51 protein-coding genes are annotated in these 57,106 nt (G+C 69.1%); 28 read left to right on the top strand and 23 right to left on the bottom strand.

The genetic code is table 11. The features are described 5' to 3' along the window. Window positions 1-129 precede the first annotated feature (129 nt). The 24 genes from AAIL17_RS03025 (at window position 130) to AAIL17_RS02910 (ending at window position 29,729) form a co-directional block, all read left to right on the top strand. On the top strand, window positions 130-843 hold the full coding sequence (locus AAIL17_RS03025) for an ABC transporter ATP-binding protein (RefSeq protein ID WP_291194288.1): 714 nt from the start codon (window positions 130-132) through the stop codon (window positions 841-843). Between the two features lie 187 nt (window positions 844-1,030). After that, window positions 1,031-2,338, top strand: a complete 1,308-nt coding sequence (locus AAIL17_RS03020; protein ID WP_424681335.1) for an ABC transporter permease — start codon at window positions 1,031-1,033, stop codon at window positions 2,336-2,338. Between the two features lie 10 nt (window positions 2,339-2,348). After that, entirely contained in the window at window positions 2,349-3,581 is a 1,233-nt protein-coding gene (locus tag AAIL17_RS03015) for an ABC transporter permease (RefSeq protein WP_424681334.1), read from the top strand. Between the two features lie 176 nt (window positions 3,582-3,757). After that, window positions 3,758-5,077 (top strand): ABC transporter permease, encoded by a 1,320-nt coding sequence (locus AAIL17_RS03010; RefSeq protein WP_424681333.1) that lies wholly within the window; start codon window positions 3,758-3,760, stop codon window positions 5,075-5,077. Window positions 5,078-5,087: 10 nt separating this feature from the next. Beyond that, a complete protein-coding gene (locus AAIL17_RS03005) occupies window positions 5,088-6,320 on the top strand; it encodes an ABC transporter permease (RefSeq protein ID WP_424681332.1) in 1,233 nt (410 codons plus the stop codon). Window positions 6,321-6,373: 53 nt separating this feature from the next. Next, the gene (locus tag AAIL17_RS03000) at window positions 6,374-7,690 is read left to right on the top strand and encodes an ABC transporter permease (protein WP_424681331.1); all 1,317 of its coding nucleotides are present in this window, start codon (window positions 6,374-6,376) and stop codon (window positions 7,688-7,690) included. A gap of 10 nt (window positions 7,691-7,700) precedes the next feature. Continuing rightward, window positions 7,701-8,951, top strand: a complete 1,251-nt coding sequence (locus AAIL17_RS02995) for an ABC transporter permease (RefSeq protein ID WP_424681330.1) — start codon at window positions 7,701-7,703, stop codon at window positions 8,949-8,951. Window positions 8,952-9,009: 58 nt separating this feature from the next. Continuing rightward, window positions 9,010-10,308, top strand: coding sequence for an ABC transporter permease (locus AAIL17_RS02990; protein WP_424681329.1), 1,299 nt, complete (start codon window positions 9,010-9,012; stop codon window positions 10,306-10,308). 3 nt (window positions 10,309-10,311) lie between these two features. Further along, complete coding sequence (locus tag AAIL17_RS02985) at window positions 10,312-11,532, top strand: ABC transporter permease (protein WP_424681328.1); 1,221 nt, start codon at window positions 10,312-10,314, stop codon at window positions 11,530-11,532. A gap of 7 nt (window positions 11,533-11,539) precedes the next feature. Then, window positions 11,540-12,847 carry an ABC transporter permease gene (locus AAIL17_RS02980; protein ID WP_424681327.1) on the top strand — a complete coding sequence of 436 codons (1,308 nt, stop codon included), beginning with the start codon at window positions 11,540-11,542 and terminating at the stop codon, window positions 12,845-12,847. Between the two features lie 8 nt (window positions 12,848-12,855). Then, entirely contained in the window at window positions 12,856-14,088 is a 1,233-nt protein-coding gene (locus tag AAIL17_RS02975) for an ABC transporter permease (RefSeq protein WP_424681418.1), read from the top strand. A 239-nt stretch (window positions 14,089-14,327) separates the two neighbouring features. After that, window positions 14,328-15,629 (top strand): ABC transporter permease, encoded by a 1,302-nt coding sequence (locus AAIL17_RS02970; protein ID WP_424681326.1) that lies wholly within the window; start codon window positions 14,328-14,330, stop codon window positions 15,627-15,629. A 1-nt stretch (window position 15,630) separates the two neighbouring features. Next, a complete protein-coding gene (locus tag AAIL17_RS02965) occupies window positions 15,631-16,854 on the top strand; it encodes an ABC transporter permease (protein ID WP_424681325.1) in 1,224 nt (407 codons plus the stop codon). A gap of 28 nt (window positions 16,855-16,882) precedes the next feature. Beyond that, window positions 16,883-18,043, top strand: coding sequence for an alpha/beta fold hydrolase (locus AAIL17_RS02960; RefSeq protein WP_424681324.1), 1,161 nt, complete (start codon window positions 16,883-16,885; stop codon window positions 18,041-18,043). A gap of 194 nt (window positions 18,044-18,237) precedes the next feature. Further along, a complete protein-coding gene (locus tag AAIL17_RS02955; RefSeq protein WP_424681323.1) occupies window positions 18,238-19,560 on the top strand; it encodes an ABC transporter permease in 1,323 nt (440 codons plus the stop codon). A gap of 47 nt (window positions 19,561-19,607) precedes the next feature. Next, on the top strand, window positions 19,608-20,822 hold the full coding sequence (locus AAIL17_RS02950; RefSeq protein WP_424681322.1) for an ABC transporter permease: 1,215 nt from the start codon (window positions 19,608-19,610) through the stop codon (window positions 20,820-20,822). A 52-nt stretch (window positions 20,823-20,874) separates the two neighbouring features. Next, window positions 20,875-22,179 carry an ABC transporter permease gene (locus tag AAIL17_RS02945; protein WP_424681321.1) on the top strand — a complete coding sequence of 435 codons (1,305 nt, stop codon included), beginning with the start codon at window positions 20,875-20,877 and terminating at the stop codon, window positions 22,177-22,179. 11 nt (window positions 22,180-22,190) lie between these two features. Continuing rightward, window positions 22,191-23,420 (top strand): ABC transporter permease, encoded by a 1,230-nt coding sequence (locus AAIL17_RS02940; protein WP_424681320.1) that lies wholly within the window; start codon window positions 22,191-22,193, stop codon window positions 23,418-23,420. Between the two features lie 161 nt (window positions 23,421-23,581). Next, entirely contained in the window at window positions 23,582-24,922 is a 1,341-nt protein-coding gene (locus AAIL17_RS02935) for a sigma-54-dependent transcriptional regulator (protein WP_424681319.1), read from the top strand. 109 nt (window positions 24,923-25,031) lie between these two features. Then, window positions 25,032-25,367, top strand: a complete 336-nt coding sequence (locus AAIL17_RS02930; protein WP_424681318.1) for a hypothetical protein — start codon at window positions 25,032-25,034, stop codon at window positions 25,365-25,367. A 28-nt stretch (window positions 25,368-25,395) separates the two neighbouring features. Further along, the gene (locus tag AAIL17_RS02925) at window positions 25,396-26,772 is read left to right on the top strand and encodes a sensor histidine kinase (protein ID WP_424681317.1); all 1,377 of its coding nucleotides are present in this window, start codon (window positions 25,396-25,398) and stop codon (window positions 26,770-26,772) included. A gap of 66 nt (window positions 26,773-26,838) precedes the next feature. Further along, window positions 26,839-27,780 (top strand): SPFH domain-containing protein, encoded by a 942-nt coding sequence (locus AAIL17_RS02920; protein WP_424681316.1) that lies wholly within the window; start codon window positions 26,839-26,841, stop codon window positions 27,778-27,780. Between the two features lie 237 nt (window positions 27,781-28,017). After that, window positions 28,018-28,467, top strand: coding sequence for an NfeD family protein (locus AAIL17_RS02915; protein WP_424681315.1), 450 nt, complete (start codon window positions 28,018-28,020; stop codon window positions 28,465-28,467). After that, on the top strand, window positions 28,464-29,729 hold the full coding sequence (locus AAIL17_RS02910) for a threonine/serine ThrE exporter family protein (protein ID WP_424681314.1): 1,266 nt from the start codon (window positions 28,464-28,466) through the stop codon (window positions 29,727-29,729). Before AAIL17_RS02915 ends, AAIL17_RS02910 begins: the two co-directional genes overlap by 4 nt. A gap of 150 nt (window positions 29,730-29,879) precedes the next feature. Here the strand turns inward: AAIL17_RS02910 and yjgA are convergent, their stop codons facing one another. Beyond that, window positions 29,880-30,443: a ribosome biogenesis factor YjgA gene (yjgA, locus tag AAIL17_RS02905; protein WP_424681313.1), complete on the bottom strand. Its 564-nt coding sequence runs from the start codon at window positions 30,441-30,443 to the stop codon at window positions 29,880-29,882. Then, window positions 30,440-30,676, bottom strand: coding sequence for a DUF1653 domain-containing protein (locus AAIL17_RS02900; RefSeq protein ID WP_424681312.1), 237 nt, complete (start codon window positions 30,674-30,676; stop codon window positions 30,440-30,442). Before AAIL17_RS02900 ends, yjgA begins: the two co-directional genes overlap by 4 nt. Before the next feature lie 92 nt (window positions 30,677-30,768). On the opposite strand from AAIL17_RS02900, the gene pmbA reads away from it, so the two are divergent. Together pmbA and AAIL17_RS02890 are read left to right on the top strand one after the other, a co-directional pair. Beyond that, complete coding sequence (pmbA, locus tag AAIL17_RS02895) at window positions 30,769-32,121, top strand: metalloprotease PmbA (RefSeq protein WP_424681311.1); 1,353 nt, start codon at window positions 30,769-30,771, stop codon at window positions 32,119-32,121. 89 nt (window positions 32,122-32,210) lie between these two features. Further along, window positions 32,211-32,672 carry a DUF4870 domain-containing protein gene (locus AAIL17_RS02890; RefSeq protein ID WP_424681310.1) on the top strand — a complete coding sequence of 154 codons (462 nt, stop codon included), beginning with the start codon at window positions 32,211-32,213 and terminating at the stop codon, window positions 32,670-32,672. Between the two features lie 71 nt (window positions 32,673-32,743). Here AAIL17_RS02890 and AAIL17_RS02885 read toward each other — a convergent pair whose 3' ends face one another. The 6 genes from AAIL17_RS02885 to AAIL17_RS02860 form a co-directional block, all read right to left on the bottom strand. Beyond that, entirely contained in the window at window positions 32,744-33,679 is a 936-nt protein-coding gene (locus AAIL17_RS02885) for a polyprenyl synthetase family protein (RefSeq protein ID WP_424681309.1), read from the bottom strand. Continuing rightward, entirely contained in the window at window positions 33,639-33,896 is a 258-nt protein-coding gene (locus AAIL17_RS02880; RefSeq protein WP_424681308.1) for an exodeoxyribonuclease VII small subunit, read from the bottom strand. The genes AAIL17_RS02885 and AAIL17_RS02880 overlap by 41 nt, the downstream gene beginning before the upstream one ends. Before the next feature lie 136 nt (window positions 33,897-34,032). Then, the gene (gene tilS, locus AAIL17_RS02875; RefSeq protein ID WP_424681307.1) at window positions 34,033-35,361 is read right to left on the bottom strand and encodes a tRNA lysidine(34) synthetase TilS; all 1,329 of its coding nucleotides are present in this window, start codon (window positions 35,359-35,361) and stop codon (window positions 34,033-34,035) included. After that, window positions 35,354-36,106, bottom strand: a complete 753-nt coding sequence (locus AAIL17_RS02870) for an NYN domain-containing protein (RefSeq protein WP_424681306.1) — start codon at window positions 36,104-36,106, stop codon at window positions 35,354-35,356. The genes tilS and AAIL17_RS02870 overlap by 8 nt, the downstream gene beginning before the upstream one ends. A gap of 110 nt (window positions 36,107-36,216) precedes the next feature. Then, a complete protein-coding gene (locus tag AAIL17_RS02865; protein WP_424681305.1) occupies window positions 36,217-36,603 on the bottom strand; it encodes a VOC family protein in 387 nt (128 codons plus the stop codon). A 4-nt stretch (window positions 36,604-36,607) separates the two neighbouring features. Then, window positions 36,608-37,564: an acetyl-CoA carboxylase carboxyltransferase subunit alpha gene (locus tag AAIL17_RS02860; protein ID WP_424681304.1), complete on the bottom strand. Its 957-nt coding sequence runs from the start codon at window positions 37,562-37,564 to the stop codon at window positions 36,608-36,610. A 180-nt stretch (window positions 37,565-37,744) separates the two neighbouring features. Between AAIL17_RS02860 and AAIL17_RS02855 the strand changes: the two genes are divergently transcribed. Then, a complete protein-coding gene (locus AAIL17_RS02855) occupies window positions 37,745-38,764 on the top strand; it encodes an amidohydrolase family protein (RefSeq protein WP_424681303.1) in 1,020 nt (339 codons plus the stop codon). 21 nt (window positions 38,765-38,785) lie between these two features. On the opposite strand, the gene dnaE is transcribed toward AAIL17_RS02855, so the two are convergent. The 14 genes from dnaE to pyrH all read right to left on the bottom strand — a co-directional run bounded on the left by dnaE (window position 38,786) and on the right by pyrH (window position 55,524). Beyond that, window positions 38,786-42,325, bottom strand: coding sequence for a DNA polymerase III subunit alpha (gene dnaE, locus AAIL17_RS02850; RefSeq protein WP_424681302.1), 3,540 nt, complete (start codon window positions 42,323-42,325; stop codon window positions 38,786-38,788). Between the two features lie 98 nt (window positions 42,326-42,423). After that, the gene (locus AAIL17_RS02845) at window positions 42,424-42,633 is read right to left on the bottom strand and encodes a hypothetical protein (RefSeq protein WP_424681301.1); all 210 of its coding nucleotides are present in this window, start codon (window positions 42,631-42,633) and stop codon (window positions 42,424-42,426) included. Between the two features lie 176 nt (window positions 42,634-42,809). Next, on the bottom strand, window positions 42,810-43,403 hold the full coding sequence (rnhB, locus tag AAIL17_RS02840) for a ribonuclease HII (protein WP_424681300.1): 594 nt from the start codon (window positions 43,401-43,403) through the stop codon (window positions 42,810-42,812). A 220-nt stretch (window positions 43,404-43,623) separates the two neighbouring features. Then, complete coding sequence (lpxB, locus tag AAIL17_RS02835) at window positions 43,624-44,820, bottom strand: lipid-A-disaccharide synthase (RefSeq protein ID WP_424681299.1); 1,197 nt, start codon at window positions 44,818-44,820, stop codon at window positions 43,624-43,626. Between the two features lie 93 nt (window positions 44,821-44,913). Beyond that, the gene (gene lpxA / locus AAIL17_RS02830) at window positions 44,914-45,687 is read right to left on the bottom strand and encodes an acyl-ACP--UDP-N-acetylglucosamine O-acyltransferase (RefSeq protein ID WP_424681298.1); all 774 of its coding nucleotides are present in this window, start codon (window positions 45,685-45,687) and stop codon (window positions 44,914-44,916) included. Then, window positions 45,684-46,157 carry a 3-hydroxyacyl-ACP dehydratase FabZ gene (gene fabZ, locus AAIL17_RS02825; RefSeq protein WP_424681297.1) on the bottom strand — a complete coding sequence of 158 codons (474 nt, stop codon included), beginning with the start codon at window positions 46,155-46,157 and terminating at the stop codon, window positions 45,684-45,686. Before fabZ ends, lpxA begins: the two co-directional genes overlap by 4 nt. Continuing rightward, the gene (gene lpxD, locus AAIL17_RS02820; protein ID WP_424681296.1) at window positions 46,150-47,178 is read right to left on the bottom strand and encodes a UDP-3-O-(3-hydroxymyristoyl)glucosamine N-acyltransferase; all 1,029 of its coding nucleotides are present in this window, start codon (window positions 47,176-47,178) and stop codon (window positions 46,150-46,152) included. The genes fabZ and lpxD overlap by 8 nt, the downstream gene beginning before the upstream one ends. Window positions 47,179-47,295: 117 nt before the next feature. After that, window positions 47,296-49,695, bottom strand: a complete 2,400-nt coding sequence (gene bamA / locus AAIL17_RS02815) for an outer membrane protein assembly factor BamA (RefSeq protein WP_424681295.1) — start codon at window positions 49,693-49,695, stop codon at window positions 47,296-47,298. Between the two features lie 156 nt (window positions 49,696-49,851). Then, window positions 49,852-51,198: an RIP metalloprotease RseP gene (rseP, locus tag AAIL17_RS02810; protein ID WP_424681294.1), complete on the bottom strand. Its 1,347-nt coding sequence runs from the start codon at window positions 51,196-51,198 to the stop codon at window positions 49,852-49,854. A 36-nt stretch (window positions 51,199-51,234) separates the two neighbouring features. Further along, on the bottom strand, window positions 51,235-52,425 hold the full coding sequence (locus AAIL17_RS02805) for a 1-deoxy-D-xylulose-5-phosphate reductoisomerase (protein WP_424681293.1): 1,191 nt from the start codon (window positions 52,423-52,425) through the stop codon (window positions 51,235-51,237). Continuing rightward, window positions 52,422-53,237, bottom strand: coding sequence for a phosphatidate cytidylyltransferase (locus tag AAIL17_RS02800; RefSeq protein ID WP_424681292.1), 816 nt, complete (start codon window positions 53,235-53,237; stop codon window positions 52,422-52,424). The genes AAIL17_RS02805 and AAIL17_RS02800 overlap by 4 nt, the downstream gene beginning before the upstream one ends. 25 nt (window positions 53,238-53,262) lie before the next feature. Continuing rightward, complete coding sequence (gene uppS, locus AAIL17_RS02795; protein ID WP_424681291.1) at window positions 53,263-53,985, bottom strand: polyprenyl diphosphate synthase; 723 nt, start codon at window positions 53,983-53,985, stop codon at window positions 53,263-53,265. A gap of 190 nt (window positions 53,986-54,175) precedes the next feature. Then, window positions 54,176-54,733, bottom strand: a complete 558-nt coding sequence (gene frr / locus AAIL17_RS02790; protein ID WP_424681290.1) for a ribosome recycling factor — start codon at window positions 54,731-54,733, stop codon at window positions 54,176-54,178. Between the two features lie 68 nt (window positions 54,734-54,801). Further along, window positions 54,802-55,524 (bottom strand): UMP kinase, encoded by a 723-nt coding sequence (gene pyrH, locus AAIL17_RS02785; protein WP_424681289.1) that lies wholly within the window; start codon window positions 55,522-55,524, stop codon window positions 54,802-54,804. A 119-nt stretch (window positions 55,525-55,643) separates the two neighbouring features. Between pyrH and AAIL17_RS02780 the strand changes: the two genes are divergently transcribed. Next, window positions 55,644-56,036: a VOC family protein gene (locus AAIL17_RS02780; protein ID WP_424681417.1), complete on the top strand. Its 393-nt coding sequence runs from the start codon at window positions 55,644-55,646 to the stop codon at window positions 56,034-56,036. A gap of 81 nt (window positions 56,037-56,117) precedes the next feature. Here the strand turns inward: AAIL17_RS02780 and tsf are convergent, their stop codons facing one another. After that, window positions 56,118-56,999: a translation elongation factor Ts gene (gene tsf / locus AAIL17_RS02775; protein WP_424681288.1), complete on the bottom strand. Its 882-nt coding sequence runs from the start codon at window positions 56,997-56,999 to the stop codon at window positions 56,118-56,120. Window positions 57,000-57,106: the final 107 nt, after the last annotated feature.

Raw genomic sequence — 57,106 nt, 5'->3', positions numbered from 1 at the left:
TGAGCGGAGGCGGCCCTGCTGCCGTGGAAGCCTCCGCAGCGGTGCCCCCCAGACATCGCAACCTGCCTCTTCCCGTTCCCCATCCTCCGTTCCCTGCCTGACTTACCACCACCACCGAAGGACGCAACCATGCTCAAGATGACCCACCTGTCCAAGGTCTACCGCACCGAAGTGGTGGAGACCTACGCCCTGCGCGATTTCAACATCGACGTCAAAGAGGGCGAGTTCGTCGCCGTCACCGGTCCGTCCGGCTCGGGCAAGACCACCTTCCTGACCATCGCCGGCCTGCTGGAGACCTTCACGGGTGGCCACTACCACCTCGACGGCATCGAGGTGAGCCAGCTCAACGACAACGCCCGCTCGAAGATCCGCAACGAGAAGATCGGCTTCATCTTCCAGGCGTTCAACCTGATCCCCGACCTCAACGTCTACGACAACGTCGAGGTGCCGCTGCGCTACCGCGGCATGAAGGCCGCCGAGCGCAAGCAGCGCATCATGGACGCGCTCGAGCGCGTGGGCCTGGCCTCGCGCGCCAAGCACTACCCGGCCGAGCTCTCCGGCGGCCAGCAGCAGCGCGTCGCCATCGCCCGCGCACTGGCCGGCAGTCCGCGCCTGCTGCTGGCGGACGAACCGACCGGCAACCTGGACACGCAGATGGCCCGCGGCGTGATGGAACTGCTGGAGGAGATCCACCGCGAAGGCGCGACCATCGTGATGGTGACCCACGATCCGGAGCTGGCCGCGCGCGCCCAGCGCAACGTGCACATCATCGACGGCCAGGTGGTGGACCTGTCCGAGGAGCCGCGCTTCCACGCGCACAACGCGCGCGTCGCGGACGCCTGACGCTCTTGCTTGGAACCCCTCGCCGGCATTCCGGCGAGGGCCGGGAGAGGGAAGGTTTTCTCCTCGCCGTGGAAGCCGGGCCAAGGCCTTCCCTCTCCCCATTCGACGGCAGCGATACGACCACTCCTGCGCCCTCCGCGCAGGGGCGGGAGCAGGTGCGGCAATTCCACCTCATCGGAACTTCGACATGTTCGCCTACTACTTCCAGCTTGGCCTGCGCAGTCTCCGCCGCAATCCGCTGCTCACCGCGCTGATGGTGATGGCGATCGGTTTCGGCGTGGCGGCCTCGATGATCACCTACTCGGTGTTCCGCGCCACCGCCAACAATCCGATTCCGCAGAAGTCCGACCAGCTCTACGCGGTGCAGATCGCCAACTGGAAGGCGGACGACCTGGACAAGGGCGAGCCGCCCTCGGCGATCACCTACACCGATGCCATGGCCTTCATGCAGGCGCACAAGGCGAAGCGGCAGACCGCGCTGTACCCGATCGCGCCCTCGGTGATCCCGGCCGACGCCAGCCGCCTGCCGATCGAGGAAAACAGCTACGCCTGGTACGGCGACGCCTTCGCCATGTTCGACGTGCCGTTCCTCTACGGCGGCCCCTGGACCCAGGCGCAGGACGACGCGCGCGCCGCGGTGGTAGTGATCGGCAAGAAGCTCAACGACAAGCTGTTCAACGGCACCGACAGCGTCGGCAAGACGATCAACCTCGACGGGCACGACTACCGCATCACCGGCGTGATCGACGAGTGGGACCCGCAGCCGCTGTTTTTCGATCCGGTCAACACCGGCGGTTTCGGCGATCCGATCGGGCTGTTCATTCCGTTCACGCGCGCGGTCGACCTGAAGATGGGTACGGCGGGCAACAACAACTGCAACGACACCCCGGGCTCGGGCTGGGATGCCTGGATCCGTTCCGAGTGCATCTGGATCGAGTACTGGGCCGAGCTGCCCACCACCGCCGATGCCGCCGCCTACAGGCAGTGGCTGACCGGCTATGCGGCCGAGCAGCAGCGCGCCGGCCGCTTCAAGTGGGCGCCGAACGTGCGCCTGCGCAACGTGACCGACTGGCTGGACTTCAACAAGGTGGTGCCGCCGGAGTCGAAGATCTCGCTGCTGGTGTCGCTGGGCTTCCTGCTGATCTGCCTGGTCAACACCATCGGCCTGCTGCTCGCCAAGTTCATGCGCCGCTCGCCGGAGATCGGCGTGCGCCGCGCGCTGGGCGCCTCGCGCCGGGAAATCTATGCGCAGTTCCTGATCGAGGCCGGCACCGTGGGCCTGACCGGCGGCGTGCTGGGCCTGCTGCTGACCGGCCTGGGCGTGCTCGGCGTGGGCTGGGTGTTCGACGAGCAGATCGCGCGGCTGGCCACGCTCGACGGCTCGTTGATCGTGCTGACTCTCATCGCCGCGGTGGCGGCGACCCTGCTGGCTGCGTTCTATCCCACCTGGCGGGCCGCGCAGGTCCAGCCGGCCTGGCAATTGAAGTCCAACTGAGGCGACGACGATGCTGCAGATCAAGCCCATTCTCGCCGCGCTCAAGCGGCACAAGGCCGGCACCGTGCTGATCGCGCTGCAGATCGCGCTGACCCTGGCGATCGTGTGCAACGCGCTGTTCATCATCCGCCAGCGTACCGAGCACCTCTCGCGGCCCACCGGCATGACCGAGACGAACCTGCTCACCGTCGCCAACCGCTGGGTCGGCGCCGACGACAAGGCCACGCCGTCGCTGGGCAAGACCGACCTGGAAACGCTGCGGCGCATGCCCGGCGTGGTCGACGCCACCATGAGCAACTCCTATCCGCTGCGCGGCGGCGGCTGGTCGACCAGCGTCAACATCACGCCCGAGGCGAAGAAGGAGATGGCGCATACGACGCTGTACTTCTCCGACGACCACGCGCTCAGGACGATGGGGCTCAAGCTCGTGGCCGGGCGCAACTTCCAGCCCAGCGAGATCGATTGGGTCGACGCCAAGGAATTCCAGACCACGCCGGTGGTGATCGTCAGCAAGCCGCTGGCCGACAAGTTGTTCCCCAAGGGCGATGCGCTGGGCAAGCCGATCTACCACTCCGGCCATACCGAGCCGAGCACGATCGTCGGCATCGTGGAACGGCTGCAGGTGCCCTGGACCGGCAACTGGGCGGGTACTTTCGCCGAAAATTCGATCCTCATTCCGCGCCTGCTGACCGGCAACTTCGGCAGCTACCTGGTGCGCACGCAGCCTGGGCAACTGGAGCGCCTGACCAAGGCGGTGCCGGCGTTGCTGTTCAAGACCAATCGCATGCGCGTGATCCCCGAGGAGCGTGGCGTGCGCACCTTTGCCCAGGTGCGCGACGAGGCCTACAAGAGCGATCGCGGCATGGCCATCCTGATGGGCGTGGTCTGCGCGGTGCTGTTGGCGATCACCGCCGCGGGCATCGTCGGCCTGACCAGCTTCTGGGTGGGCCAGCGGCGCAAGCAGATCGGCGTGCGCCGTGCTTTGGGCGCGACCAAGCACGACATCCTTTCCTACTTCCTCACCGAGAACCTGCTGATCGGCGCCGGCGGCGTGGTCGTGGGCGCCGGACTGGCGATCGGCATGAACCTCTGGCTGGTGAGCCATTTCGAGATGGAGCGGCTGTCGCTGCTGTACGTGGCGGTCGGCGTGATCGCGCTGCTGGCGCTGGGGCAGGGCGCCGTGCTGGCGCCGGCGATGAAGGCCTCGCGCGTGCCACCGGTGGAGGCGACGCGCTCGGTTTAGCACTTTTAGCTCCCTCTCCCCTTTTGGGGAGAGGGTTGGGGTGAGGGGCGGGGCTCGCCCGGCACTCCATCGAAGGCGGGATTGAATTTTTGGGCAGGCGTGGATGTTTGCGCTTCGTCCGGCCCTCACCCAGCCCTTTCCCCGAAGGGGAGAGGGAGCAGACATGGGAACCCTGGATGTTCGGTTACTACTTCCAACTCGGCATGCGCAGCCTGCGCCGCAACCCGGTACTCACCGGGCTCATGGTCGTCGCGATCGGCTTCGGCGTGGCCGCCTCGATGATCACCTGGTCGGTGTTCCGGGTGGTCTCGGGCAATCCCATTCCGGAAAAGTCCTCGCAGCTGTACACCGCGCTGATCGACAACCGCGGCCCGCAGTACAACAACAAGGGCGAGCCGCCGGAGGCGCTGAACTACACCGATGCCAACGCGCTGATCCGCGCGCACAAGGCGCCGCGCCAGACCCTGTTCTACCAGGTGTCGCTGGCGGTGCTGCCCGAGGGCAACCGCAGCCTGCCGCTGAAGGCGATCGGCTACGCCACCAACGCCGACTTCTTCGGCATGTTCGACGTGCCCTTCCAGTACGGCTCGGCCTGGTCGGCGCAGGAGGACACGCAGCGCGCCGGCGTGGTGGTGCTCAGCCACGAGTTCAACCAGCAGGTGTTCGGCGGCGCCGACAGCGTGGGCAGGGACATCGACCTCAGCGGACATACCTACCGCGTCGTCGGCGTCACCCGGCACTGGGATCCCAAACCGCGCTACTTCGACCTGTTCGACGGCTCCGCCTTCGACGAGCCGGCGCAGATCTACATCCCGTTCAACCGCGCCGACGACCTGAAGATCGACACGGCCGGGCGCAACAACTGCGGCGGCGCGCCGAACACGGGCGTGGGCGAAGGCCGCGAAGGCTGGCTGCGCGGCGAGTGCTCGTGGATCCCGGTATGGGTGCAACTGGACACGCCGGCGCAGGTCTCCGCCTACCGCAGTTACCTGGAAGGCTACGCCGCCGAGCAGCAGCGTGCGGGCCGTTTCAACTGGGCGCCGAACGTGCGCCTGCGCGACGTCACCGACTGGCTGGACTTCGAGGACGTGGTGCCGCCGGAAAGCCGTATCTCGCTGATCGTGGCGGCCGGTTTCTTCGTGATCTGCCTGGTCAACACCATCGGCCTGCTGCTGGCCAAGTTCATGCGCCGCAGTGCGGAGATCGGCGTGCGCCGCGCGCTGGGTGCGCCGCGCGGGGAGATCTACCGCCAGTTCCTGATCGAGGCAGGCACCGTCGGCGCCGCCGGCGGCGTGCTCGGCCTGCTGCTCACCGCGGTCGGCGTCGGCGGGGTCGGACTGCTGTTCTCGCCGCAGATCGCCCAGCTCGCGCACGTGGACCTGTCGCTGATGCTGCTGACCCTGGCGCTGGCGATCCTGGCCACGGTGGCCGCCGCGCTCTATCCCACCTGGCGCGCCGCGAAGGTGCAGCCGGCCTGGCAACTGAAATCCAACTGACGGGGCCACCATGCACATCGGACCCATCCTCGTTGCGCTGCGCCGGCACAAGGCCGGCACCGTCCTCATCGCACTGCAGATCGCGCTGACCTTGGCGATCGTGTGCAACGCGCTGTTCATCATCCAGCAGCGGCTGGTGCGGGTGGACCGCCCCAGCGGCGTGCAGGAGTCGGACCTGTTCGTGATCCAGAACGACTGGCCGGAGAAGCTCTCCCCGCAGGACGCCGACGCGCGCATGCGCGCCGACCTGCAGGCGCTGCGCCAGCTTCCGGGCGTGCAGGACGCCTATGCGTCGAACAGCTTCCCGCTGCGCGGCTCGGGCTGGGACAACTTCGTGCGGTTGACGCCCGAGCAGGTCAAGATGACCACCGACACGGCGATCTTCTTCGCCGACGGGCACACGCTGGCGACGCTCGGCGCGCGGCTCATCGCCGGGCGGAACTTCCGTCCGGAGGAGATCGGCAGCCAGGGTGGCACCGATCCGCTGCACGCGGGGCAGATCATCATCAGCAAGGGGCTGGCGCAGATCCTGTTTCCGGGCGGTTCGGCGCTGGGCAAGACGATCTACGTCTCCAACGACGGCAGGCCCTCGACCGTGATCGGCATCACCGACACCCTGCAGGCGCACATGACCGGCCTGTGGGCGCAGGCGTATGCCTACAACGCGGTGCTGGTGCCGGCGCGGCTGACCGGGGACAGCACGTTCTACCTGGTGCGCTCGCGGCCTGGCCAGCTCGCCGACGCCATGCGCGAGGCCAAGGCGGCGCTGTACGCGCAGAGCCCGATGCGGATCATCCCGCCGGACGACGGCGTCATGACCTTCGCGCAGGTGCGCCGGCGCGCCTACGACGGCGACTACGGCATGGCCATCCTGATGGGCATCATCAGCGCAGTGCTGCTGGTGATCACCGCCGCGGGCATCGTCGGCCTGACCAGCTTCTGGGTCGGTCAGCGGCGCAAGCAGATCGGCGTGCGCCGCGCGCTGGGCGCACGCCAGCGCGACATCCTTTCCTACTTCCTCACCGAGAACCTGCTGATCACCCTCGGCGGCGTGCTGCTGGGCGTGGTGCTGGCGGTGTCGATGAACCTGTGGTTGGTGCTGCGACTGGGTTCGCAGCCGATGTCGCCGCTGTACCTGGCGGCCGGCGTGCTGCTGCTCCTGCTGCTGGGGCAGGGCGCGGTGCTGGCGCCGGCGTTGAAGGCCTCGCGCGTGCCGCCGGTGGAGGCCACGCGCAGCGTGTGAATTTTTGGACCCTCTTCCGTCGGGGAAGAGGCGAGCGGATCACGGAGCCCGGGATGTTCAACTACTACCTGCAACTGGCCTTGCGCAGCCTCAGGCGAAGCCCGGGCCTGACCGTGCTGATGGTGCTGGCGATCGGCTTCGGCGTGGCCGCGTCGATGACCACCTACTCGGTGTTCCGCGCGGTATCGGGCGATCCGATCCCGTGGAAGTCCTCCAAGCTGTTCGTGCCGCAGATCGACATGTGGGGCCCGAAGGGGCGCAGCGACAACGGCGAGCCGCCCGATGCGATGGACTACACCGACGCGATGGCCCTGCAGCGTGCGCACCGCGCCAAGCTGCAGTCGGCCATGTACCAGGTGTCGCCGTCGGTGGTGCCGACCGGCGCCGGCAAGCACCCGATCAACGTCAGCGGCCACGCGGTCTACAGCGAGTTCTTCCCGATGGTCGATGCGCCGTTCCGCTACGGCGGCGCCTGGGATGCGGGTGCCGACCGCCAGCGCGCGGCGGTGGTGGTGATCAGCAGCAAGCTCAACGAGAAACTGTTCGGCGGCATCGACAGCGTCGGCCGGTCGGTCAGCATCGAGGGCAGGGACTACCGCGTGGTCGGCGTGCTGGACAACTGGAACCCGCAGCCGCGCTTCTACGACGTGGTCAACACCGGCGGCTTCAACAGCAGCGACGAGGACGTGTTCCTGCCGTTCGAACGCGCCATCGACGTGGGCATGCCCAACAACGGCAACACCAACTGCAGCGAGATACCGGCCGAATCGGGCTTCGTCGGCCTGCAACGCTCCAGCTGCGTGTGGATCGCCTACATGGTCGAACTGGACGACGCGGCCGCGGTGAGCGCCTATCGGCAGTACCTGGACGGCTATGCACGCGACCAGCAGCAGGCCGGGCGCTTCGGCTGGGCGCCGAACAACCGGCTGCGCAACCTGCCCGAATGGCTGGATTCGGAAAAGGTGGTGCCCAGCGACACCAAGGTCTCGCTGCTGGTCGCGCTGGGTTTGCTGATCGTGTGCCTGGTCAACACCGCCGGCCTGCTGCTGGCCAAGTTCCTGCGCCGCAGCAGCGAGATCGGCGTGCGCCGCGCGCTGGGTGCGCAGCGCGCGGCCATCTACGCCCAGTTCCTGACCGAGGCCGGGATCATCGGCCTGGCCGGCGGCGTGCTGGGGCTGCTGCTGACCGGCGTGGGCGTGGCCAGCGTGAGCTGGGTGCTGCCCAAGGACATCGCCGCGCTGGCCCGGCTGGACGTGCCGCTGCTCGCGCTGACCCTGCTGGTGGCGACGGTGGCGACGCTGCTGGCCGGCCTCTATCCCACGTTCCGGGCCTCGCGGGTGCAACCCGCCTGGCAGCTGAAGAGCAATTGAGGACACGCCGATGACCCTGCATCCCATGATCGCGGCATTGCGCAAGCACAAGGCGGGCGTGGTGCTGATCTCGCTGCAGATCGCGCTGACCCTGGCGATCGTCTGCAACGCCATCTTCATCATCGGCGAGCGCGTGCAGCGGGTGAACCGCCCCACCGGCCTGGACGAGAGCAACCTGATGCTGGTCACCCAGCAATGGGTCGGTGCACCCAGCGGCGACCAGCCCGGCGACACCGACAAACTGGACAGCCTGCTGCAGGCCGACCTGGCTGCGCTGCGCGCGATGCCCGACGTCGCCTCGGTCGTGCCGATCAACTCGCTGCCGCTGCTCAACTCGTCGTGGAACGGCTCGGCCGCGCTCAAGCCGGGCACCGACCTGCGCGGGGGCAACGCGCGCACCACCTATTACTTCGGCGACGAGCACATGCTCAAGACGCTCGGCCTGAAGCTGGTGGCCGGCCGCGCGTTCACCGCCGCGGACGTGCAGCACCGCGGCTTCCGCGACCAGGGCGAGCCGCCCATCGCGATCGTCACCCAGGCGCTGGCCAACAAGCTGTTCCCGCAGGGCGCGGTCGGCAAGGTGATGTACCTGGACGGCTCCAACACGCCGACCACCATCATCGGCGTGGTCGAGCGCCTGCAGGTGCCCGGCACCGGCAGCTGGACCAACAGCTTCGTCTGGAACGCAACGCTGGAGCCGATCCGGCTGAACGCGAATTTCTCACGCTATGCGATCCGCACCAAGCCCGGCCGGCTGCAGGCGGTGATGAAGGCGGTCACGCCCGTGCTGTACGGCGTCAATCCGATGCGCGTGCTCGACGACGACAGCGTCAAGTCGTTCGCCGACATCCGCGCGGAGGCCTACCGCGCCGACGTCGGCATGGCGGTGCTGATGGGCGTGGTGTGCCTGATCCTGATCGGCGTGACCGCCGCCGGCATCGTCGGGCTGACCAGCTTCTGGGTCGGCCAGCGCCATCGCCAGATCGGCGTGCGCCGCGCGCTGGGCGCGCGCAAGGCCGACATCCTGCACTACTTCCAGGCCGAGAACCTGCTGATCGCGGGCATCGGCGCGGTGATCGGCGTGCTGCTGGCGATCGGCCTGAACCTGTGGCTGATGCACCACTACGAGATGGACCGGCTGCCGGTGCTCTATGTCATCACCGGCGTGGCGGCCGTGCTGATGCTGGGCCAGGCGGCGGTGTTCGCGCCGGCGCGGCGCGCGTCGAACGTGCCGCCGGTAGTGGCGACACGGAGCGTTTGATCGGGACCCTCTCCCGCCGGGAGAGGAAACAGGAGCAACCTGGGGAGCTGCCGACGGCATGTTCGCGTACTACCTCCAGCTGGCATGGCGAAGCCTCGGCCGCAACCGCGTGCTCACCACGCTGATGGTGCTCGCGCTGGCGCTGGGCATCGGCGCGTGCATCACCACGCTGACCGTGCTGCGGCTGCTCTCGGGCGACCCGCTGCCGGGCCGCAGCGCGCAGCTTTACTACCCGCAGGTCGATCCCTACCCGAAGGACGGCTACGTCCCCGGCCAGAGCAGGCCGCAGGAAAACCTCACCTGGGTCGACGCGAACAACCTGTTCGACGCCCACCGCGCGCCGCGCCAGGCGCTGGTCGCGCTGGGTTCGGCGAAGATCCAGCCGCGCGACGCGGGCGGACGGCCGTTCTTCGGCGACGCGGTCATGGCCACCGCGGACTTCCTGCCGATGGTCGGCGCGCCGTTCCGCTACGGCAGCGCCTGGAGCGCCGATGACGACGCGGCTGGCGCGCGGGTGGTGGTGATCGCCGACTTCCTCAACCAGAAGCTGTTCGGCGGAGCCGACAGCGTGGGGCGCACGCTGCGCCTCAACGGCCACGATTTCCGCGTGGTCGGCGTGCTCGGCCACTTCTCCCCGCAGCCGCGCTTCTACGCGATCAACCTGGGGCGCAGCTACGGCGAGGGCGATGGGGTCTTCCTGCCCCTGCGCACCGCGCGCGCCACCGACATGGCGCCCACCAACATCAGTTGCTGGGAAGCGGCCGACATCGAACACCTGGAGACGTCGCCCTGCATGTGGCTGGGGCTGTGGGTGGAGCTCCCCAACGCCACCGCGGTGGCGGACTACCGGCGCTTCCTCGACGGCTACGTGCGCGAGCAGATCGCGCAGGGCCGCTTCCATCGCACCGACACGGCGCTGCCGGACCTCATGCAATGGCTGCGCATCGAGCAGGTGGTGCCGGACGACGCGCGGCTGCAGGCGGGGCTCGCCTTCGGCTTCCTGCTGATCTGCGTGACCAACACGATCGGCCTGCTGCTGGCCAAGTGCCTGCGCCGCTCGCGCGAGATCGGGGTGCGGCGCGCCCTGGGCGCGACGCGCGGGGCGATCTTCGGCCAGTTCATGGTGGAGGCGGCGATCGTCGGCCTGGCCGGCGGCCTGCTCGGGCTGGTGTTCGCCGAGTTCGGCCTGTGGGGCATCCGCCACCAGCCGGCCGAGTACGCCAGCCTGGCCCGGCTGGATCTGACGATGTTCGCTTTCACGTTCGTCGTCGCGCTGGCGTCGGCGCTGGTCGCCGGGTTGCTGCCGGCATGGCGCGCCTGCGTGGTGGCGCCCGCGCCGCAACTGAAGAGCGCCTGAGCCATGGAAATCGGACCCATCCTCGCCAGCCTTCGCAAGCACCGCATTCCGGCGCTGCTGATCGTGCTGGAAATTGCGCTCGCCTGCGCCGTGTTGTGCAACGCCGTGTTCATGATCAGCGCGCGCGCCGGCGAAATCCGCCTGCCCGACGCGATCGACGAGCAGGGCCTGAGCGTGGTCATCCTCACCGGCGCCGATCCGGACCGCGCATCGAGCGAGATCCCCCGCAACCTGGATGCGCTGCGCCGCATTCCGGGCGTACAGGCGGCGGCCGTGCTCAACACCATGCCGCTGTCGGGCAACGGCTGGAACGTCAACTTCACCACCCGGGCGGACATGAAGCCGACCGACAAGGGCAGCATCAACTCCAACATCTACCTGATGAGCGAGGGCGGCGACCGCGCGCTGGGCCTGCGCCTGAAGCAGGGGCGCATGTTCGGCAGCGATGACTACGCCAACGCCACGATGGGCGCGACCTTCGCGCCGGAGACGCACGTGGCGATCGTCAGCGAGCGCCTGGCCAGCCGGTTGTGGCCCGGCGAATCGGCGCTCGGCCGCAGGATGTACGTGGATCAGTACTGGTACCAGGTGGTGGGCGTGGTGGCGGACGTGCTTCGCCCGACCAAGGCCGGCGCGGGCCTGCCCGGGATCTACGACACGGTGTTCTTCCCGATGCAGCCGACCGACGCGCTCAGCTACTACGTGCTGCGCAGCGCGCCGGCCGACCGCGAGCGCGTCGCGCGGCAGGCCGAGGACACGCTGGCCCGGCTCGATCCCGGCGCCGTGGCCGAGGGCAAGGTCTTCGTCGACATGCGCAGCGATTTCTTCTCCGGCGCGGCGAGCATGGTCTGGATGCTGGTGCTGGTGTGCGTGGTGATGCTGGCGGTGACCGCCTTCGGCATCGTCGGCCTGACCAGCTTCTGGGTGGCGCAGCGGCGCCGGCAGATCGGCATCCGCCGCGCCGTGGGCGCGCGCCGCGGGCACATCCTCAGCTACTTCCGCACCGAGAACTTCCTGCTCAGCGCCGCCGGCGTGGCGCTGGGCATGGTGCTCGCCTTCGGCATCAACCTTTACCTGATGCAGCACTACGAAGTGGCGCGCATGCCCTGGTACTACCTGCCAGGCGGCGCGATCGCGCTGTGGCTGCTGGGGCAGGCGGCGGTGTTCGGGCCGGCCTGGCGCGCCGCCGCGGTGCCGCCGGTGGAAGCCACGCGCTCGGCCTGAGGAAGCCATGCTCGCCTACTACGTCCAGCTTGCCCTCCGCAGCCTCGGCCGCAACAAGGCGCTCACCGCGCTGATGGTGCTGGCCGTGGCGCTGGGCATCGGCGCGAGCATGACCACGCTGACCGTGTTCCACGTGCTCTCCGGCGACCCGCTGCCGGGCCGCAGCACACAGCTCTACTACCCGCAGGTCGATCCGCGCGACAGCGGCGGGCAGATGCCTGGCAAGGACCCGCCGCAGCAGGTAACCCTCATCGACGGCCGCAATCTGCTGCAGGCCCGGCGTGCGCAACGCCAGGCGCTGATGCTGGGGGGCTCGGTGCCGGTGCAGCCGGACGTGGCGGCGATCGACCCGTTCTACGTGGAAGCGCGCTACACCACGGCGGATTTCTTCCCGATGTTCGAAGTGCCGTTCCGCTACGGCCACGGCTGGAATGCCGCCGACGACGAGGCGAAGGCGCGCGAGGTGGTGATCGGGCCCGCGCTCAACCACCGCCTGTTCGGCGGCGGGAACAGTGTGGGCCGCGAACTGCGCCTGGCGGGCACCAGCTACCGCATCGTCGGCGTGCTGCGGGACTGGCGGCCGGTGCCGCACTTCTACGACCTCAACGTGGGCGCCTATGCGCCGGCCGAGGAGGTGTTCCTGCCGCTGGAGACTGCGCTGGAGCTGCGCCTGAGCCACAACGGATCGACCGACTGCTGGGGCAACGGCAACGGCGGCGTGGGTTCGACCCTGCCGTCGGACAGTTGCGTGTGGCTGCAGTTCTGGGTGCAACTGGACGACAGCGCGAAGGTGGCCGCCTACCGCGATTTCCTCGTGCACTACTCGCAGGAGCAGCGCGCGTTGGGACGCTTCGCGCGCGCGCCGAACGTACGCCTGCCGAGCCTCATGCAGTGGCTGGACTACAACCAGGTGGTGCCCGACGACGTGCGCCTGCAGACCGGACTGGCGTTCGGCTTCCTGCTGGTGTGCCTGGTCAACACGGTCGGCCTGATGCTGGCCAAGTTCATGCGCCGCGCCGGCGAACTGGGCGTGCGCCGCGCGCTGGGCGCGTCGCGGCGGGCGGTATTCGAGCAGTTGCTGATCGAGTCCGGGGTGATCGGCCTGGTCGGCGGCGTCGGCGGCCTGCTGCTGGCGCTGCTCGGGCTGTGGGTGGTGCGCCAGCGTGCGGAGAGCTACGCCGGCCTGGCGCAACTGGATCCGTCGATGCTGCTGGCGACCTTCCTGCTGGCCGTCGGCGCGACGCTGGTGGCCGGGCTGCTGCCGGCCTGGCGCGCCTGCCAGGTGGCGCCCGCGCTGCAATTGAAGAGCAACTGACGATGAGCATGGACATCGGCCCCATCGTCTCGACCCTGCGCCGGCACCGCACCACGGCCTGGTTGCTGGTGCTGGAGATCGCGCTGACCTGCGCCATCGTCTGCAACGCGGTGTTCCTGATCGGCCAGCGGCTCGAGCGGGTCAACATGCCCAGTGGCGTGGCCGAGCACGAACTGGTGCAGATCCAGCTCGGCGACCTGGCCGCCGGCGAGGACCGCTATGCGCGGGCGCAGGAGGACGTTGCCCTGCTGCACCAGGTGCCTGGTGTCGAGTCGGTGGCGATCACCAACCAGGTGCCGTTCGGCGGTTCCTCCTCCAACAGCGGCCTGCGCACCGATCCGGCGCAGCGCCAACCGATCGTCGTCGCGTCGACCTACTTCGGCGAGAACCTGCCGCAGACGCTGGGCACGCGCCTGGTGGCCGGCCGCGAGCTCGTGCCGGAGGACTACGTCAACGCGGACGCGGCGGTCGAGGCGTTGAACGAAGGCCGCAGCAAGGGCCTGCCGACGGTGACGGTGGTCACCCGCGAGCTTGGCGCGCGGCTGTGGCCCGGCCAGGATCCGCTCGGCCGCACCGTCTACCTGACCGACACGGTCGGCCTGCGCGTGGTCGGCGTGCTCGACACGCTGGTGCGGCCCAACGCCTACCGCGACGCCACCGCGCAGTACGCGATGATCGTGCCGCTGATCATGGGCACCGACAAGGACGAGAGCTACCTGCTGCGCACCCGTCCGCAGGACCGCCAGCGCGTGCTGGCGGCGGCCGCGGCCGCGTTGCGCAAGTTCGACCCGCAGCGCGTGGTGACGCACACGCGCACCTTCGACGAGATCCGCCGGGAGTTCTTCCGCAGCGACCGCGAGATGGCCGGCACGCTGCTGGGCGTGTGCATCGCGCTGCTCACGGTGACTGCACTGGGCATCGTCGGGCTGGCCAGCTTCTGGGTCTCGCAGCGTCGCCGCACGATCGGCGTGCGGCGTGCGCTGGGCGCCACCCGCGGCGACATCCTGCGCTACTTCCAGACCGAGAACTTCCTGCTCGCCACCGCCGGCATCGTGCTGGGCATGGCGCTGGCGTACGGGCTCAACCTGTTCCTGATGATGCATTACGAACTGCCGCGCCTGCCGTTCGGCTACCTGCCGGCGGGTGCGCTGGCGCTGTGGCTGCTCGGACAACTGGCGGTGCTCGGTCCGGCGCTGCGCGCCGCCGAGGTGCCGCCGGTGGTGGCGACACGAAGTGCGTGAGCCGGCTCGCGCTTCTGCTCCCTCTCCCCCATCCCCTCTTGAAAATGGGGGAGAGGGCTGGGGTGAGGGGTCGGGCTCGCGGGAAACTTGGCTTTTGATGAAGGCAAGGCAATGAAAGCGACGGAAGCAACCTTTCACGCATGGCGGCACATCGCGCTCCGCCCGGCCCCTCACCCCAACCCTCTCCCCGGAGGGGAGAGGGAGCAGAGGCGCAGGCTAAACCCGAAGGAACACGCCTGATGTTCACCTACTACCTCGACCTGGCCCTGCGCAGCCTCAAGCGCAACAAGGCGCTCACCGCGCTGATGGTGCTGGCCATCGCGCTGGGCATCGGCGCGTGCATGACCACGCTCACCGTGCTGCACGTGCTCTCCGGCGACCCGCTGCCGGGCAAGAGCGCGCAGCTCTACTACCCGCAGCTCGATCCGCAGGACATGGACGGCTACCGGCCGGAGGACGATCCGCCGGCGCAGGTCACCTGGATCGACGGCATGAACCTGCTGCACGCCAGGCGGGCGGACCGCCAGGCGCTGATGACCGGCGGCGCCGTGCCGATCCAGCCGGCGCAGTCGGCGATCGATCCGTTCTTCGAGAACGCGCGCTACACCACCGCCGACTTTTTCCCGATGTTCGACGTGCCGATGCTCTACGGGCGCCCCTGGAGCGAGGCGGACGACGAAGGCAGCGCGCGCGTGGCGGTGATCTCGCGCAAGCTCAATGACAAGCTGTTCCAGGGCAAGGACAGCACCGGCCAGACACTGCGCATGAACGACGTGGCGTTTCGCATCGTCGGCGTGCTCGACCAGTGGCGCATGACGCCGCACTTCTACGACCTCAACAACGGCAGCTATTCCGAGGACGAGGGCGTGTACGTGCCGCTGACCACGGCCAAGGACCTAAAGCTCGCCCGCAACGGCTCGACCGATTGCTGGGGCAAGGGTTCCGACCCCGACCACATGGACACCGCGCCATGCGTGTGGCTGCAGTTCTGGGTGCAACTGGACACGCCGGCCAAGGCTGCCGCCTACAAGACCTTCCTAGTCCACTACTCGCAGGAACAGAAGACGCTGGGCCGCTTCCAGCGCCCGCCCAACGTGCGCCTGAACGACGTGATGGGCTGGCTGGACTACAACAAGGTGGTGCCCGGCGACGTGCGGTTGCAGGCGTGGCTGGCGCTCGGCTTCCTGCTGGTGTGCCTGGTCAACACGGTGGGCCTGATGCTGGCCAAGTTCCTGCGCCGCAGCGCGGAGCTGGGCGTGCGCCGCGCGCTGGGCGCCTCGCGCCGCGAGGTGTTCATGCAACTGCTGGTCGAGTCGGGCGTGATCGGGCTGACCGGCGGCGTCGCCGGCCTGCTGCTGGCGCTGCTCGGCCTGTGGCTGGTGCGCAAGCAGCCCTCCGACTACGCCGCGCTCGCCCACCTGGACCTGTCGATGCTGGCCGCCACCTTCCTGCTGGCGGTGGGCGCCACGCTGCTGGCCGGCCTGCTGCCCGCCTGGCGCGCCTGCCAGGTCACTCCCGCCCTGCAACTGAAGAGCAATTGACATGGACATCCTGCCGATTCTTTCGACGTTGCGCCGCCACAAGATCACCGCGCTGCTGGTGGTGCTGGAGATCGCGCTGACCTGCGCCATCGTCTGCAACGCCGTGTTCCTGATCAGCCAGCGGCTGGAACGCATGAAAATGTTCAGCGGCGTGGCCGAGCACGAACTGGTGCAGGTGCAGGCCTACGGCATCGGCAAGAGCACCGATGCCAGGGCGCACGCCCAGGAAGACCTCGCGGCGCTGCGCCAGATCCCGGGCGTGAAGTCGGTGGCGCTGGTCAACGAGGTGCCGTTCACCAACAGCTCGTGGAACACCAGCATCAAGCTCGACCCGGACCAGAAGCTGCCCACCCTCAACGCCACCCAGTACTTCGGCGAGAACATCGTTTCGACCTTCGGGGCGAAGCTGGTCGAGGGCCGGGATTTCAACCCGGACGAGTACCTTGAGTTCCGCCAGGTCCAGCGCGACGAGAAGCTGCAGAAGAAGCTCGCCGGCATCGTCATCACCCGCGGCCTCGGCCAGAAGCTCTGGCCAGGCCAGAGCGCGCTCGGCAAGACGATCTACCTGGGCGACACGTCGGTGCGGGTGATCGGCGTGGTGGAGGGCCTGATCCGCCCGTCGCTGTTCAACGGCGACGACACGGCGCAATGGTCGATGGTGTTCCCGCTGCGCATGGACACCGACAACGCCAGCCGCTTCGTGCTGCGCACCGCGCCGCAGGACCGCGACCGCGTGCTGGCCGCGGCCGCCGTCACGCTGCGCAAGAACGATCCGCACCGGATCATCCTGGAGAAGAAGACGCTGGACGACATCCGCGCCGAGTTCTTCCAGGACGACCGCGCCATGGCCGGCCTGCTCGCCGGCGTGTGCATCGCGCTGCTGGTGGTGACTGCGCTGGGCATCGTCGGCCTGGGCAGCTTCTGGGTCGCGCAGCGGCGGCGGACCATCGGCGTGCGCCGCGCGCTCGGCGCGACTCGCCGCAACATCCTCAACTACTTCCAGACGGAGAACTTCCTGCTGGCGACGATCGGCATCGCGCTGGGCATGGTGCTGGCCTACGGCATCAACCTGTTCCTGATGCTGCACTACGAACTGCCGCGGCTGCCGGCCTATTACTTCCCGGTCGGCGCGATCGCGCTGTGGCTGATCGGGCAGGTGGCGGTGCTCGGCCCGGCCCTGCGCGCCGCTGCCGTGCCGCCCGTGGTGGCGACGCGCTCGGTATGAATCTTTATCCCTCTCCTGGAGATTTTCGATGCGATGGTTGACCGCGACATGCTGTGGCCTGTTTCTGACGCTCTCGGGCGTCGTCGTCGGCAGTGCCGCCGCCCGGGAGGCACCGGACGCCGGTGAATCGGCCAGGACGCTGTCGCGCCAGGAAGTGACCGGCGTCCTTGCGCAGAGCCGGCGGATCGTCTCGCCCAACGGCATCGAGGAGCTGCGCAAGGTCCGCATCGGCGGCATCGACCAGTGGCTGTCCGTCCGCGGGCGCGACCGGCGCAATCCGATCCTGCTGGTGCTGCACGGCGGTCCGGCCTCGCCGTTCCTGCCCATCGCCTACACCTACCAGTCGCCCTGGGAGGACTACTTCACCGTCGTGCAGTGGGACCAGCGCGGCACCGGCAAGACCTATGCCTCCAACAGCGAGGCGCAAATGGCGCCGGGCATGACCATCGAAGGCATGGCCGACGATGCCTCGCAGGTGGTGCAGTACCTGCGCCGGCACTACGGCAAGCAGAAGATCTTCCTGCTCGGCCATTCCTGGGGCACGGTGCTGGGCACGATGCTGGCCCAGCGGCACCCGGAATGGTTCCACGCGTACATCGGCGTCGGCCAGGTAGTGAACGTGCGCAGGAACGAAGCGATGGGTTACGACTTCGCCTTGCAGCAGGCGAGGGCGCACGGCAATGTCGAGGCGGTCAAGGCGCTGGAGGGGATCGCACCCTACCCGGGCGACGTGCCGATGACCATCGGGCGCATTGCCGTGCGCAGCAAGTGGGAGACCTACTACGGCGGCCTCGCCTTCGGTCGCGACAGCTTCGCCTTCGATGCCGATGCGGAGACGCTCTCGCCCGACTACAGCCAGCGCGACCTCGAAGCGATCGGCAAGGGCAGCCTGTTCACGCTGCATCGCCTACTGCAGCCGCTGATGGACGTCGACTTCGACCACACCACGCAGTTCGCCTGTCCCGTGCTGCTGTTCGTCGGCGCGCACGACCAGACCACGTCGCATGTGCTGGCCGAGCAGTGGTTCGATCACCTCCAGGCGCCCTGGAAGCGCCTGGTGGTGTTCGCCGATTCGGCGCACATGGTGATGCAGGAACAGCCGGGACGCTTCCTGGTGCACCTGGTGAACGACGCACTGCCGCTGGCACAACGCGCAGGCGACGCCGCGCCGGGTGAAACCACCCGCTAGGGCAAACGGAGCTGCCTATGAAAATCCAGAACGCCAGCCACGCAAGCGCCGGCCGGGGCCGACGACGCACAGTGGCGCACGCCATTCAACCAGGCTGTCGCGCAGTTCCTGCGCGGCAGCGGCGCCACGCCCGGCGGAAAGGGCCGATGAACACCGTGGCGCGCGGTCGCGCCGACGAACCGATGGAGTGATCGATGTTTGCCTATTACCTCGACCTCGCCCTGCGCAGCCTGAAGCGCAACAAGGCGCTCACCGCACTGATGGTGCTCGCCATCGCGGTGGGCATCGGCGCCAGCATGACCACGCTGACGGTGATGCACCTGCTCTCCGGCGATCCGATGCCGGGGCGCAGCGCCATGCTGTTCTATCCGCAGGTGGACCCGAGCGACGATCACCGATCGGACAGCCAGCCGCTCGATGTCATGGATTACCGCTCCGCGGTGGATCTGTGGAGTGCGCATCGCGCGGACCGCCAGGCGCTGATCGCCAGCGCAGGGCTCAAGCTGCGCGCGCCGGGCGTGAACCTGCCGCCGCAGATGGCGCGAGTGCTCTCCACCACCAGCGACTTCTTCCCGATGTTCGCCGTGCCGCTGCGCTACGGAAGCGCGTGGACGCCAGCGGACGATACGCGACGTTCCCGTGTGGCGGTGATCTCCTCCGACCTCAACAACAGGCTGTTCGGTGGTACCAACTCGGTCGGCCGGACCCTGCGGCTGAAGGATGCGGACGTGCGCATCGTCGGCGTGCTGGCGCCGTGGCGGCCCTCGCCGCAGTTCTACGACGTGGCGGGTGGGCGCTTCTCGGAGGGCAAGACCTCGTCCTTCTACTCGAAGCCGGAAGATGTCTTCATGCCCTTCAGCACGGCGCAGGACGTCGCCGGCAACGACTTCAACGTGTTCACCTGCTGGGGCGACCTCGCGGCGCTCAAGCACCTGCAGACCGCGCCCTGCGTATGGGTGGCGCTATGGGTGCAACTGGATGACGCGGCGAAGGTCGCCGGCTACCGGCGCTTCGTGGCCGACTACGCCGCGCAGCAGAAGGCGCTCGGCCGCTTCGTGCACGGGGACAACACCCGCATGATGGACCTCATGCAGTGGCTGGACTTCAACCACGTCGTGCCCAGCGACGTGCGGCTGCAGGTGGTGCTGGCGTTCGCGTTCCTGCTGATCTGCCTGTGCAACACGGTGGGCCTGCTGCTGGCCAAGTTCCTGCGCCGCAGTGGCGAAATCGGCGTGCGTCGCGCGCTCGGCGCCAGCCGTGGCGCGGTATTCGCGCAGTGCCTGGTGGAAGCGGGAATGATCGGCCTGCTCGGCGGCATCGGCGGCTGGCTGCTGACCTTGCTGGGCCTGTGGCTGGTGCGTCGCCAGCCGGTCGAGTACGCCGACCTGGCGCACCTGGACGGCGGCATGTTCCTGGCCACCTTCGTGCTGGCGGTGCTGGCCAGCCTGCTCGCCGGCCTGGTGCCCGCGCTGCGGGCCAGCCGCGTCACGCCCGGCCTGCAACTGAAAACGCTTTGATGCGACCGCGCTGGCGGTTGCACTCCTGATAGGAGACCTAAGGAACCATGCAGATACAACCTGTCCTTGCCGCATTGCGCCGCCACCGCCTGGCCACGCTGCTGATCGTCATGGAGATCGCGCTGGCCTGTGCGGTGCTCTGCAACGCCTGTTTCCTGATCGCCGACCGCGTGCAGCAGACCGGCCTGCAAAGCGGCGTCGACGAGAACTCGCTGGCGGAGCTGACGCTCACCGGCTTCGATCCGGCGCAGGCGACCGACCTCAACGCACGCGTGCTCGACGGGCTGCGCGCGATTCCCGGCATGCAGTCGGTCAGCGTGATCAACGCGGTGCCGTTCGGGCAGCACGCCGGCACCGCCGGCATCAAGCTGAGCCGGGACGCGCAGAAGTCCGCCGGCGTCGTCGACTTCTACGTGGGCGGCCCGGGCAGCTTCGAGGCGCTGGGCCTGCGCGTGGTATCCGGCCGCGGGCCGCAGGCGACCGACATGAGCGCGGTCGCCGACTTCCTGCCCAAGAGCGCTCCGGTGCTGGTGACCCGCGCACTCGCAGTGCACCTGTGGCCGGGCGCCGATCCGCTCGGCCAGGTGATCTGGTGCGCCGACCGGCCGTACCGCGTGATGGGCGTAGTGGACCACCTGGCGCGGCCGAGCGGCGGCGAGGGCGGTCCCGAGACGCGGGAGTGGTCGGTGTTCGTGCCGGCCTTGCCCGGGGAGAATCTCGCCGGCGTCTACCTGCTGCGCGCCGCGCCGCAGCAGCTCGACCGCGTGCTCCGCGATGCGCGCGCGCGGATCGCCAAAATCGCTCCGGAAGTGGTGGTCGACAGCCAGGAGAGCCAGACCCTGCCGCAGCTTCGCGACCGCTATTTCCGCGACGACCGCGCCATGGCCGGCATGCTGATCGGCGTGATCGTGGCACTGCTGCTGGTGACCGCGCTGGGCATCGTCGGCCTGACCAGCTTCTGGGTGGCGCAGCGGCGCAAGCAGATCGGCGTGCGCCGCGCGCTGGGCGCCACCCGCGGCGACATCCTGGGTTATTTCCAGACCGAGAACTTCCTGATCGTCAGCTTCGGCATCGGGCTCGGCATGCTGCTCGCCTTCGGCATCAACCTCCTGCTGATGACCCAGTACGAACTGCCGCGCCTGCCGCTGCTGTACCTGCCGATCGGCGCGCTGGTGCTGTGGGGCCTGGGCCAGGCGGCCGTGCTGGCGCCGGCGCTGCGCGCCGCGGCGGTGCCGCCGGTGGTGGCGACGCGGAGCGTGTGACCTTTCGCTCCCTCCCCGGACGGGCGAGAGAGCCAAGCCAGGAGTACAGGGAATGTTCGCCTACTACCTCGACCTTGCCCTGCGCAGCCTCAGGCGCAGCCCCATCCTCACCGGCCTGATGGTGCTGGCGATCGGCCTGGGCATCGGCGCCAGCATGACCATGCTGACGGTGCTGCACGTGATGACCCGGGATCCGCTGCCGGCGCTCAGCAGCCAGCTCTACTACCCGCACCTGGACCCGCTGCCGAAGAACTATCCCACCGACAAGGAATGGGGCGACCCGAGCGACAACTTCACCTGGCCCGACGCGATGGCACTGCTCAAGGCCCATCGCGCGGACCAGCAGGCGGCCATGGCCGGCGGCCGGGCGCTCGTATGGCCGGTGAAGGCCGGCCGCCTGCCGTTCCGGGTCGAGGGGCGCTATGCCACCGCCGGCTTCTTCGAACTGTTCGGACTACGCCTGGAACAAGGCCACGGGTGGACGGCGGACGACGACGAGGCACGCGCGAGGGTGGTGGTGCTCAGCCACGCGCTGGCCATCCAGTTGTTTGGACGTACCGACGTGGTGGGGCGCATGGTGAGGCTGGGCGATGCTTCGTTCCAGGTGGTCGGCGTGTCCGCCGACTGGGCGCCACAGCCGCAGTTCTATGCCGATGCGTCCAGCAAGGGCAATTACGGTGGCGCTGACCGCTTCTTCCTGCCCTTGGCCACGGCGCTTGACCTGAACATGGGCGTCAGCGGCAACCAGGCAAGCTGGAAGGAGGGCGGCAAGACCAGCGGTGCCTATACCTGGCTGCAGGTATGGGTACGCTTGAAGGACGCCTCGCAGGTGCGCGCCTACCGCCAGTTCCTCGTCGACTACTCGGCGGAGCAGCAGCGGCTGGGTCGGTTCGAACGTTCGCCGCGGAACGCGAAGCTGTATTCGCTGATGGACTGGCTCACGCACCAGAAGCTCGTGCCTGGCGACCTGCGCCTGCAGCTCTGGCTTGCGGTGGGCTTCCTGGTCGTCTGCCTGGTGAACATCGTGGCGCTGCTGCTGGCCAAGTTCCTGCGCCGCAGCGGCGAGGTGAGCGTGCGCCGCGCGCTGGGCGCGCGGCGGCGCGACGTATTCGTGCAGTTCGGCGTCGAATCGGCGCTGGTGGGCACGCTCGGCGGGGTACTGGGCATAGCCGTCGCGCAGATGGGGCTGTGGAGCGTGCGCCATCGCCCGGACAGCTACGCCCATGTCGCGCACATGGATCTTTCGATGCTGGCCCTGACCGTACTGCTCGCGATCGCCGGCAGCGTGCTGGCCGGCCTGTTGCCGGCCTGGCGTGCCTCCCGTGTCGCGCCTGCCCTGCAACTGAAAGCGCAGTGAGGATGTCCGCCATGTCTTTGCGCCCGATCCTTTCCAGCCTGCGCCACCACAAGCTCACCGCGGGCCTGCTCGTGCTGCAGGTGGCCCTGACCCTGGCGATCGTCGCCAACGCTGCGTTCATGGTGGCCCAGCGCGTGCAGCGCATCCGGACGCCGAGCGGTCTGGCCGAGAAGGAGCTGTCGCTGATCCGCGTCGAGGGCACGGTCAAGGACGAGAACCACCAGGCCCGCCAGGCCGCCGACCTCGATGCGCTCCGCCGGATTCCCGGAGTGAAGGCGGCCGTGGTGGTCGGCTGGGCGTTGCCCTTCAGCAGCAACGTGAACAGCTATGGCATCTGCCCCAGCGAGGAGGCGCTCAAGCGCGCCATGGCGGCAAACAGCCTCGACCACACCGGTTGCCTGTCGATCGACACCTACAGTGGCGGTCCCGGGTACCTTGCGGCGCTCGGACTGCGCGTGATCGCAGGCCGCGATTTCACCGACGAAGAATACGTCACCGGCGACGTGTCCGCGATCCTGCTTACCCGTGCCGCCGCGAAGAAGTTCTTCCCGGGCAAGGACCCGCTCGGGCAGATGGTCTACGCCGGCCATCACGGCAGTCGCGTGGTGGGCATCGTGAGCGACACCGTCCGCCCCATGCTGCGTGGCGACGGCAGCGACGGCGAGGTCATGTTCTGGCCCCAATTGCCTGACGGCAACGAGGCGACCTACCTGCTGCGCAGCGCGCCGGGCGATCGCGACCGCGTGCTCGCCGCGGCCGCCCGGATGTTGCAGGCGGTGGATCCCAACCGCCTGATTCCCGAGGATGGGCGCCGCACCTATACGCAGATGCGCGATGCGTACTTCGAGCGCGACAGCACCATGATCGGCTTGCTGCTGGCCGCGGCGCTGGGCCTGCTGTTCGTGACTGTCCTGGGCATTGCCGGCCTGGCCAACTTCTGGGTGCAGCAGCGCACGCGCACGATCGGCATCCGCCGCGCGATCGGCGCCACGCGGGCGGACATCCTGCGCTACTTCCAGGCCGAGAACTTCCTGATCGTCGGCGGCGGCGTGCTGCTGGGCATGTTGCTGGCGGTGGTGCTCAACCTGCTGCTGATGAGCCGTTACGAACTGCCGCGCCTGCCGCTGTGGTACCTGCCGCTGGGCGCGCTGGCGTTGTGGGCGCTGGGCCAGTTGTCCGTGCTGGCGCCGGCGCTGCGCGCCTCGCGCGTGCCGCCGGTGGTGGCGACGCGGTCGGTATGACGGGCGTCGCGCCGGCGCCTGCGCCGCCGTGGCGGGGGGACGCCCGGCACGCACGAGTGCGGCGGGCCGGGTAGGCTATGGCCTGCGGCGCAACCGCGTCGCATCCGTATGGCAACCTTTTGGCGTGGAGATGCATCCATGCCGTCATGTGCAGGAAAAAGATGCGAACCGTCCTGATCATTGATGACAACCCTTCGGTAGGCGAGGCGTTGTCGCTGCTGCTGTCGCTGCACGACATCCGCCCGCTGATCGCGCTGACGCCGCAGGAAGGGCTGGCGATGCTCGACCGCGAGCTGGTCGACGTGGTGATCCAGGACATGAACTTCACCGCCGACACCACCTCGGGCGAGGAAGGCGTGGCGCTGTTCCGCGCCATCCGCCAGCGCCACACCGACCTGCCGGTGGTCCTGCTGACCGCCTGGACGCACCTGGAGACCGCCGTGGAACTGGTCAAGGCCGGCGCCGCCGACTACCTGGCCAAGCCATGGGACGACACCAAGCTGCTGGCCACGGTGGAGAACCTGCTGGAGCTGTCCGAGTCGACCCGCGAGGTCAACCGCACACGCCGCGAGCGCCGCCGCCGCCGCGAGGTGCTGCGCCAGACCTACGACCTGGACGGACTGGTGTTCGCCTCCGACGCGATGGCGCAGACCCTGGAGCTCGCCTGCCAGGTCGCCCGCTCGCACGTGCCGGTGCTGATCACCGGGCCCAACGGCGCGGGCAAGGAGCGCATCGCCTGCATCGTCCACGCGAACTCGTCGGTGAAGCACGGGCCGTTCGTGGCGGTGAACTGCGGCGCGCTGCCGGGCGAGCTGATCGAGGCGGAGTTGTTCGGCGCCGACGCGGGCGCCTATACCGGCGCCAACAAGGCGCGCGAAGGCCGCTTCGAGCTGGCCGACGGCGGCACCCTGTTCCTGGACGAGATCGGCAACCTGCCGCTGCCGGGGCAGGTGAAGCTGCTGCGCGTGCTGGAGACTGGGCAGTTCGAGCGCCTGGGCTCGGGCCGCACGCGGCAGGTCAAGGTGCGCGTGCTTTCGGCGACCAACGCCGACCTCAAGGCGATGGTGCGTGCCGGAACGTTCCGCGAGGATCTCTATTACCGCCTCAACGTGATCGAGGTGAACCTGCCGCCGTTGTCCGAGCGCAGCGACGACATCGTGCCGCTGGCCGAGTACTTCCTCGACGGCCGCGCCGAGCTGGGCGACGCCGCGCGCGAGGCGCTGGCGAGCTATCCCTGGCCCGGCAACGTGCGCGAGCTGAAGAACGCGATCGAGCGCGCGGCGCTGCTCGCCACCGACGGCGTGGTCACCCCGCAGTTGCTCAACCTGCCGCAGCACACCCCCACGGTGGCGCGCAACCTGGACGAACCCAGCCGCGAGGCGGTGGAAACCGCGCTGCAGCGGGCCGACGGCGTGGTCAGCCGCGCCGCGCAGGCGCTGGGCCTGTCGCGCCAGGCGCTGTACCGGCGGATGGAGCGCTACGGGCTGGCCACCAGCGCGTAGGGCCGACTGAAGCCCACCCGACGTATCCCTTGCGAACCGTGCGTTTCGGCGGTTGCCGGCGCGGGAGTGGCGCGGGATGATCGGTGCCCGTCCCCAAGGAGCAGGAATCATGCGTATCCAGGTCGTCGTGCTTGCCTCGTTGCTGGTCGCCGCCGCGGCCCATGCGCAGTCGGTGCCGTCCGCCAGCCGCGCCAGCGACAGCTGGGACGCTCCGGCGCCGGCGTCCACGGCAAGCTACCGCGATGCCACCGCGCTGCCGGGGTCGAAGGCCAAATCGTCCCCGTTCAAGTTCAAGGAACGCGGCGACCGCGAGCCGTTGCTGCCGGGCAACGCGGCGCGGGAGCATTCGGGCAAGGCCGCGGTGGGCACCATGGGCAGCATGGACGCCAACGGCCGTCCGGCGGTCAGTTGCCCGCAGACGCCGATGGATCCTGCGTGCCACTGAGCCACCAGGCCCGCCGCCGGAGCTACGCATGCAACTGAGATCGCTGCAGGTCCGGCTGAGCGGGCTGCTGATGCTGGCCGGGCTGAGCGGTGCGCTGGTCTACGCCGGCATCACCCAGTGGCCGGTACCGCAACTGCTTTCCTGGCTGCGACACGACCCGCGGCTGGGCGTCCATCTGCCGACCTTGCCGGGCACGTCCGGTGGCCTGCTGGCGAGCCTGCTGGTGCTGCTGCCGCTCGCGCTCTGGCTGGGCGGGCAGGTGATGGCGCCGATCCGCCGCCTGTTGCGTGCGCTCGAGGGTGCGGTGGCGAGCTACCGCGACGGTGATTTCAGTTTTTCCATTTCCGCCGACCGCCGCGACGAGCTCGGCGAGCTGATCCGCATGCACAACGCGCTGGGCCAGACCCTGCGCGAGCAGCGCCAGCACCTGGTCCAGCGCGAGCTGCTGCTGGACACGGTGGTGCAGCACACGCCGGTGTCGCTGGTGCTGGCCAACACGCAGGGGCGCGTGGCCTACGCCAACATCGCGGCGCGGCATCTGTTCAACGAAGGGCGCAGCCTCAATGGGCTGGACTTCGGCGAGCTGCTGCTCAACGTGCCCGAGACGCTGCGGCGCGCGGTGGAAAGCGGCGAGGATGCGCTGCTCAGCGTGCCTATGGACGGCGCCGACGAAACCTTCCACCTGTCGCAGCGGCTGTTCCGGCTGCAGGGACGGCCGCACAAGCTGTACTCGTTCCGCCGCATGACGCGCGAGCTGTCGCGGCAGGAAGTGGCGACGTGGAAGCGGGTGATCCGCGTGATCAGCCACGAGCTCAACAACTCGTTGGCGCCCATCTCCTCGCTGGCGCACTCCGGCGCGGAACTGGCTCGGCGCGGCGACATGGCGCGGCTGCCCGGCGTGTTCGCCACCATCGGCGAACGTGCGCGCCACCTGCACGGCTTCATCGCCGGCTACGCCAGCTTCGCCAAGCTGCCCACGCCGCAGCCGCAACCGATCGACTGGCAGGCCTTCCTGGACAGCCTGGCACTGCACTGCCGCTACCGGCTGGTGGGTAGCGTGCCAGCGGAGCCGGGCTGGTTCGACAAGGCGCAGATCGAGCAGGTGCTGATCAACCTGATCAAGAACGCGCACGAGGCCGGCGGCGCGGAGGACGGCGTCACGCTGGCGCTGGCGCAGGTCGGCCACGACTGGCGCATCGAGGTGGCCGACCGCGGCCCCGGCATGAGCGAGACCGTGCTGGCACAGGCGCTGCTGCCGTTCTATTCGACCAAGCGCTCGGGCACAGGCCTGGGCCTGGCGCTGGCGCGCGAGATCACCGAGGCGCACGGCGGCCGCATCACGCTGGCCAACCGCGAGGACGGCGGCCTGCGCGTGAGCCTGCTGCTGCCCGTGCGGGTCGCGTAGCGGCTTCCGGCGGCGCGGGCGCAGGCCGCTCCCCTATACTGGCTGCTCAGCCACGGGAGGGAATTCATGGGCAGCATCGTGATCGGCGTCGTCATCATCCTGCTGGCGATCATCGTGATCGCCAAGCTGGTGCGCATCGTGCCGCAGGGCTACGAATGGACGGTGGAAACCTTCGGTCGCTACACGCGCACGCTGAGCCCCGGCCTACATTTCCTGATCCCGTTCTACCAGGCCGTCGGCGCCAAGATGAACATGATGGAGCAGGTGCTGGACGTGCCTTCGCAGGACGTCATCACCAAGGACAACGCGGTGGTGCGCGTGGACGGCGTGGTGTTTTACCAGGTGCTGGACGCGGCCAAGGCGGCCTACGAGGTGGCCAACCTGGAGCAGGCTTCGCTGGCGCTGGTGATGACCAACATCCGCACCGTGCTGGGCTCGATGGACCTGGACGAGTCCCTGAGCAAGCGCGACACGATCAACGCGCAGTTGCTGCGCGTGGTCGACGAGGCGACCCATCCGTGGGGCGTCAAGGTCAACCGCATCGAGATCAAGGACATCGCGCCGCCGCGCGACCTGGTCGATGCGATGGCCAAGCAGATGAAGGCCGAGCGCGAGAAGCGTTCGAACATCCTGGAGGCCGAGGGCTTCAAGCAGGCGGCGATCCTCAAGGCCGACGGCGAAAAGCAGAGCGCGATCCTGGCTGCCGAGGGCAAGAAGGAAGCGGCGTTCCGCGAGGCCGAGGCGCGCATCCGCCTGGCCGAGGCCGAGGCCGAGGCGACCAAGATGGTTTCCGACGCGATCGCCAACGGCAACCTCAACGCGCTCAACTACTTCGTCGCCAACAAGTACGTCGAGGCGCTGAAGGAGATCGCACATTCGCCCAACCAGAAGATGCTGCTGCTGCCGATGGAGGCGACCGGCATCATCGGCTCGCTGGCCGGCATCGCGGAGCTTGCGAAGGAGTCGCTGTCGCAGCAGGTGACGAAGGCGGTGCCGCCGCCGCGCTGAGGCGGGGGCCTCCCCATCCGCCTGTCGGCACCTTCCCCCGCAGGCGGGGGAAGGATCATTTGGTGACGCTCGAGGTTCGATCCGCGCGTTTCGGCGAGGTCTGAAGCTTCGATCCTTCCCCCGTTCCACGGGGGAAGGTGCCCGAAGGGCGGATGGGGGCAACCTTGCCGTACGCACCGAGCTTGCCGCCGTTTCACGCAAACGACACCATCGCCACACGCCAACCCGGAGTCCCGCATGTTCTCCACCCTCGCAACCCATCACCTGTGGTGGCTGCTGGCCCTGCTGCTGATCGCGCTGGAGGTCGCCCTGCCGGGCTACTTCCTGCTGTGGATCGGCATCGGCGCGGGCGCCACCGGCGTGCTGGTCTGGCTGATGCCCGGCATGTCGCTGCTGGCGCAGGCGATCGCCTTTGCGGCGCTGGCCTTCGTGTCGTGCGCGATCTACGCCTACGGGCTGCGTCCCAGGCTGCGGCGTGGTGACGCCGCCGGCGAGCAGCTCAACCGCCGCGGCGCGCAGATGGTCGGCCAGCGCTACGTGCTGGTCGAGCCGATCGTCAACGGTCGCGGCAAGGCGCGCGTGGGCGATGGTGCATGGCTGGTCAACGGACCGGACCTGCCGCTGGGTGCCACCGTCGAGGTGGTCGGCGTCGAGGGCAACACGCTGCAGGTACGGCCCGCCGCATGAGCGCGGCCGGCAAGGCGGCGCAGGCGCCGTTCGACACGCGCATCGCCTTCCTGGTGGAGCTGGCGCGCCGGCTGCACCAGTACGGCACCTCGGCGCCGCGCCTGGAGATGGCGGTCGCCGGCGCGGCGCAGCAGTTGGGCGTGATCGCCGACGTCTGGTCCAGCCCCACCGCGATCATCGTTTCCTTTGCCGAGACCGGGCGCGGCGAGGAGGGCCTGGCCCAGGTCACCCAGGTGATACGGCTGGCGCCCGGCGACGTGAACCTGGCACGCCTGTGCGAAGCCGACGCGATCGCCGACCGGGCGATCGCCGGCGAGCTCGGCCTGCGCGAAGGCTTCCGCCTGCTGCGCGAGCTCGGCCGCCCGGAAACGCGCCGCGCGCAGGCGGGCGTGGTCGGCAGCTACGGCCTGTCGGCGGCGAGCGTGGCGGCGCTGTTCCTGCACAGTTCCTGGGCCGACCTGCTGGTAGCCGGCGCGATCGGCCTGGTGATCGGCGTGATCACCGTGCTCTCGGCGACACGCCCACGGCTGGCAGCGGCGAGCGAGGCGATCAGCGCGCTGGTGGCGACCGCCGGCGCGATCCTGGTCAGCGCGTTCGTGGTGCCGCTGGCGATCAAGTCGGTGGTGCTGGCCGCGCTGATCGTGCTGGTGCCGGGCATGTCGCTGACCACCGCGGTGCGCGAGATCTCCAGCCAGCACCTGACCTCGGGCATGGCACGCATGGGCGGCGCCATCGCGACGCTGCTCAAGCTCACCTTCGGCACCGTGGCGGCCAGCCAGCTTTGCGCGGCCTTCGGCATCCATCCCGGCACCTACGCGCTGCCGCCGCTGCCGCGCTGGATGGACTGGCCCTCGCTGCTGGTCGGTGCGCTGGGATTCGCGATCCTGTTCCGCACTGCGCGGCGCGACTGGGCGGTGGTGGTGGCCGCGGTGTTCGTCGGCTACCTGGCCACGCGCTGGGGCGGCCTGCTGTCGACGGCGATCGCCGGCGCACCGTTCGGCGTGTTCCTCGGCGGCCTGCTGCTGGGCGCCATGGCCAACCTTTACGCGCGCTACCTGCACCGGCCCGGCGCGGTGGTGCGCGAGCCGGGCATCATCCTGCTGGTGCCGGGCAGCGTCGGCTTCCGCAGCGTGTCCTACCTGTTCGAGCGCGACACCACGCTGGGCATGGACAGCCTGATCCTGCTGGTCACGCTGCTGATCTCGCTGGTGGCGGGCCTGCTGTTCGGCGATCTGCTGGTATCGCCGAGGCGTTCGCTCTGAGCTTCGTCGGCACCGCTCTTGCGGCGCGCGTAGAGCAAACAGGCGGTGTACGCGCTGGTGGCCGACCGGCTCCCTCTCCCCGCCGGGGAGAAGGGTTGGGGTGAGGGGCCGGGGCTCGCCTCGACCCTCGTTCAGGCGACGAACCGGCTTTCAGTCGCCGGCGTCCTCGTCCTCGACGCCCGCGTCCCCCTGCTGCAGTTCCTTCAACAACTGGAAGATCTCCCGGTACGCCCGCGGCGGCTTGTTCGCCGCGCGCTCGCTGCGTGCCTGGCGGACCAGCGAGCGCAGGTGCTGGCGGTCGATGGCCGGGTGTTCGGCGATCAGTTCGGCGGCGGCCTCGTCATCCTCCAGCAGGCGCTCGCGCAGGGCCTCCAGCCGGTGCATCGCCGCCGTCTCCTGGCGCTGGCGCTCGCGGTTCTCGCCGAGCTCGGCGCGCACGCTGTCGAATACCTCGTCTTCGTGGCGGCGCATCTTCTTCGCCAGGAACGCGAGCTGGCGCTTGCGCGCGATGTGCGAGCTGATGCGCCGCACGTTGGCGATCTCGTCGCGCACGTCCTCGGGCAGGTCGAGCTTGGCCAGGCGGCTGGGCGGCAGCTCCACGAGCTGGGTGGCGAGCGCCAGCACCGCCAGCGCCTCGCGGCGCTGCTGGGTGCGGCTGGGACCGTAGTCCTGCTCGTCGAGTTCGGTCTGGTTGCGGCTGCGGCTCGGGCTCACGGCTGATCCATCGGGTCGGGGCTGGCGGTTTCCAGCGCGAAGCGGGGCACGGGTCGTCCGTCGACGGTGACGGTTTCGCCGAACATGGCGGCAGGCCGCACCCACAGGCCGTGCTCGCCGTAGAGCGCGCGGTACACCACCAGTTCCTCCAGCGTCTCGCTGTGGCGGGCGGTGCCCAGCACCTGGTAGCGCTGGCCCTTGTAATGTCGGTAGATGCCGGCGACCGGTGGCATGGCGCGCTCCTTTTGATTGCGCAGGGGCGACCCCATGTCGGGAAGTCGTGCGTTTTCGCGCCGCCCATTCTACCTGCCTGAAGGAAAGCCCCGTGAGTGCAGCCGCCCTGTCCGCCGACACCAGCCACCAGGAACTCGACCGCCTGGCCGAGCTCGCCGAGGATGTGATCCGCCGCGCGCGCGCCGCCGGCGCCAGCGCGGCGGAAGTGGCGGCGAGCGTGGACAGCGGGCTCAACGTGAACGTGCGCCTGGGCGAGGTGGAGACCGTCGAGCACACGCGCGACCGCGGCTTCGGCCTGACCGTGTACTTCGGCCAGCGCAAGGGCACCGCCAGCACCGCCGACCTCAACGCGGCCTCGGTGCAGGCGACCATCGACCAGGCCTGCGCGATCGCGCGCTACACCGAGGCCGATCCGGCCGCCGGCCTCGCCGATCCGGCGCGCATGGCGACCGCATTCCCCGATCTGGACCTGTGGCATCCGTGGCATGTGGATACCGCCGAGGCGATCGAGCTGGGCCAGCGGATCGAGGCGGCCGGCCGCGCGCACGCGGGCATCACCAATTCCGACGGCGCCGCCGTGCAGGCCGGGCAGACGCTGTCGGTCTACGCCAATTCGCACGGTTTCCTCGGGCGCGAGCGCGCCACGCGGCATGCGCTCTCGCTCTCGCTGATCGCCGGCGAGGGCGATGGCATGCAGCGCGACTACTGGTACGACTCCGTCCGCGACGCCAACGACTTCATGAGCGCGCAGGCGCTGGGCGACAAGGCGGCCGAGCGCACGTTGGCGCGGCTGAACTCGCGCAGCCTGGGCACGCGCCAGTGCCCGGTGCTGTTCGTGCCGGAGCTCGCGCGCGGGCTGATCGGCCACCTGGTCAGCGCGGTGAGCGGCGGCGCACTGTACCGGCGCGCCAGCTTCCTGCTCGACCATGCCGGCAAGCAGGTGATGCCCGAATGGCTGAACATCGTCGAGCGCCCGTTCCTGCCGCGTGGCATGGGCTCGGGTGCGTTCGATGCCGAAGGCGTGGCCACCGCCGACAGCGCGCTGGTCGAGAACGGCGTGCTCGCCCGCTACATCCTGGGCAGCTACTCGGCGCGCAAGCTGGGACTGGAATCGACCGGCAACGCCGGCGGCATCCACAACCTGCTGGTCGAGCCCGGCCAGGACGACTTCGCCGCGCTGCTCGAGCGCATGGGCACCGGCCTGGTGGTCACCGAGGTGATGGGGCAGGGGGTGAGCACGCTGACCGGCGATTACTCGCGTGGCGCGGCCGGCTTCTGGGTCGAAGGCGGCCAGATTGCCTACCCGGTCGAGGAAATCACCATCGCCGCCAACCTGCGCGACATGTTCGCGGGCATCGTGGCGGTGGGCAGCGACGTGGACCGGCGCGCGCAGATCCTGACCGGTTCGATCCTGCTCGAGCGGATGACGGTGGCCGGCCAGTAGCACCACTTTCCTATGGCAACGCCGCGCGGCTTTGCTAGCATCGCCGCACCGGCACCGGGCCGGCGTCCCGAAGGCCACAGGAGACACGCATGAGTGTTCCACCCGATTCCGTCGTCCCGCCCCCGCCGCCCACCGGCGAGCCGGTGCCGCCGCCCGAGCCGCTGGATTCGGCCGGCATGCCCAGCCACGAGGAGCGCCAGTGGGCGCTGTTCGCGCACCTTTCCGCCTTGCTCGGCGGCCTGCTCACTGGCGCCTTCGCCGGCCTGGGCTGCTTCATCGGGCCGCTGGTCATCTGGCTGGTCAAGAAGGACACCATGCCCTTCGTCGACGACCAGGCCAAGGAAGCGCTGAACTTCAACATCACCCTGGCCATCGTCGGCGTGGTGCTCTTGCTGCTGACGCTGGTCACCTTCGGCTTCGGCGCGCTGCTGACGGTGCCGATCGGCATCCTGGTCGGCATCGCCTGGCTGGTGTTCACCATCATCGCCGCGGTCAAGGCGAACGAAGGGGAGCGCTACCGCTATCCCTTCACGCTGCGGCTGATCAAGTAGACGCGAGGCGGGCTCCGGCCCGCTTCTGCTTTTCAGGGGAACGGGTGGTGGCTGAGGCTCGCCACCCGACTTCAGTGCGTGCGGTTGGCGGCGTAAAGCGCAAGCTCTTCGAGCAGGTCCGCACGCGGTCCGAACGCGGCAATGGCCTCGAGCGCCGTGGCGGTGAGTTTCGCCAGCCGCGCGCGGGAGGCCTCCAGGCCGATGATCGAGGGGAAGGTCGGCTTGTCGGCCGCCGCATCCTTGCCGGCGGTCTTGCCGATCACCGCCGATTCGCCTTCCACGTCGAGGATGTCGTCGCGCACCTGGAAAGCCAGGCCGACGGCGGTGGCGTAGCGGTCCAGCATGGTCAGCGCCGGGGCATCGGCGCCGGCGGCGAGCGCGCCCAGTTGCACGGACGTGCGGATCAGCGCGCCGGTCTTGCAGGCGTGCATGTGCTCCAGCTCGGCCAGCGTCAACTTGCGGCCCACCGCGGAGAGGTCCAGCGCCTGGCCACCGGCCATGCCCTCGGCGCCGCAGGCGCGGCCGAGGACGCGCAGCATCTGCAGCGTGCGCGCGGCATCGGCGCCGGCATGCGGGTCGTGCGCGAGGATCTCGAAGGCGAGTGCCTGCAGCGCGTCGCCGGCCAGGATCGCCATCGCCTCGCCGTAGACCACGTGGCAGGTCGGGCGGCCGCGGCGCAACGCGTCGTCGTCCATCGCCGGCAGGTCGTCGTGCACCAGCGAGTAGGCGTGGATCAGCTCGACCGCACAGGCGGGCGCATCCAGCTCGACGCCCTCGCTGCCCAGTGCGTGGCCGGCGGCGTAGACCAGCAGCGGGCGCAGCCGCTTGCCGCCGCCGAGCACGGCGTAGCGCATCGCGCGGTGCAGTGCCAGCGGCGGCTGTTGCTCGGAGGGCAGCACGCGCGAAAGCGCGGCGTCGGCGCGCGCGGTCAGCGCGAGCAGGCGTGGGCCGAGTTGGGGCGGCGCGTCAGGGCTCGGATTCGAAAGGTTCGGCGTCGTCGGGCGCATCGGGATCGAGCAGCAGGCGCACGCGCAGCTCGGCCTTGTCCAGGGCCTGCTGGCAGTGACGGTAGAGGCCGATGCCGCGCTCGAAGGAGGCCAGCGATTCGTCCAGGCTCAGCTCGCCGCCTTCCATGCGTTCCACCAACTGTTCGAGCTCGTCCAGCGAGTGCTCGAAGTCGGCGACGGACGGGGTTTCCGCGGGGGTGGGAGCGGGATTGGCCATGGCCCGCAACGCTAGCGCAGCGGGGGTGGGGAATCAATGTTTTGCTGGTGTCGGCGGTGTTGTGGACCCTTCGACGCGACCATCGCAGGCACGCCTTCGAAGCGAACAGGTTGCGGTGCCTCGCCGTGTCGGGTCCTCAGCCGAACGGGTCCCGTTCCGCCTGGCGAGCCGGCCTCCAGCACAGGCGCGCGCCCAGTCCCTCGAAGAGGCTGGCGGCCCGTTCCGTCTGCCACAGGTCAGCTACCGCAATCAGCTCGCCGCCCGCGTAGAGCAGCGGGCACGCCTGGCGGCGCCATGGTGGCAGCGCCGCCTGCTGGAACAGGTCGCGCAATTCGCGGGTGTGCCGGTCGCCGGCAGGCCTGATGCGCTCGCCGCCGCGGCGCAGGCGCACGGTGAGCGGTGCGGCCAGCCGCGCGGGCGGATCGAGGACGAGGGTGCCACCGTCCGGCAGCTCCAGCGGTTCGCCGTGCCAGTCGGCCTGCCATTGCGGATCGACCGGGGCCCGTGGCGCCAGCGCCCACAGGCGCCCCTTCCAGATGTGCAGCTCGGTACCGCGCCAGCGCACGCACGGCTGCTGGCCGGCGCGGGCGGCACACTGGCGCTCGATCTGCCGGCGCTGCGCCGCAGTGGGTGCGCCCAGCCCGCGCGCGTGCAGCCAGTGGTCGAGCAGCGGCTCGCGCAACGCGGATTCGAGGGCCAGCCAGCCGTTCGCATCGAGGCTGCCGGTGGCCGGATCGTGCAGCACGTCGAGCGCCTCCAGCCAGCGCCGGCGCAGGCTCCCATCCGCGGCACGACAGAGCGCTGCGCTGTGCAGGATCGAGTCGACCGCGTGCGGGAAGTATCGCTGCAGGCGCGGCAGGATTTCGTGGCGCAGGTGGTTGCGCGCCAGCGCGGTGTCGCGGTTGGACGGATCGTCGACACAGGGCAGTCGGTGCGCCTGCACGTAGGCGCGCAGCACCTCGCGGGGCAGGTCGAGCAACGGTCGCCACAGCCATCCGGCACCGAGCGCGCGGGTTGCGCGCATGCCGCCCAATCCTTGCGGGCCAGCGCCACGCAGCAGCTTGAGCAGTACCGTCTCCGCCTGGTCGTCGCGGTGATGGCCCAGCAGCAGCCATTCGCCCGGCTGGATCGCTCGCGCGAAGGCGGCGTAGCGGACGTGGCGTGCCGCGGCTTCGAGACCTTCGCCGGATTCACGCGGCACGTCGACCTGTGCCACCTCGCAGGTGATGTCCAGCCTCGCGCAGAACGTCCGTGCCTGCGCCGCCCATTCGCCGCTGTCGGCGCACAGCCCGTGGTCCACGTGCAGCGCACGCAGGCCGCGGGCGCGCGCCTGCGGCAACGCGGCGAGCGCGTGCAGCAGGGCGGTGGAATCGGGCCCGCCGCTGAAGGCCACGCACAGCGGGCCGTCTGGGTGGGCGTCGAGGGCGTGGCGCAGCGCGTCGGGCAGCGTGCGCGAGCTACTCACGGGCGGCGGGCTTCTTCTTGTTGCGCACGTAGAGGTGCTTGCCGTTGCCGAGCTGGCGCTCCTCGGCCTGGAACAGGCCGATCGCGTTGACCAGGCCGCTCAGCTTGCCGTAGCCCCAGTTGCGCGAGTCGAACTCGGGCGCGCGCTTGCTGACCATGCTGCCTACCGCGCCAAGGCCCGCCCAGCCGGTGTCGTCGGCGGCATCCTCGATCGCGTTGCGCAGCAGGTTGACCAGGCGCGTATCCTGGCGCAGCTCCTGCGTGTTCAGGCGCTGCGCGGGTTCGGCGGGCTTCTCCTCGCCGCTGTCCGCCTCGCCGAGCACGTCGGTGTAGATGAAGCGGTCGCAGGCAGCGACGAAGGGGCCCGGCGTCTTGCGCTCGCCGAAACCGTAGACGGTCAGGCCTGACTCGCGGATGCGCCGCGCCAGCGTGGTGAAGTCGCTGTCGCTGGAGACGATGCAGAAGCCGTCGAAGCGGCCGGTGTAGAGCAGGTCCATCGCGTCGATGATCATCGCCGAGTCGGTGGCGTTCTTGCCCTTGGTGTAGCCGAACTGCTGGATCGGCTGGATCGACAGGGCGAGCAACTGGTCCTTCCAGCCGCGCAGGTGGTTGTCGGTCCAGTCGCCGTAGGCGCGCTTGACGTGGGCGGTGCCGTAGCGCGCGACCTCCGCCAGCAGGCCTTCGGCCAGCGTGGGCTGGGCGTTGTCGGCGTCGATCAGCACGGCGAGCTTGGCGTGGTCGGCCATGTGCAGGGCTCCAAGGATGGACCCGGATAGTAAACCGCGCGCGCAGCTTCCCTTGCAGAAGTGCACCTCTGCGCCGTCCCCGACCGCGCGCGAGGCGCGCCCTTGCGACGTCAGCGGCTGAAGTTGAGTTCGATGTCCAGGCCGCTGGGGTCGGTGAGGAACAGCTGCACCTGGGGCGGCTCGTCCACTTCGTCGACCTCGTAGGCCACCCCGGCGGCGTCCAGGCGGGCGCGGGTGGCGTCCAGGTCGGTGCAGGCGAAGGCCAGGTGGTTGAAGTGGCCGGTCGGCGCTGGCGCGGTGTCGCCGGGACCGGCGATGGTCAGATGCAGCACGTCGGTCTCGCCGGCGTACAGCCAGTAGCCGCGCGAGCCGGAGCGGAACGCCGGACGCAGGCCCTGGCGCAGGCCGATCAGGTCGATGTAGAAGCAGCGCAGGCGTTCGATCATCGCCTCGGGCGCGCGGATGTTCGCATGGGCGAGGCCGCGTACGCCGGTCACCGGCTTATTCCTGGTAGGCGCCGTAGCTGCGCAGGCGACGGTAGCGCTGCTCCAGCAGGTCGGGCTCGGCAATCGCCTCGAGCTCGTCGAGCTGGTTCATCAGCACGGCCTTCAGGCGGATCGCCATCGAGCGGGGGTTGCGGTGTGCGCCGCCCAGCGGCTCGCGGATGACCTTGTCGACCAGGCCGAGCTCGTGCAGGCGCGGCGCGGTCATGCCCAGCGCCTCGGCGGCGTCGCGTGCCTTGTCCTGGCTCTTCCACAGGATCGAGGCGCAGCCTTCGGGCGAGATCACCGAATAGGTCGAGTACTGCAGCATGTTGACACGGTCGCCCACGCCGATCGCCAGCGCGCCGCCGGAGCCGCCCTCGCCGATCACCGTGCAGATGATCGGGGTCCTGAGGTCGGCCATCTCCAGCAGGTTGCGCGCGATCGCCTCGCTCTGGCCGCGCTCCTCGGCGCCCACGCCGGGATAGGCGCCGGGGGTGTCGATGAAGGTCAGCAGCGGCAGGCCGAAGCGCTCGGCCATCTTCATCAGGCGCAGCGCCTTGCGGTAGCCCTCCGGCCGCGGCATGCCGAAGTTGCGGCGCACCTTGGTCTTGGTGTCGCGGCCCTTCTGGTGGCCGATGATCATCACCGGCCGGCCGTTGATGCGGCCCAGGCCGCCGACGATGGCGGCGTCGTCGGCGTAGGCGCGGTCGCCGGCCAGTTCCTGGAATTCCTCGCAGATCACGCCGACGTAGTCGAGCGTGTAGGGCCGCGCCGGATGGCGCGAGAGCTGGGTGATCTGCCAGGAATTGAGGTTGCGGAAGATCTCGGCGGTCTTGACCTTCAGCTTCTCGCGCAGGCGCGAGACTTCCTCGTCGATGTTGAACGCCTGGCCGTGGCTGGCGTGGCGCAGCTCTTCGACCTTCGCTTCCAGTTCGGCGATCGGCTGTTCGAAATCGAGGAAGTTGGGGTTCATTCGCGGGCGGTTCGTGACGCGGAGCGGGCCAGTATAACGGGCGCCGCGGGAACGCGGGGACGCCGGCGTATGGGAGCCGCCTGCAAACCCTGGCGCGGCCGATGGGCCGCGAACGTATCATCCTTGCGGAACGCGCCGCGATCTTGGCGATCCGGCGCACGACCACCACGGGAGCGTGCCATGACTCTGCGGGCTGTTGCACTGCGCTGCCTGGGCATCCTGCTGCTGGTGCTGGCACCGGGCGCGGAAGCGCTTGCCGGCACATCGCCCGGAACGCCGGTCGTCGACCATCACACGCATCTCAACGCCCCGGCGATACAGGCGTTCCTGCCGGAGTTCTGCGCCGCGGTGAAGCGCCTCGGTGGCTGCGACCCGGCCTTGACGGCAGCCCATTCGCCCGCCGACCTGCTCGCGGCCATGGACAAGGCCGGCATCCGCCGGGCGCTGGTGCTGTCGGACGGCTACCTGGCCCAGAGCCCGATGATGAAGCCGCAGCGACCCGATGCGGCGGCGCTGATGCGCGCAGCGAACGACTGGACGGTTGCGCTCGCGCGACGCCATCCGACGCGCCTGGCCGCGTTCATTGCGGTCGATCCGCTGCGCCCGACCGCCCTGGGAGAAATTGCCCGCTGGCGTGACGATCCGGCGGTCAGGGGCGTCAAGCTGCACCTGACCGCCTCGGGCGTGGACCTGCGCAACAGCCGCCACCTGGCTGCCTTGGCGGGCGTTTTCCGCGCGGCGGCCGGCGCGCGCCTGGCCATCCTGGTCCACCTGCGCACGACGCGCGGCGACTACGGGGCAGGCGATGTCCAGCGCTTCCTCGACGCGGTGCTGCCGTCGGCCGGGAGCGCGCCTGTCCAGATCGCCCACGCCGCCGGATGGGGCGGCATCGATGCGCCCACGCTGTCGGCACTCGGTGCGTTCGCCGACGCCTTCCAGGCGCATCCCGAGCATTTCCGTCACGTCTGGTTCGACCTATCGGGCGTGTGGTCGGGCCATGGCTCGGCTTCCGACCGGCAAGCGCTGGTCGTACTGATGCGGCGGATCGGAATCCGCCATTTCCTGCCGGGTTCGGACTGGCCCTACAACGGGGACAGCCTTGCCGAGTACTACGGCCACGGCTATCCGCAGCTGCCGTTGACGCAGAAGGAGTGGGCAATCATCCGGGCCAATGTGGCGCCCTACGCGAAGGCGCGGTAGCGGGCGGTATCACGCCACGCGTCAGTCGGCGGCCTTCACCAGCCGCAGCCGCGCGGCTTCCACCCACTGCAGCCCGCGCAACGCGCGCAGCAGGTCGGGGATGGCGTTGACGCGCCAGTCCTCGCCCAGTTCCAGGTCGGCCTGGGCGGTCCGGTTGTGGTAGCCGTGCAGGATCACGCTGGCGCGGCCGCCGCGGTAGCCGGCCAGGGCCTGCTTGAGTTCCTGCTCGAAGCCGGGACCGATGCCGTTCAACTTGACCCTGAGCGCACGCGCGTGGCGGCGGCAGGCGTCGGCCAGGGTCATGGCGCCGCGGGCGCGCAACTGGAAGCCGCCGCCGGAGAAATCGTCGATGCGCAGGCCGCCCTCGACGATCAGCATCTCGTCGCGGGTGAGCAACGGCGCGACCTGCTGGTAGAGCTCGCCGAAGAAACTCACCTCGATGGTGCCGGTGCCGTCCTCCAGCCGCACGAAGGCGTCGCTATCGCCGCGCTTGCGGACCGCAGTGACCATGCCGGCGACGGTCCAGGGCGTATCGGGGCCGCGGCGGAAGCGGTTCTCCTCGCCGTCGCTCTTGCGCGGGCGCGGCGGCTGGTAGCGCTCGGCGATCTCGCCCAGCGGGCAGGTGGACAGTTGCGCCAGTTCCTCGCGCCACGGGTCGGTGGGATGGCCGGAGAGGTAGTGGCCCAGCGTCTCGCGCTCGCCCTGCAGCTTCTGCTCGAGCGGCCATTCGGGCGCGGTCGGCAGCTCGATCTGCACCACCGGCGCGGCGCTGCCCATCAGGGCACCGAACATGTCGTTCTGGCCGGACTGCTTGTCGCGCAGGTGCTGCTCGGCGGCCTTGATCGCGTCGGGCAGCTGCAGCATCAGGCTGGCGCGGGTGGGCGCCAGCGCGTCCAGGCTGCCGGAGAGGATCAACGCCTCGAGCACGCGGCGATTGAACTTGGTCGGATCGACGCGGCGGCAGAAATCCGCCAAGTCCTTGTACGCGCCGCCGCGCTGGCGCTCCTCGACGATCGATTCGCAGGCGCCCTGGCCGACGCCCTTGATGGCGCCCAGGCCGTAGCGGATGACGCGCGGTTCGACCGCCACGAACATGAAGTCGGAGGCGTTCACGTCCGGCGGCAGGATGGTCAGGCCGATCGCGCGCGACTCGTCCAGGAACGTCACCGCCTTGTCGGTGTTGTCCATGTCCGAGGAAATCGTCGCGGCCATGAACTCGGCCGGGTAGTGCGCCTTCAGCCACGCGGTCTGGTAGGAGACCAGCGCGTAGGCCGCCGCGTGCGACTTGTTGAAGCCGTAGCCGGCGAACTTCTCCATCAGGTCGAAGATGGCGTCGGCCTTCTCGCCGGACAGCCCGTCCCTGGCGGCACCTTCGCGGAAGGTCGCGCGGTGCTTGACCATCTCCTCGACTTTCTTCTTGCCCATCGCGCGGCGCAGCAGATCGGCGCCGCCGAGCGTGTAGCCGCCGACGATCTGCGCCATCTGCATCACCTGCTCCTGGTAGACCATGATGCCGTAGGTCTCTTTCAGGATCGGCCCGACGCGCGGGTCGGGGTACTCCACGTCCTCGCGGCCGTGCTTGCGTGCCACGAAGCTGGGGATCAGGTCCATCGGGCCGGGGCGGTACAGTGCCACCAGCGCCACGATGTCGCCGAAGCGGTCGGGCTTGGCGTCCTTGAGCATGCGCTGCATGCCGGAGGATTCGAGCTGGAACACCGCCACCGTCTGCGCGCGCTTGAGCAGTTCGTAGGTCGGCGCGTCGTCCAGCGGCAGCGCAGCGATGTCCAGCGGCTCCTCGCCGGCTTTCGCGCGGCGCGCGTTGATCGCTTTGACCGCCCAGTCGATGATGGTGAGCGTGCGCAGGCCGAGGAAGTCGAACTTGACCAGGCCGACGGCCTCGACGTCGTCCTTGTCGTACTGCGTCACCACGCCGGCGCCGCCCGGTTCGCAGTACAGCGGGGCGAACTCGGTGAGCGGCTTGGGGCCGATCACCACGCCGCCGGCGTGCTTGCCGGCGTTGCGCGTGAGGTTCTCCAGCTTCAACGCCAGGTCTACGAGCGTGCGCGCCTCCTCGTCCTGCTCGTACAGCTCGCAGAACTCGCGCACGACGCGGTCGGGCTCCTTCTTCGACTTCTCCGAGCGGCCCAGCGCGTCGGATAGCGTGAGGTCCAGCGGCCGTGGCGGGATCAGCTTGGCGATGCGGTCGACCTGGTTGTAGCCCATGCCGAGCACGCGGCCGGAGTCGCGCAGCACTGCCTTGGCGGCCATCGAACCGTAGGTGATGATCTGGCTGACGTGGTCGCGGCCGTACTTGCGCGCGACGTAGTCGATCACCTCGTCGCGCCGGTCCATGCAGAAGTCGATGTCGAAGTCAGGCATCGACACGCGCTCGGGATTGAGGAAGCGCTCGAACAGCAGGTCGAACTGCAGCGGGTCCAGGTCGGTGATCTTCAGGACCCAGGCGACCAGCGAGCCGGCGCCCGAGCCGCGGCCGGGGCCGACCGGTATGCCGTTCTGCTTACCCCAGTTGATGAAGTCGGCCACGATCAGGAAGTAGCCGGGGAAGCCCATCCGGATGATGACGTCGAGCTCGCGTTCCAGCCGCGCCTCGTAGTCGGCCAGCGTGTGGCCGGGCGCCAGCGGATTGACCGCCAGGCGCTCCTTCAGGCCGGCGCGCGCGGTGTCGCGGATGTAGCTGTCGAGGTCGTAGCCCTCGGGCACCGGGAAGTCAGGCAGGTAGTAGGTGCCGAACTTGAGTTCCAGGTTGCAGCGCCGGGCCAGCTCGACGGTGTTCTCCAACGCCTCGGGCAGATCGGCGAAGAGCTCGGCCATCTGAGCGGGGGACTTCAGGTATTGCTGGTCGGAGTACTCGCGCGGGCGCTTCGGATCGGCCAGCACGCGGCCCTGGTGGATGCACACGCGCGCCTCGTGCGCCTCGAAGTCGTCCTGCTTGAGGAAGCGCACGTCGTTGCTGGCCAGCAGCGGCAGCTCGAGGGCATCGCCCAGCGCCAGCGCGGCGGTGTTCCAGGCTTCCTCGCCCTCGCGGCCGCAGCGGGTGAGTTCCAGGTACAGGCGGTCGGGAAACAGCCGCGCGAGCGGTTGCAGCCGCGCGATGCCGGCATCCACGCCCTGGCTCACCGCGATGCGGCCGGCCTCGCTTTCGCGGCCGAGCAGGCCGATCAGCCCGCCGGTGGTTTCGGGAGTCAGCCAGTGCGCCTCCACCAGCGCCTTGCCGCCGTGCTGCCCTTCACGCCAGGCGCGCGAGACCAGCCGCGACAGGTTGAGGTAGCCCTCGCGATCCTGGCACACCACGGTCAGCCGCCACGGGCGCGGATCGTCAGCCGAGCCGATCCACAGGTCGCAGCCGCCGATCGGCTTGACGCCCGCACCGCTGCACGCCTTGTAGAACTTCACCAGCGCGAACATGTTGCTGTCGTCGGTGAGCGCCACCGCCGGCATGCCCTCGCGCACGCAGGCGTCGACCAGCGCCTTGATGCGGATGGTCGAGTCGACCAGCGAGTACTCGCTGTGCAGGTGGAAATGGACGAAGCGTGCGGACATCTGAGGACTCGGGAGCATCCCCGGGTTAGTCCGTGAAGGCTACGCTGCGGCCCCTGCTTCTCACAAGCTTGACAGGAGGGAAGACCCCGCGGTCGCGCTCAATGGACGAGGAACCGCTCGTCGTCCTCGTTCCACTCGACGTAGTGGTCGAAGCCGCTGGTCTCCAGCGGGTGCCGGTCGTAGTCGGCGTGGTGGCGGGCCAGGGTTTCGCCGAGGCGATTTGCGTCCGGCCCGGACACGTCGTGGCTGGACGAGGGCGCGGCGAACGGTTTGAGGGCTGAGCGCACGTGGAAGAAGCGGGACAACATGGCACGACTCCTGCGGAAGGGTATCCGCGGTGGAGAACGACGCGTCCGTGCGAACGCGGAAACGAGCTGGGCAGAGCCCGTTCTCCATGACCATAGGATGCGCCTATTCGGCGAAGAGTTGCATAGACCGATGGCCTATTTTTGCGGCCGGGCCCGCTGCGATGAATGAGCGGCTTTCAGAACAGCGTGCCCTGGTCGACCAGCAGCTTGACCGGCGCGAAACTGCGCCGGTGCAGTACGCAGGGGCCGAGCCGCTTCAAGGCGGCGAAATGCTCCGGCGTGGAGTAGCCCTTGTGGCTGGCGAAGCCGTAGCCCGGGTAGTGGCCATCCATCACGCACATCAGCCGGTCGCGGGTGACCTTGGCGAGGATCGAGGCCGCGCTGATCGCCGGTTCGGACGCGTCGCCACCGACGATGGCGCGACCGGGACAGGGCAGGGCCTTGGGCAACTGGTTGCCGTCGACGATGGCCTCGTGCGCGCTGACGGCAAGGCCGGCCACCGCGCGGCACATGCCGGCCATGGTCGCCTGGAAGATGTTGATGCGGTCGATCTCGTCCACCTCGACCAGCACCACGTGCCAGGCCAGCGCGCGTTCGACGATCTGCGCGTAGAGCGCCTCGCGGCGCGCCTCGGTGAGCTTCTTGGAATCATCCAGGCCGCGGATGCGCCGGCGCGGGTTGAGGATCACCGCGGCCACCGCCAGCGGGCCGGCGAGCGGACCGCGGCCGGCTTCGTCGACGCCGGCAATGAGGCGTGCGATTTTCGGCAAAGGCCGGGTGCGCTCAGGCGCCTGATGGTTCGGCCGGGCGACATTGCATAGCACGTTTGCCTCCTCTCCCTTCCGGGGAGAGGATTGAGGTGAGGGGGCAAGGCTTGCGGGGGAATTCATCGCAGCGTGCTCCGTAGCCACGCTGTCGCCCGGGCGGCCCCTCACCCCAGCCCTCTCCCCGCAGGGGAGAGGGAGCACAGCAGCGGCTTCGTCGAGATCGTCAGGTCGCACGGGGAGCCTCCAGCAACTCGGCCACGGCGGCGGCCGCGCGTTCGCCGGCACCACCTTCTTCCGATCCGCGCAACACCCGGTGCAACTGCTCGAACGCCGCGACCACCTTGCCGCGCCGTTCGCTGTCGGCGAACAGCGCCAGCGTGGCGTCGGCGAGATTCGCGGCGGTGCAGTCGTCCTGCATCAGCTCGGGCACCAGCTTCTCCTGCCCCAGCCCGCAGGCGCGCGCCAGGATGTTCGGCAGCGCGTACACGTCGGTCTTGAGCATGTTGAACGCGCGCGCGATGCGGTAGCTCCAGGGAGAAACGCGGTAGCCCACCACCATCGGCCGCTTGGCCAGCATCGCTTCCAGCGTGGCCGTGCCGGAAGCCAGCAGCACCACGTCGGCGGCAAGCATGGCCTCGTGGGCATGGCCATCGATCAGCAGCGGCGCGCTCTCGTCGCGCGGCCCGCTGGACAGCAGCGCCTTCAGGCGGGCGTGCACCTGCGCGTTGGCCGCCGGAACCACGATGCGCAGGCCGGGCAGGGCCGCGCTGACCCGCCGTGCGGCCTCGATGAAGATCGCGCCCAGCCGGTCGATCTCCGAAGGCCGGCTGCCCGGCAGCACGGCGAGCACGGGCGCGTCCTGCGGAAGCTGCAGGGCCTCGCGCGCGCCGACCCGGTCGGAGACCAGCGCGAAACGGTCGGCCAGCGGATGGCCGACGAAGCGGGCGTCGATGCCGTGGCGGGCATAGATCGGCGGCTCCATCGGGAACAGACACAGCACGCGGTCGGCGCTCAGGCCGATCTTCTCCGCGCGCTTCTCGCGCCAGGCCCAGACCGACGGGCTGACGTAGTGCACGGTGCGCAGGCCGGCCTCCCGCAGGCGGCGCTCCACGCCCAGGTTGAAGTCAGGCGCGTCGATGCCGACCACCACGTCCGGACGCGCCTCGAGCAGCCGCTGCAGCAGCGCCTTGCGCAGGCGCAGCAGGCGCGGCAGGTGGCGGACCACTTCGGCAAAGCCCATCACCGACAGCTCGCGGATGTCGTGCCAGGACTCGAAACCCTCGCGCTGCATGCGCGCGCCGCCGATGCCGACGAAACGGGCATCCGGGTAGCGCCTGCGCAGCGCGGCGATCAACTCGGCGCCGAGCTGGTCGCCGGAATCCTCGCCGGCAATGAGGGCGATGAGGGGAGAGGAACTCATGGGGCGGGAGTGTAGCGCGCCTGCCCCAGCGGCCTGCGCGGGTTGCGGCAAAGAGGGCGCCGTTCTTGCTTTCGAAGAGGACGCGCTGATGCCTTACCGCGCCAGGGATCGCTCGCTGCGGTCCAGGAAGGCCAGCATCTCGCGCACGTCGTCGCTGTCCTGCGCCTGCGTGACCAGCTGCTGGCGCGCCTCGGGCAGCGACAGGCCGGCCATGTACAGCGTGCGGTAGGCGCGCTTGATCGCCGAGATGCGCGGCGCGTCGAAGCCGCGGCGCTTGAGGCCTTCGCTGTTGATGCCGCGCGGACGCCCGTGCTGCTCGTTGGCCATCATCACGAACGGCGGTACGTCCGAGCCGACCAGGCAGCCCATGCCGATGAACGCATGCGCGCCGACCTTGCAGAACTGGTGCACGCCGGCATAGCCGGAAATGATCACCCAGTCGCCGATCTCCACGTGCCCGGCCAGCGCCGAGTAGTTGGAGAACACCACGCGGTTGCCGACCTGACAGTCGTGTGCGATATGCACGTACGCGAGCAACCAGTTGTCGTCGCCGATGCGGGTGATGCCACCGCCCTCGCCGGTGCCGCGGCTGATGGTGACGAATTCGCGGATCAGGTTGCGGTCGCCGATCACCAGCTCGGTGCGCTCGCCGGCGAACTTCTTGTCCTGCGGCGGGCCGCCAATGGAGGCGAACTGGGTGATGCGGTTGTCGCGGCCGATCTTCGTCGGACCTTCGATCACCACGTGCGGACCGACCACCGTGCCCTCGCCGATCTCCACCTCCGCACCGATCACGCTGTAGGCGCCGATGGTGACGTTCCTGCCGATGACGGCGCCGGGATCGATCTGCGCGGTGGGGTGGATCATTTGTCGGACCTCGCGGCGCACATCAGCTCGCAGCTGGCCACTTCCTTGCCCTCGACCAGCGAGCGGGCGACGAACAGGCCCATGCCGCGCATCAGGCGCTTGAGCGAGACTTCCAGGCGGAGCTGGTCGCCCGGCACCACCGGTGCGTTGAAGCGGGCGTTGTCGACCTTCGCGAGGTAGAACAGCGGGCTGCCCTGGTCGCCCTTCATGCGGCTGGAGATCTGCGTCAGCAGGCCGGCGGCCTGGGCCATCGCCTCGACGATCAGCACGCCCGGCATCACCGGATGGCCGGGGAAGTGGCCCAGGAAGAAGTGCTCGTTGATGGTCACGTTCTTCAGCGCCACCACGCTCACGTCCGGCACCAGCTCGATCACGCGGTCGACCAGCAGGAACGGATAGCGGTGCGGCAGCAGTTGCTGGATCTGCTCCACGTTGACCGGCAGGGTCCAGGTCGCGGGGGTATCACTCATCGTTACTGTCCTTCTCCAGCGCCGACAGGCGGCGCGCGTACTCATCCAGGTGCTTGAAGCGGGCGGCGTTCTTGCGCCACAGGCGGTTGTCCTGCAGCGGCACGCCCGAGGAATATTCGCCTGGCTCGCGGATCGAATGCGTGACCAGGCTCTTGGCGGTAATGGTAACCCGGTCGGCAAGTTCCAGATGGCCAAGTACGCCGGCGTTGCCGCCGATCTGGCAATAGCGACCGATCCTGGCGCTGCCGGCCACCGCCGCACAGCCGGCCATGGCCGTGTGCGCGCCGATGTGGACGTTGTGGGCGATCTGGATCTGGTTGTCCAGCCGCACGTCCTCTTCCAGCACGGTGTCTTCCAGCGCGCCGCGGTCGATCGTGGTGTTGGCGCCGATCTCGCAGTCGTCGCCGATGCGTACGCCGCCGAGTTGCGGGATCTTCACCCAGTGGTCCCGTTCGAACGCGAGCCCGAAGCCGTCCGAGCCGATCACCGCGCCCGGATGCACCAGCACGCGCCTGCCCAGGGTGACCCGGATCACCAGCGTGACGCGGGCGACCAGCCGCGATTGGGCGCCGACCGTGCAGTCGGGGCCGACGATGCAATGCGGGCCGAGCACCGCGCCATCCCCGACCACCGCGCCATCCTCGATCACACAGTGCGGTCCGATGCTGGCGCTGGCGCTGACCTTGGCGCTGGTGGCGACCACCGCGCTGGGGTGGATGCCGCGCGGTGCGGTGGGCAGGCGCTCGAACAGCGCGGCGATCTTCGCGTAGGCGACGTAGGGATCGGCGGCGACCAGCGCCGCGGTCGGGCAATCGCCCAGGTTTTCCTCACGCAGCACCACCACGCCCGCCTGGGTGGCCTTCAGCTGGGTGGTGTACTTGCTGTTGGAGAGGAAGCTGAGCTGACCCGGTTGCGCCGCGGCGAGCGTGCCCACGCCGTCGATCCGTCGCGCACCGTCGCCGTGGAAGGCGAAGCCGAACCGCTCGGCCAGCTCGGCCACCGTGTAGTTGTGCTCGCTCATGCGCGCTCCTTTGGGGCAGGGCATTGTAGGCGAGGGCGCCGTGAGGCACGACTCCCGGTTCCGCAAACAAAACGCGGCCCATTGGGCCGCGTTCCGCGAAACCAGCGGCGTTGCCGGCTAGAACTGGCTGCCGAAGGTGAACTGGATGCGCTCCTCGTAATGCCGGTCCTCCGGCTTGGAGCGGATCGGCATCGCGAAGTTGATGATCAGCGGGCCGATCGGCGCCTGCCACTGCAGCGCGATACCCGCCGAGGCGCGCAGGTCGCTGGCATCGAACGCCTGGTAATTGCGGAAGGCGTTGCCGACATCGACGAACGCCGACACGCGCGCGGTGTTGATGTCCTTGAGGAACGGCAACGGGATGAACAGCTGCGCCGTGCCCAGCACCTTGAACGCACCGCCGATCGGCTGGGCGTACTGGTAGTAGCCGTTGGTGCAGGTGCCGTTGGCATTGGGCACGCTGGAGGCGCCGTTGGCACCGATACATACCTTCGGGCCCAGCGTGTTGTCCTGGAAGCCGCGCACGTCGCGCACGCCGCCGGAATAGAAGTTCTCCCAGAACGGGAAGTCGTAGGGCTGGCCTGCCACGTAATCGCCGAAGGTACGGCTGTAGGTCTGGTTGCCATAACTGTCGCCGTAGCCGACCTGGCCGTCCAGGTACAGCACGAAACCGCCGCCGACCGGCCAGTAGTGGTTGGCCTCGCCCATGAACTTGTAGTACTGCACGGTGGAGCCGGGCAGCGCGACCTCGGTGCTGGCCGAGAGCAGGCCGCCGCGGGTGGGCGCCCAGTAGCCGTTGCGGGTGTCGTGGTTCCAGCCCAGCGTGCCGGTCCAGGTGTGGATGGTCTTGTTGCCGATCGCGTTCTGGTAGTCGACCAGCACCTGCGGGGTGATGCCCGGGTAGGTGTTGATCTTGTTGCTGGAAAGCCCTAAGCCCACGCGCAGGCCATCGGTTTCGCTGATCGGAATGCCGAGGTAGCTTGAGAATGCCTTGGTGCTGTTCTCGTAGTTGGCGAAATCGGTGTTGCCGTAGTCGGTCTTCGAATAGGTGGCGTTGTAGCCGATGCCGATGCCGTTGTCGGTCAGGTACGGGTTGTAGTAGCTGGCGGTGATGCGCGAGTAATAGCTCGAATGCTCGGCGCCCACGCTGAAGCTGTCGCCGGTGCCCAGGAAGTTGTTCTGCGAGACCGAGGCGTTGAGGATCACGCCCGAGTACTGCGAGTAGCCCACGCCGAACATCAGGCTGCCGGCGGACTGTTCCTCCACCTTCACCGTGACGTCGACCTGGTCCTGGGTGCCGGGCACGCGCTGCTTGTCGACGTCGACCTTCTTGAAGTAGCCCAGTCGCTGCAAGCGGATCTTGGAACGGTCGATCGCTGCCTGCGAGTAGAAGCTGCCCTCGAGCTGGCGCATCTCGCGGCGCAGCACATCGTCTTCGGTACGCGTGTTGCCCTGGAACACCACCCGGCGCACGTATACGCGCTGGCCCGGCTCGATGTAGAAGGTCATGTCGACCGTGCGCTTTTCCTTGTCCAGCTTCGGGATCGGCGTGACCTTGGCGTAGGCGTAGCCGATGTTGGCGAGCACGCCCTTGATCGTGTCGGAAGTCGCCTCCACCGCCTTGCGGTTGAAGGTATCGCCCTTCTTGACGAACACCAGCTTGCGCAGCAGGTCTTCGGACAGGATCAGCTCGCCCAGCAGGTGCACGTCCGAAACGGTATAGATCTCGCCTTCCTTGATGCTGGCGGCGATGTACATCGTGCGCTTGTCCGGCGCGATGGTGACCTGCGAGGAGTCGACACCGAAGTCGGCATAACCACGGTCCATGTAGTAGGACTGCAGCTTCTCCAGGTCGCCGGAGAGCTTCTCGCGCGAGTACTGGTCGTTCTTGGAGTACCAGGACATCCAGTTGGTGGTGCCCGACTCGAAGTCCTCGCGGATGTCCTTGTCGGTGAATGCGGTGTTGCCGACGATATTGATCTGCTTGATCTTGGCCGCCTTGCCCTCGCGGATCTCGACGTCGATCGCCACGCGGTTGCGGTCCAGCCGGGTCACGTGCGGGTCGACCGAGACGTTGTACTTGCCGCGGTTGTAGTACTGGCGGATCAGTTCCTGCTGCACGCGGTCCAGCGACAGCCGGTCGAAGGTTTCGCCCTCGGACAGGCCGATCTCCTTCAGGCCCTTGCGCAGGTCGTCTTCCTTGATGTCCTTGTTGCCGCGCAGGGTGAGCTTGGCGATGGAGGGACGTTCGACCACCTTGATCACCAGGATGTTGCCCTCGCGCGAGAGCTCCACGTCGCTGAAGAACTTGGTGTCATAGAGGGCGCGGATGGCGCGCGCGGCCTCATCGTCGGTCAGGCGGTCGCCCTTGTTGACCGGCAGGTAGTTGTAGACGGTGCCGGCGGAGATGCGGTTGAGGCCATCGATGCGGATGTCGGAAACGACGAACGGCTCGAACCCCGCCAGGGCGTTCGCGGAGAGGGAGGCAAGCAGGAGCAGGGCGGCGATACGCTTCATCGTCGATTCCGGTGGGTTATTCCGACGGCCGGCCGCGAGGCCGTTCCGAGCATGAGCCTTGAGGGAAGGAGCCAGCCCCGTCCCGGAACGCATCCGCACCCGCCACGGGCGTCGCCGCCGCCGTTGGGCCGATAGCCGCGGGGAGGGGCGTGCGCGTCACGAAAGCAGGGTGCGGTGTATGTCGTTGTAGAAAGCCAGACCCATCAGCGTGAACAGCAGGACCAGGCCGATGTACTGGCCGATCATCTGGGTCCGCTCGCTTACCGGGCTGCCTTTGACCAACTCGATAAGGTAATACAGCAGGTGACCGCCGTCCAAGATCGGGATCGGCAGCAGGTTGAGGATCGCCAGGCTCAGCGACACCAGCGCCAGGAAGTTGAGGAACCAGGGCAGGCCCATCTGCGCCGACTGGTTGGCGACCTGGGCGATGCCGATCACGCCGGACAGGTTCTGCGTGGACGCCTGCCCGGTGACCATCTTGCCGATCATGGTGAAGGTCTGGCGGGTGGTGTCCCAGGTGGAATCCAGCGCCGCGCCAAGCGCCTTGACCGGGCCGTAGCGGCGCATGGCGTTTTCCGGTGGGACGGCGCCGATGCCGACCGACCAGCGGGCCGGCTGGCCCTGCAGGGACTCGTAGCGCGCGACCAGCGGCAGGTGCAGGGTCTGCCCGCCGCGCCGGACGGTCACGTCGAGTCTGGGCGAATCGGTCGCGGCAGCCTTGACCGCCCTGGCGAACGCGTCGAAGTCAGCGACCGGTTTGCCATTGACCGCCAGCAGCACGTCGCCCGACTGCATGCCGGCCTGCGCGGCCGGCTGCCCGGGCAGCACCGTGGCGGCGATCGCGGGCGCCGGTGCGAGCTTCAGGCCCAGCGCGTCGAAGTACTTGTCGATGCTGCGCCCGGCCGGCAGCTGCTGCAGCGGCAGCACCACGTCGCGCTGGCTGCCGTCGCGGCCCTTGACCACCAGCGGCAGCGGCTCGCGGCCGAGCAGCGCGGTGGCGATGTCGTCCATCGCATCGCTCATGGTGGCCACCGGTTCGCCGTCCACGCGCAGCAGGCGGTCGCCGGACTGGATGCCGGCAGTGGCGGCAAGGCTGCCGGGGGTGGCGGTTACCACCGGTGCGGCGTCCGGGCGGCCGAGCATGAACATCAGCCACAGCGCGGCGACCGCGAAGATCAGGTTGAAACCCGGGCCGGCGACGACGATGGCGATGCGCTTCCACACGCTCTTGCCGGTGAACTCGACCTCGCGCAGGGCCGGATCGACCTCGCCCTCGCGGGCGTCGAGCATCTTCACGTAGCCGCCGAGCGGAATCATCGCGACCTGGTATTCGGTGCCGTCGCGGCCGATCCGCTTCCACACCGCGCGGCCGAAGCCCACGGAAAAGCGCAGCACCTTGACGCCGCAGCGGCGCGCGACCCAGTAGTGGCCGAACTCATGGAAGGTCACCAGCACGCCGAGCGTGACCAGCAACCAGAACACCGAGCCGAAGAAGGGATTCATCGAAAAACCTGGGGATTACTTCTCTGTCCGAGCTTATCAGCAAGCCGTGCGCAACTTCCGCCGGGCCACTGAACGGGCCTGCGCATCGCGTTCACGCAGCGTCTGGACATCGACCACGGGCTGCGCCGGCAGTTCCGCAAGCACGCCCTCGACCAGGTCGGCGATGGACAGGAACGGCAGCGCGCCGGCCAGGAAGGCCTCCACCGCGACCTCGTTGGCCGCGTTGAGGATGGCCGGGGCGTCGCCACCCTCGCGCAGCGCCGCGAAGGCCAGCGCCAGGCAGCGGAAGGTCGCCAGGTCCGGCTGCTCGAACGCCAGCGGCGCACAGGCGGCCAGGTCCAGCGGCGCCACGCCCGCTTCGATGCGCTCGGGCCAGGCCAGCGCGTGGGCGATCGCCGTACGCATGTCCGGATTACCCAGTTGTGCCAGCACCGAGCCGTCGGCGTACTCGACCATCGAATGGATCATGCTCTGCGGGTGCACGACCACCTCGATGCGCTCGGGCGCCGCGCCGAACAGGTGATGCGCCTCGATGACCTCCAGACCCTTGTTCATCAGGGTGGCCGAGTCGACCGAGATCTTGCGGCCCATCACCCAGTTGGGATGCTTGCAGGCCTGCGCCGGCGTAACCCCGGCGAGCTCGGCCCGGCTGCGCCCGCGGAACGGGCCCCCGGAGGCGGTCAGGATCAGGCGGCGTACGCCCTTGGCATCCAGGTCGGGACGGCCGCCCGGCAGGCACTGGAAGATCGCGTTGTGTTCGGAATCGACCGGCACCAGCTCGCCGCCGCCCTCGCGCAGCGCGGCCAGCAGCAGCGGACCGGCCATCACGATGGATTCCTTGTTGGCCAGCAGCAGGCGCTTGCCGGCGCGGGCGGCGGCCAGGGTCGAATCGAGCCCGGCGGCGCCGACGATCGCGGCGACCACGGTATCGCACAGCGGACCGGCCGCCGCGGTAGTGATCGCCTCGGGGCCGCTGGCCACCTCGCAGCGCACGCCGGCAGCGGTGAGCTGGCGGGCGAGCGCGCTTTCCATCGCCGGATCCGCGATGATCGCGAGCTCCGGCCGATGCGCCACGCACAGCGCCACCAGCGCCTCGACGTTGCGATGGGCGACCAGCACGCTCGCGCGGAAGCGCTCAGGGTGGCGGGCGATCACGTCGAGCGTGCTGCCGCCGATCGAGCCGGTGGCGCCGAGCACGGCGACACGGCGGGGCGTGGCCGTACTCATAGGCCCAACAGCAGCTTGCCCAGCGCGAACACCGGCACCGCGGCGAACACGCTGTCCATGCGGTCGAGCAGGCCGCCGTGGCCGGGGAACATGCGGCCGGAATCCTTCACCTGGGCGTGGCGCTTCATCAGGCTCTCGACCAGGTCGCCGACCACCGAGGCCGCCACGGTGACCACCGCTAGCACGGCCAGGCCGAACAGGCCCGCGCCCTTCACGCCGAGCAGCCAGCCGCCAAGCACCGCGATCAGCGCGCCGGCGACGAAGGCGCCGACTACGCCGGCCCAGGTCTTGCCCGGGCTGATGTTGGGCGCGAGTTTGCGCTTGCCCAGGAAGCGACCGCTGAAATAGGCGCCGATGTCGGCGGCCCAGACGATCGCCAGCGCCAGGAAGGTCCACCAGTGGCCGTAGGGCTCGCTGCCGTGCAGCGTCAGCAGGCCGACGAAGGCAGGGAACACCACGAACACGCCGGCGGCGAGCTTGAGGTTGCGATTTTCCGTAGTGGGCGAGGCGGCGAAGGCGAAGTGCTTCAGCCACACGCAGGCGAGCACCCACCAGGCGACGCCGGCGACGAGCAGCGGCCATCGCAGGGCAGCCATCTGCCACCACAGGAACGCGAACACCAGCAGCGCCGCGCCCAGCATTCCGGCGCGCACCTGGCGGTTGCGCAGGCCCGACAGGCGCGTCCATTCCCACAGCGCGGCCAGGAATACCACCACCACCACCAGGGCGAACAGCCAGGTGGGCGGCAGCAGGATCACGCCGATCGCCAGGGGCGCGAGCAGCAGGGCGGTGAGGGTGCGTTGGAGCAGCATCGAGGATCCTTGGCTTATCGCCCGATCATACGGACGGGGCGACCTGCTCGCCGGTCTTGCCATAACGGCGTTCGCGGCGGGCAAAGTCCTCGATGGCGCGGGCCAGGCACGCCTGGTCGAAGTCCGGCCACAAGGTGTCGGTGAAATAGAGCTCGGCATAGGCGATCTGCCAGAGCAGGAAGTTGCTGACGCGGACCTCGCCGCCGGTGCGGATGAACAGGTCCAGCGGCGGCAGCTCGGCCAGGCTGGTGAACCCGCCCAGGCGGGCCTCGTCGATCTCGTCCACCTGCAGTTCGCCCTGGGCCACCGCGATGGCGGCCTGGCGCGCGGCATGCACGATGTCCCAGCGGCCGCCGTAGTTGACCGCGACGTTCAGCGCGAGCTTGAGGTTGCCTGCGGTGCGCGCCATCGCCAGTTCCATGCGCTTGCGCAGTTCGGCGTTGAACGCGGTGAGGTCGCCGATGAAGCGCAGCCGCACGCCCTGCTCGTGCAGTTCGTCGACCTCCTTGTCCAGCGCACGCAGGAACAGCTCCATCAGTGCGCCGACTTCCTCGTCCGGACGGCGCCAGTTCTCGCTGGAGAAGGCGAACAGCGTGAGCGCTTCGACACCCTGCCGCAGGCAGCCCTCGACCACCTCACGCACCGCCTTGCGGCCGGCGTTGTGGCCGAAGCTGCGCGGACGCAGGCGCGCCTTCGCCCAGCGGCCGTTGCCGTCCATCACGATGGCGATGTGGCGGGGGATGGTCATACGCTTGAGTCCTTCTCCCCGCCGGGGAGAAGGTGGCCCGAAGGGTCGGATGAGGGGCGGGGCTCGCGGGGAAGGCTGGGCCTGCAAGCCCTTCGCAAGAGCCGCCCCTCACCCCAGCCCTCTCCCCGGAGGGGAGAGGGAGCAGAGCAGGAGCGCGTCGGGACATTCATGGCAATGAGCAGCGTGCCGCTCAAATCGCCATCAGCTCGTCTTCCTTGGCTTTGACCACGCCGTCGACTTCCTTGACGAAGCGGTCGGTCAGCTTCTGGATCTCGTCGTCGGCGCGGCGCTCGTCGTCCTCGCTGATCTGCTTGTCCTTGACCAGGTCCTTGACCTTCTGCATGGCGTCGCGGCGGATGTTGCGGATCGCGATCTTGGCGTTCTCACCCTCGTGCGACACGTGCTTGGCCAGCTCCTTGCGGCGCTCCTCGGTCAGCGGCGGCATGTTCAGGCGAATCACGGTGCCGGCGGTGGTCGGCGTGACGCCGATGTCCGAGGCCATGATCGCCTTCTCGATCGGGCCGACCATGCTCTTCTCGAAAGGCGAGATCTGGATCGAGCGGGCGTCGGCCAGCGACACCGAGGCGACCTGGTTCAGCGGCATGTCCGAGCCGTAGTAGGGCACCTTGATGTGGTCCACCAGCGCGGTGCTGGCGCGGCCGGTGCGCAGGCGGGTCAGGTCGTGCTTGAGCGCGTCGATGCTCTTGCCCATGCGGGTCTGGGCATCGGTCTTGATGTCGTTGAGCATGGGAGTCACCCGGCGTTGCGTGAAGCTCGAAAGTATAGCAGTGCGGAGGTGCGGCAGCCCTACGCGGGTCAGCTGGCGGTGACCAGCGTACCGACCTGCTCGCCGCGCATGATCCGCATGAGGTTGCCCGGCACCGTCATGTCGTAGATGCGCAGCGGCATGCCATGGTCGCGGCACAGCGCGATGGCGGCGGTGTCCATCACCTGCAGGTTGCGCTGGATCACCTCGTCGTAGGTGAGCCGCTCGTAGCGCGTGGCGCTGGCGTCCCGGGCCGGATCGGCGGTGTACACGCCGTCGACCTTGGTCGCCTTGAGCAGCAGGTCCGCGCCGATCTCCACCGCGCGCAACGCGGCCGCCGAGTCGGTGGTGAAGAACGGGTTGCCGGTGCCGGCCGCGAACAGCGCGATGCGGCCCTTCTCGATGTGGCGGATGGCGCGGCGGCGGATGAAATCCTCGGACACGTCGTGGATCTGGATCGCGCTCATCACGCGCGCGTAGCCGCCGCGCTTCTCGATCGCATCGGCCATCGCCAGCGCGTTCATGACGGTGGCGAGCATGCCCATGTGGTCGCCGGTGACGCGGTCCATGCCGGCAGCGGCGAGACCCGCACCGCGGAAGATGTTGCCGCCGCCGATCACCACGCCCACTTCCACGCCGGCCCTGCGCACCTCGATGATCTCGTCGGCCAGACGGCCGATCACCTTCGGGTCGATGCCGTAGTCCGCCTCACCCATCAGGGCTTCACCGGAGAGCTTGAGCAGGATGCGGCGGTACGTGGGCTGGTCGCTCATGGGGTCTCCGGATTGTGGGTAAACCGGCGTATTGTAGCGGGCGCGCCGGGGTGCCGTCAGGCGCGATGCGGCGCGCGCGGTGCGGATCGTTCATGCTGTCCCGCCCGCCCGTGACCGGAATTTCCATGCATCTTGGTGCGATTGCCCTGCTGGTGCGCGATTACGACGAGGCCATCGCCTGGTTCACCAGTTGCCTTGGCTTCCACCTGCTCGAGAACTCGCCGCAAGGTCCGGGCAAGCGCTGGGTCGTCGTGGCGCCCCCGGGTTCGCACGAGACGCGCCTGCTGCTGGCGAAGGCGGCCGATCCGCGGCAGTTGCAGGCGGTGGGCAACCAGTCGGGCGGGCGGGTATTCCTGTTTCTGGAGACGGCGGATTTCCGCGCCAGCTACGCGGTGATGCGGGCCAGGGGCGTGCGTTTCTGCGAGGAGCCGCGCGAAGAGGCCTACGGGACGGTCGCCGTGTTCGAGGACCTGTACGGCAACCGCTGGGACCTGTTGCAGCGCAAGGGCTGAGTGCTGCGCGACGGGCGAAACCCGGGCACAAAAAAGGCCGCGGTTGCCCGCGGCCTTCTTCGCACGAGCGATGCGTGGCGCTTACGCCAGGCCCGCCTGCTTCATCACTTCGGCGTGGAAGTCCTCTTCCACCTTCTCGATGCCTTCGCCGACGGCCAGGCGCACCACCTGCTGCACGTCCGCGCCTTCCTTCTTCAGCGCGTCGCCCACGGTCGTGTTGGTGTCCAGCACGTAGGCCTGGCCGAGCAGGGTGACTTCCGAGATGATCTTGTTGATCTTGCCGGAGATGATCTTCTCCAGGATCTCGGCCGGCTTGGCCTTGTCCTTGTCGGACATCTGGCTCAGCGCGATTTCCTTTTCCTTGGCGATGAAGTCGGCCGGCACGTCCTCGGCGCGCACATACGGCGGGTTCATCGCCGCCACGTGCATCGCCACGCCCTTGGCCAGCTCCTCGGAGCCGCCCTTGACCGCCACCAGCACGCCGATGCGGCCGCCGTGGATGTAACTGCCGATCTTGCCGTCGCTCTCTACGCGCGCCATGCGGCGCACTTCGATCTTCTCGCCGATGGTGGCGACCAGGCCCTTGGCGGCCTCTTCCACGGTGCTGCCGCCCGGGTAAGCGGCGGCGTTGAGCGCGGCCACGTCGGCGGCGCCCGACTTCAGCGCAACGTCGGCGACGGTGTCGCTGAACTTGACGAAATCGGGGTTCTTGGTGACGAAGTCGGTCTCGCAGTTGACCTCGACCAGCACGGCGGCGCCATCCTTGTGGGCCGAGACGATGCGGCCTTCGGCGGCGACGCGGCTGGCCTTCTTATCGGCCTTGGCCAGGCCCGACTTGCGCAGCCATTCCATGGCGACGTCGATGTCACCGTTGTTCTCGACCAGCGCCTTCTTGCATTCCATCATGCCGGCGCCGGAGCGCTCGCGCAGCTCCTTGACCAGTTGTGCGGAGATATTGCTCATCTGAAATCCTCGAATCTTGGTGCGCCGTGGCGGCGGACCGCCACGGCGCAAGTGAAAGGCTTACTCGGCGTCGGCCTGCTCGCGACTGCCACCTCCGCCCCCCCCCC

This window comes from Frateuria sp. YIM B11624 (assembly GCF_049727805.1).
Lineage (GTDB): Bacteria > Pseudomonadota > Gammaproteobacteria > Xanthomonadales > Rhodanobacteraceae > Frateuria_A.
This window is presented reverse-complemented; position numbering and strand designations above follow the sequence as displayed.

Coding starts and splice junctions, on each gene's coding strand:
- AAIL17_RS02900 (WP_424681312.1), bottom strand. CDS start 30,676: ATGCCACCGGTCGCCGGCATCTACCGACATTACAAGGGCCAGCGCTAC.
- tsf (WP_424681288.1), bottom strand. CDS start 56,999: ATGAGCAATATCTCCGCACAACTGGTCAAGGAGCTGCGCGAGCGCTCC.
- AAIL17_RS02885 (WP_424681309.1), bottom strand. CDS start 33,679: ATGCGCCCGACGACGCCGAACCTTTCGAATCCGAGCCCTGACGCGCCG.
- fabZ (WP_424681297.1), bottom strand. CDS start 46,157: ATGAGTGATACCCCCGCGACCTGGACCCTGCCGGTCAACGTGGAGCAG.
- AAIL17_RS02925 (WP_424681317.1), top strand. CDS start 25,396: ATGCAACTGAGATCGCTGCAGGTCCGGCTGAGCGGGCTGCTGATGCTG.
- AAIL17_RS02970 (WP_424681326.1), top strand. CDS start 14,328: ATGTTCACCTACTACCTCGACCTGGCCCTGCGCAGCCTCAAGCGCAAC.
- AAIL17_RS02955 (WP_424681323.1), top strand. CDS start 18,238: ATGTTTGCCTATTACCTCGACCTCGCCCTGCGCAGCCTGAAGCGCAAC.
- AAIL17_RS03025 (WP_291194288.1), top strand. CDS start 130: ATGCTCAAGATGACCCACCTGTCCAAGGTCTACCGCACCGAAGTGGTG.
- AAIL17_RS02985 (WP_424681328.1), top strand. CDS start 10,312: ATGGAAATCGGACCCATCCTCGCCAGCCTTCGCAAGCACCGCATTCCG.
- AAIL17_RS03005 (WP_424681332.1), top strand. CDS start 5,088: ATGCACATCGGACCCATCCTCGTTGCGCTGCGCCGGCACAAGGCCGGC.
- AAIL17_RS02880 (WP_424681308.1), bottom strand. CDS start 33,896: ATGGCCAATCCCGCTCCCACCCCCGCGGAAACCCCGTCCGTCGCCGAC.
- AAIL17_RS02995 (WP_424681330.1), top strand. CDS start 7,701: ATGACCCTGCATCCCATGATCGCGGCATTGCGCAAGCACAAGGCGGGC.
- dnaE (WP_424681302.1), bottom strand. CDS start 42,325: ATGTCCGCACGCTTCGTCCATTTCCACCTGCACAGCGAGTACTCGCTG.
- AAIL17_RS02855 (WP_424681303.1), top strand. CDS start 37,745: ATGACTCTGCGGGCTGTTGCACTGCGCTGCCTGGGCATCCTGCTGCTG.
- AAIL17_RS03010 (WP_424681333.1), top strand. CDS start 3,758: ATGTTCGGTTACTACTTCCAACTCGGCATGCGCAGCCTGCGCCGCAAC.
- AAIL17_RS02945 (WP_424681321.1), top strand. CDS start 20,875: ATGTTCGCCTACTACCTCGACCTTGCCCTGCGCAGCCTCAGGCGCAGC.
- AAIL17_RS02965 (WP_424681325.1), top strand. CDS start 15,631: ATGGACATCCTGCCGATTCTTTCGACGTTGCGCCGCCACAAGATCACC.
- AAIL17_RS02800 (WP_424681292.1), bottom strand. CDS start 53,237: ATGCTGCTCCAACGCACCCTCACCGCCCTGCTGCTCGCGCCCCTGGCG.
- AAIL17_RS02960 (WP_424681324.1), top strand. CDS start 16,883: ATGCGATGGTTGACCGCGACATGCTGTGGCCTGTTTCTGACGCTCTCG.
- AAIL17_RS03015 (WP_424681334.1), top strand. CDS start 2,349: ATGCTGCAGATCAAGCCCATTCTCGCCGCGCTCAAGCGGCACAAGGCC.
- AAIL17_RS03000 (WP_424681331.1), top strand. CDS start 6,374: ATGTTCAACTACTACCTGCAACTGGCCTTGCGCAGCCTCAGGCGAAGC.
- AAIL17_RS02930 (WP_424681318.1), top strand. CDS start 25,032: ATGCGTATCCAGGTCGTCGTGCTTGCCTCGTTGCTGGTCGCCGCCGCG.
- AAIL17_RS02915 (WP_424681315.1), top strand. CDS start 28,018: ATGTTCTCCACCCTCGCAACCCATCACCTGTGGTGGCTGCTGGCCCTG.
- rseP (WP_424681294.1), bottom strand. CDS start 51,198: ATGAATCCCTTCTTCGGCTCGGTGTTCTGGTTGCTGGTCACGCTCGGC.
- AAIL17_RS02950 (WP_424681322.1), top strand. CDS start 19,608: ATGCAGATACAACCTGTCCTTGCCGCATTGCGCCGCCACCGCCTGGCC.
- lpxB (WP_424681299.1), bottom strand. CDS start 44,820: ATGAGTTCCTCTCCCCTCATCGCCCTCATTGCCGGCGAGGATTCCGGC.
- pyrH (WP_424681289.1), bottom strand. CDS start 55,524: ATGAGCGACCAGCCCACGTACCGCCGCATCCTGCTCAAGCTCTCCGGT.
- lpxD (WP_424681296.1), bottom strand. CDS start 47,178: ATGAGCGAGCACAACTACACGGTGGCCGAGCTGGCCGAGCGGTTCGGC.
- AAIL17_RS02860 (WP_424681304.1), bottom strand. CDS start 37,564: ATGAACCCCAACTTCCTCGATTTCGAACAGCCGATCGCCGAACTGGAA.
- bamA (WP_424681295.1), bottom strand. CDS start 49,695: ATGAAGCGTATCGCCGCCCTGCTCCTGCTTGCCTCCCTCTCCGCGAAC.
- AAIL17_RS02890 (WP_424681310.1), top strand. CDS start 32,211: ATGAGTGTTCCACCCGATTCCGTCGTCCCGCCCCCGCCGCCCACCGGC.
- AAIL17_RS02990 (WP_424681329.1), top strand. CDS start 9,010: ATGTTCGCGTACTACCTCCAGCTGGCATGGCGAAGCCTCGGCCGCAAC.
- AAIL17_RS02910 (WP_424681314.1), top strand. CDS start 28,464: ATGAGCGCGGCCGGCAAGGCGGCGCAGGCGCCGTTCGACACGCGCATC.
- lpxA (WP_424681298.1), bottom strand. CDS start 45,687: ATGATCCACCCCACCGCGCAGATCGATCCCGGCGCCGTCATCGGCAGG.
- AAIL17_RS02920 (WP_424681316.1), top strand. CDS start 26,839: ATGGGCAGCATCGTGATCGGCGTCGTCATCATCCTGCTGGCGATCATC.
- AAIL17_RS02870 (WP_424681306.1), bottom strand. CDS start 36,106: ATGGCCGACCACGCCAAGCTCGCCGTGCTGATCGACGCCGACAACGCC.
- uppS (WP_424681291.1), bottom strand. CDS start 53,985: ATGACCATCCCCCGCCACATCGCCATCGTGATGGACGGCAACGGCCGC.
- AAIL17_RS02805 (WP_424681293.1), bottom strand. CDS start 52,425: ATGAGTACGGCCACGCCCCGCCGTGTCGCCGTGCTCGGCGCCACCGGC.
- AAIL17_RS02845 (WP_424681301.1), bottom strand. CDS start 42,633: ATGTTGTCCCGCTTCTTCCACGTGCGCTCAGCCCTCAAACCGTTCGCC.
- AAIL17_RS02935 (WP_424681319.1), top strand. CDS start 23,582: ATGCGAACCGTCCTGATCATTGATGACAACCCTTCGGTAGGCGAGGCG.
- AAIL17_RS02980 (WP_424681327.1), top strand. CDS start 11,540: ATGCTCGCCTACTACGTCCAGCTTGCCCTCCGCAGCCTCGGCCGCAAC.
- frr (WP_424681290.1), bottom strand. CDS start 54,733: ATGCTCAACGACATCAAGACCGATGCCCAGACCCGCATGGGCAAGAGC.
- AAIL17_RS03020 (WP_424681335.1), top strand. CDS start 1,031: ATGTTCGCCTACTACTTCCAGCTTGGCCTGCGCAGTCTCCGCCGCAAT.
- AAIL17_RS02975 (WP_424681418.1), top strand. CDS start 12,856: ATGGACATCGGCCCCATCGTCTCGACCCTGCGCCGGCACCGCACCACG.
- AAIL17_RS02940 (WP_424681320.1), top strand. CDS start 22,191: ATGTCTTTGCGCCCGATCCTTTCCAGCCTGCGCCACCACAAGCTCACC.